Annotated in this window: 41 protein-coding genes (1 of these 41 only partly in view); 9 read left to right on the plus strand and 32 right to left on the minus strand. The window is 42.4% G+C overall.

Annotated elements, in window-relative coordinates; genetic code table 11:
* Nucleotides 1-1,102 carry the 5' portion of an MFS transporter gene (locus ACIQZ2_RS03445; protein WP_395767444.1) on the minus strand. Its footprint begins 107 nt before the window's first position, so only the first 1,102 of its 1,209 coding nucleotides appear in the window; it begins with the start codon at nt 1,100-1,102; its stop codon lies beyond the left edge, outside the window.
* A 270-nt stretch (nt 1,103-1,372) separates the two neighbouring features.
* Between ACIQZ2_RS03445 and ACIQZ2_RS03450 the strand changes: the two genes are divergently transcribed.
* The 3 genes from ACIQZ2_RS03450 to ACIQZ2_RS03460 are packed head-to-tail and all read left to right on the plus strand — an operon-like array spanning nt 1,373 to nt 4,729.
* The gene (locus ACIQZ2_RS03450) at nt 1,373-2,512 is read left to right on the plus strand and encodes a Gfo/Idh/MocA family protein (RefSeq protein WP_395767483.1); all 1,140 of its coding nucleotides are present in this window, start codon (nt 1,373-1,375) and stop codon (nt 2,510-2,512) included.
* A gap of 6 nt (nt 2,513-2,518) precedes the next feature.
* Nucleotides 2,519-3,664 carry a Gfo/Idh/MocA family protein gene (locus ACIQZ2_RS03455; protein ID WP_395767445.1) on the plus strand — a complete coding sequence of 382 codons (1,146 nt, stop codon included), beginning with the start codon at nt 2,519-2,521 and terminating at the stop codon, nt 3,662-3,664.
* A 12-nt stretch (nt 3,665-3,676) separates the two neighbouring features.
* A complete protein-coding gene (locus ACIQZ2_RS03460) occupies nt 3,677-4,729 on the plus strand; it encodes a sugar phosphate isomerase/epimerase family protein (RefSeq protein WP_395767446.1) in 1,053 nt (350 codons plus the stop codon).
* Between the two features lie 200 nt (nt 4,730-4,929).
* On the opposite strand, the gene ACIQZ2_RS03465 is transcribed toward ACIQZ2_RS03460, so the two are convergent.
* The 16 genes from ACIQZ2_RS03465 to ACIQZ2_RS03540 form a co-directional block, all read right to left on the minus strand.
* Nucleotides 4,930-6,444: a phosphatase PAP2 family protein gene (locus ACIQZ2_RS03465; protein ID WP_395767447.1), complete on the minus strand. Its 1,515-nt coding sequence runs from the start codon at nt 6,442-6,444 to the stop codon at nt 4,930-4,932.
* A 4-nt stretch (nt 6,445-6,448) separates the two neighbouring features.
* A complete protein-coding gene (locus ACIQZ2_RS03470; protein ID WP_395767448.1) occupies nt 6,449-7,333 on the minus strand; it encodes a hypothetical protein in 885 nt (294 codons plus the stop codon).
* A 71-nt stretch (nt 7,334-7,404) separates the two neighbouring features.
* A complete protein-coding gene (locus ACIQZ2_RS03475) occupies nt 7,405-7,914 on the minus strand; it encodes a hypothetical protein (RefSeq protein WP_395767449.1) in 510 nt (169 codons plus the stop codon).
* A gap of 20 nt (nt 7,915-7,934) precedes the next feature.
* A complete protein-coding gene (dnaG, locus tag ACIQZ2_RS03480) occupies nt 7,935-9,884 on the minus strand; it encodes a DNA primase (protein ID WP_395767450.1) in 1,950 nt (649 codons plus the stop codon).
* Between the two features lies 1 nt (nt 9,885).
* Entirely contained in the window at nt 9,886-11,124 is a 1,239-nt protein-coding gene (locus ACIQZ2_RS03485; RefSeq protein ID WP_395767451.1) for a NupC/NupG family nucleoside CNT transporter, read from the minus strand.
* A gap of 20 nt (nt 11,125-11,144) precedes the next feature.
* Entirely contained in the window at nt 11,145-13,433 is a 2,289-nt protein-coding gene (ppk1, locus tag ACIQZ2_RS03490; RefSeq protein ID WP_395767452.1) for a polyphosphate kinase 1, read from the minus strand.
* A gap of 1 nt (nt 13,434) precedes the next feature.
* The gene (locus tag ACIQZ2_RS03495) at nt 13,435-13,653 is read right to left on the minus strand and encodes a hypothetical protein (protein ID WP_395767453.1); all 219 of its coding nucleotides are present in this window, start codon (nt 13,651-13,653) and stop codon (nt 13,435-13,437) included.
* Between the two features lie 4 nt (nt 13,654-13,657).
* Nucleotides 13,658-15,625, minus strand: coding sequence for a DNA topoisomerase (ATP-hydrolyzing) subunit B (gyrB, locus tag ACIQZ2_RS03500; RefSeq protein ID WP_395767454.1), 1,968 nt, complete (start codon nt 15,623-15,625; stop codon nt 13,658-13,660).
* Nucleotides 15,626-15,719: 94 nt separating this feature from the next.
* Nucleotides 15,720-17,243 carry a bifunctional phosphoribosylaminoimidazolecarboxamide formyltransferase/IMP cyclohydrolase gene (gene purH / locus ACIQZ2_RS03505; RefSeq protein WP_395767455.1) on the minus strand — a complete coding sequence of 508 codons (1,524 nt, stop codon included), beginning with the start codon at nt 17,241-17,243 and terminating at the stop codon, nt 15,720-15,722.
* A 132-nt stretch (nt 17,244-17,375) separates the two neighbouring features.
* Nucleotides 17,376-18,539 carry a glycoside hydrolase family 88 protein gene (locus ACIQZ2_RS03510; protein ID WP_395767456.1) on the minus strand — a complete coding sequence of 388 codons (1,164 nt, stop codon included), beginning with the start codon at nt 18,537-18,539 and terminating at the stop codon, nt 17,376-17,378.
* Nucleotides 18,540-18,631: 92 nt separating this feature from the next.
* Nucleotides 18,632-19,396 carry a 2-dehydro-3-deoxy-D-gluconate 5-dehydrogenase KduD gene (gene kduD / locus ACIQZ2_RS03515; protein ID WP_395767457.1) on the minus strand — a complete coding sequence of 255 codons (765 nt, stop codon included), beginning with the start codon at nt 19,394-19,396 and terminating at the stop codon, nt 18,632-18,634.
* A gap of 49 nt (nt 19,397-19,445) precedes the next feature.
* Complete coding sequence (locus ACIQZ2_RS03520) at nt 19,446-20,576, minus strand: hypothetical protein (RefSeq protein ID WP_395767458.1); 1,131 nt, start codon at nt 20,574-20,576, stop codon at nt 19,446-19,448.
* Nucleotides 20,573-22,897, minus strand: coding sequence for a TonB-dependent receptor domain-containing protein (locus ACIQZ2_RS03525; RefSeq protein ID WP_395767459.1), 2,325 nt, complete (start codon nt 22,895-22,897; stop codon nt 20,573-20,575). The genes ACIQZ2_RS03520 and ACIQZ2_RS03525 overlap by 4 nt, the downstream gene beginning before the upstream one ends.
* 62 nt (nt 22,898-22,959) lie before the next feature.
* Nucleotides 22,960-23,337, minus strand: coding sequence for a hypothetical protein (locus ACIQZ2_RS03530; protein ID WP_395767460.1), 378 nt, complete (start codon nt 23,335-23,337; stop codon nt 22,960-22,962).
* A gap of 22 nt (nt 23,338-23,359) precedes the next feature.
* Complete coding sequence (locus tag ACIQZ2_RS03535) at nt 23,360-24,658, minus strand: glycoside hydrolase family 105 protein (protein ID WP_395767461.1); 1,299 nt, start codon at nt 24,656-24,658, stop codon at nt 23,360-23,362.
* 57 nt (nt 24,659-24,715) lie between these two features.
* Nucleotides 24,716-27,544 (minus strand): PQQ-dependent sugar dehydrogenase, encoded by a 2,829-nt coding sequence (locus tag ACIQZ2_RS03540; protein WP_395767462.1) that lies wholly within the window; start codon nt 27,542-27,544, stop codon nt 24,716-24,718.
* Nucleotides 27,545-27,675: 131 nt separating this feature from the next.
* Between ACIQZ2_RS03540 and ACIQZ2_RS03545 the strand changes: the two genes are divergently transcribed.
* Nucleotides 27,676-28,095 carry a YybH family protein gene (locus ACIQZ2_RS03545; RefSeq protein WP_395767463.1) on the plus strand — a complete coding sequence of 140 codons (420 nt, stop codon included), beginning with the start codon at nt 27,676-27,678 and terminating at the stop codon, nt 28,093-28,095.
* Here the strand turns inward: ACIQZ2_RS03545 and ACIQZ2_RS03550 are convergent.
* The 5 genes from ACIQZ2_RS03550 to ACIQZ2_RS03570 all read right to left on the minus strand — a co-directional run bounded on the left by ACIQZ2_RS03550 (nt 28,092) and on the right by ACIQZ2_RS03570 (nt 32,135).
* Nucleotides 28,092-28,691 carry a protein-tyrosine-phosphatase gene (locus tag ACIQZ2_RS03550; RefSeq protein WP_395767464.1) on the minus strand — a complete coding sequence of 200 codons (600 nt, stop codon included), beginning with the start codon at nt 28,689-28,691 and terminating at the stop codon, nt 28,092-28,094. The genes ACIQZ2_RS03545 and ACIQZ2_RS03550 overlap by 4 nt on opposite strands.
* A gap of 195 nt (nt 28,692-28,886) precedes the next feature.
* Nucleotides 28,887-29,393, minus strand: coding sequence for an ArsI/CadI family heavy metal resistance metalloenzyme (locus ACIQZ2_RS03555; RefSeq protein WP_395767465.1), 507 nt, complete (start codon nt 29,391-29,393; stop codon nt 28,887-28,889).
* Nucleotides 29,394-29,395: 2 nt separating this feature from the next.
* Nucleotides 29,396-29,731: an ArsR/SmtB family transcription factor gene (locus ACIQZ2_RS03560; protein ID WP_395767466.1), complete on the minus strand. Its 336-nt coding sequence runs from the start codon at nt 29,729-29,731 to the stop codon at nt 29,396-29,398.
* 153 nt (nt 29,732-29,884) lie between these two features.
* Nucleotides 29,885-31,315: an amidohydrolase gene (locus ACIQZ2_RS03565; protein ID WP_395767484.1), complete on the minus strand. Its 1,431-nt coding sequence runs from the start codon at nt 31,313-31,315 to the stop codon at nt 29,885-29,887.
* Between the two features lie 4 nt (nt 31,316-31,319).
* The gene (locus tag ACIQZ2_RS03570; RefSeq protein WP_395767467.1) at nt 31,320-32,135 is read right to left on the minus strand and encodes a diacylglycerol/lipid kinase family protein; all 816 of its coding nucleotides are present in this window, start codon (nt 32,133-32,135) and stop codon (nt 31,320-31,322) included.
* Nucleotides 32,136-32,221: 86 nt separating this feature from the next.
* On the opposite strand from ACIQZ2_RS03570, the gene ACIQZ2_RS03575 reads away from it, so the two are divergent.
* The 4 genes from ACIQZ2_RS03575 to ACIQZ2_RS03590 all read left to right on the plus strand — a co-directional run bounded on the left by ACIQZ2_RS03575 (nt 32,222) and on the right by ACIQZ2_RS03590 (nt 37,198).
* Nucleotides 32,222-32,938 (plus strand): SDR family oxidoreductase, encoded by a 717-nt coding sequence (locus ACIQZ2_RS03575; protein ID WP_395767468.1) that lies wholly within the window; start codon nt 32,222-32,224, stop codon nt 32,936-32,938.
* 71 nt (nt 32,939-33,009) lie between these two features.
* Nucleotides 33,010-34,317 (plus strand): MFS transporter, encoded by a 1,308-nt coding sequence (locus ACIQZ2_RS03580; RefSeq protein ID WP_395767469.1) that lies wholly within the window; start codon nt 33,010-33,012, stop codon nt 34,315-34,317.
* Nucleotides 34,317-35,264: a carbohydrate kinase gene (locus ACIQZ2_RS03585; RefSeq protein ID WP_395767470.1), complete on the plus strand. Its 948-nt coding sequence runs from the start codon at nt 34,317-34,319 to the stop codon at nt 35,262-35,264. The genes ACIQZ2_RS03580 and ACIQZ2_RS03585 overlap by 1 nt, the downstream gene beginning before the upstream one ends.
* Before the next feature lie 5 nt (nt 35,265-35,269).
* On the plus strand, nt 35,270-37,198 hold the full coding sequence (locus tag ACIQZ2_RS03590; protein ID WP_395767471.1) for an amylosucrase: 1,929 nt from the start codon (nt 35,270-35,272) through the stop codon (nt 37,196-37,198).
* Between the two features lie 460 nt (nt 37,199-37,658).
* Here ACIQZ2_RS03590 and galK read toward each other — a convergent pair whose 3' ends face one another.
* The 10 genes from galK to ACIQZ2_RS03640 all read right to left on the minus strand — a co-directional run bounded on the left by galK (nt 37,659) and on the right by ACIQZ2_RS03640 (nt 53,671).
* Entirely contained in the window at nt 37,659-38,804 is a 1,146-nt protein-coding gene (gene galK / locus ACIQZ2_RS03595; RefSeq protein WP_395767472.1) for a galactokinase, read from the minus strand.
* Nucleotides 38,805-38,821: 17 nt separating this feature from the next.
* Nucleotides 38,822-39,586 carry a sialate O-acetylesterase gene (locus ACIQZ2_RS03600; RefSeq protein WP_395767473.1) on the minus strand — a complete coding sequence of 255 codons (765 nt, stop codon included), beginning with the start codon at nt 39,584-39,586 and terminating at the stop codon, nt 38,822-38,824.
* Nucleotides 39,587-39,627: 41 nt separating this feature from the next.
* On the minus strand, nt 39,628-40,662 hold the full coding sequence (locus ACIQZ2_RS03605) for a glycoside hydrolase family protein (RefSeq protein ID WP_395767474.1): 1,035 nt from the start codon (nt 40,660-40,662) through the stop codon (nt 39,628-39,630).
* 12 nt (nt 40,663-40,674) lie between these two features.
* Nucleotides 40,675-42,606, minus strand: a complete 1,932-nt coding sequence (locus tag ACIQZ2_RS03610; protein WP_395767475.1) for an FAD-dependent oxidoreductase — start codon at nt 42,604-42,606, stop codon at nt 40,675-40,677.
* 192 nt (nt 42,607-42,798) lie between these two features.
* Nucleotides 42,799-45,270 (minus strand): hypothetical protein, encoded by a 2,472-nt coding sequence (locus ACIQZ2_RS03615; RefSeq protein WP_395767476.1) that lies wholly within the window; start codon nt 45,268-45,270, stop codon nt 42,799-42,801.
* A gap of 115 nt (nt 45,271-45,385) precedes the next feature.
* Nucleotides 45,386-47,095 (minus strand): RagB/SusD family nutrient uptake outer membrane protein, encoded by a 1,710-nt coding sequence (locus tag ACIQZ2_RS03620; RefSeq protein ID WP_395767477.1) that lies wholly within the window; start codon nt 47,093-47,095, stop codon nt 45,386-45,388.
* A 19-nt stretch (nt 47,096-47,114) separates the two neighbouring features.
* The gene (locus ACIQZ2_RS03625) at nt 47,115-50,513 is read right to left on the minus strand and encodes a SusC/RagA family TonB-linked outer membrane protein (protein WP_395767478.1); all 3,399 of its coding nucleotides are present in this window, start codon (nt 50,511-50,513) and stop codon (nt 47,115-47,117) included.
* 154 nt (nt 50,514-50,667) lie between these two features.
* The gene (locus ACIQZ2_RS03630; RefSeq protein WP_395767479.1) at nt 50,668-51,771 is read right to left on the minus strand and encodes a FecR family protein; all 1,104 of its coding nucleotides are present in this window, start codon (nt 51,769-51,771) and stop codon (nt 50,668-50,670) included.
* A gap of 82 nt (nt 51,772-51,853) precedes the next feature.
* A complete protein-coding gene (locus tag ACIQZ2_RS03635; RefSeq protein WP_395767480.1) occupies nt 51,854-52,462 on the minus strand; it encodes an RNA polymerase sigma factor in 609 nt (202 codons plus the stop codon).
* 279 nt (nt 52,463-52,741) lie between these two features.
* Nucleotides 52,742-53,671: an alpha/beta hydrolase gene (locus ACIQZ2_RS03640; RefSeq protein WP_395767481.1), complete on the minus strand. Its 930-nt coding sequence runs from the start codon at nt 53,669-53,671 to the stop codon at nt 52,742-52,744.
* Nucleotides 53,672-53,739: 68 nt separating this feature from the next.
* On the opposite strand from ACIQZ2_RS03640, the gene ACIQZ2_RS03645 reads away from it, so the two are divergent.
* Complete coding sequence (locus ACIQZ2_RS03645) at nt 53,740-54,810, plus strand: Gfo/Idh/MocA family protein (RefSeq protein WP_395767482.1); 1,071 nt, start codon at nt 53,740-53,742, stop codon at nt 54,808-54,810.
* The last annotated feature ends 257 nt before the right edge of the window (nt 54,811-55,067 follow it).

Raw genomic sequence — 55,067 nt, forward strand, 5'->3', positions numbered from 1 at the left:
AATCTGCAACATCCCCACTTAATCCACTGCCAACGGCGACTGCCTTGTTCTTATCGATCCAACCACCAATAATTGGTTGAAACATAGAAGAAGAGAACATCCCAATTCCTCCCATAATGGATAAACCCAAAGCACCTGTTTTAGGCATTGCTTCAGCAACATAGCCCAACATGTTTGGCCAGAAATAACAAATACCTAACGCGTAGATAAAGGCTGCAAAGTACAAAGTAGTACCAGACATCGTACTCATCATATATAAACCTGCCAATGCAAATAAAGCAGAGGCTAACAACACACCTACTGTATTAATTTTGGCAATAATGGAACCAGCAAAATAACGACCCACAGCCATCAATCCAGTCACCAAGGCTAAAATTAACATCGGACTAGCACCTGCTTTTGCCAAAATAGGACCTACCCATTGCTGAGGACCAAATTCTGAGATAGCTGTTAATGCCATACAAGCCGCCATAAATAAATACAATGGATTTAACATAGCTTTAAAACTATCCATAGTCGAACTAGCATCAGCCTTTGGCTTAGGGAAAGCTTGACCAAAGAATAAAACAGCATAAATGACAGTTGGTATAATAATTACCCAAACTTGTGACTGCCAAGACATGGCTGCATCGGTCATAAACTTTGATATCAAAGAACCTACCACAATTCCACCGGGGAACCACATATGAAAACGATTTAACTTACTACTCATCTCGTTACCTGTGTAGGCATCGGCAATCATGGGATTACACGCCGCTTCCGTACAACCATTTCCAATTCCGATTAACAAAGTAGATATTAACAAAGTATTGTAGTCAACAGCAAAAATAGTCAACAAAATACCCACAGCATGTGCAACTAAAGCAATTTGCATAATCAACTTCGGGCCAATTGATGTGTAGAAAACACCACCCAAAATCATGGAAATCGGGAAACCCAAAAACCACATGCTACTAATTTGACCTAATTGCTCATTGGTCAAACTTAATTCAGTACCTAATTGTGATAAAATACCAGCCCGTATACTAAATGAGAAAGCAGTCGTAATTAACGCAAAACAGGACGCCAAGAATAAACGATTGGCATTAACAGTTTGATTCATAATAGATTAGTTTTAGTTAAATGTTTAGAGAATTTGCAATCTTCAAAAAATTAAATTCTTCATAAGAAAAATCGTACCAAAAAAACAAAAAGATTTTCGAATTCCGGCGATAAATGCGATTTATTTTGAATAATTTTCAAAAAACTACAGACAATAAAGGGTAAATTAATCAAATTAAGCCCTATTTTTGTAAGTATCTAAATCTATCAACATATGATCCAAGGTGGAACATCCACGACCGCAGCCAGTCGGCGAGGAAGAAAATTAAAAATGGGCATGATCGGTGGAAGTACCGAAGCCTTTATTGGCGCCGTGCACCGCAGAGGTGCGCAATTAGACGGCGAAATCGAATTAGTTTGTGGCGCATTCAGCTCCAATCCAGACAAATCCAAAGCAACAGGTGAAGCCTTATATCTTCCTGAAAACCGTGTGTACGGTTCGTATGAAGAGATGATTCTAAAGGAAAAAGAACTTCCTGAAGGCGAGCGCATGGACTTTGTTTCTATTGTAACGCCCAATCACGTACATTTTCCTGCGGCTAAATTTGCCTTAGAAAATGGATTCCATGTCGTTTGCGATAAGCCGGCAACGTTGAATTTGGCTGAGGCGAAAGAACTGAAAAAAATCATTGAAAAAACGGGGTTAATCTTCGCTTTGACACATAATTACACCGCATATCCGATGGTCAAAGAGGCAAAACACCTCGTTGATTCGGGCCAATTAGGCGAAATTCGCAAGATTATTGTGGAATATCCACAAGGCTGGTTGATCGATTTAGTGGAAGCTACCGGTCAAAAACAAGCCGCGTGGCGCACAGACCCAGAACGTTGCGGTGCTGCGGGAGCGATCGGGGATATCGGAACGCACTGCGAAAACTTAATCGAATACATTACCGGATTGCATATTACAGAGCTATGCGCCGACTTGACAATTTTCGTTGAAGGGCGATTATTAGATGATGATGGCAATATTTTGCTTCATTATAATAACGGTGCCAAAGGTGTTCTACATTGCTCACAAATCTGCAATGGAGAAGAAAACGATCTAAACATCCGCATATATGGAAGTAAAGCAGGAATTACGTGGCATCAAATGGAGCCAAATACCTTGACCTTCCGTACGCGTGATGAGGGTGCAAGAACAATTCGTACGGCGGTGGGTAATTTATCGGCGGCGGCGAATGCGCATTCACGCCAACCGGCCGGACATCCAGAAGGGTACGTAGAAACGTTTGCGAATATCTACCGTAATTTTGCCTTCGCAGTAAGAGCTCGCTGGGCAGGAAAGCCACAAGATCCGATGTACGATTTCCCAGGCATTGACGAGGGAATCATGGGTATGGCCTTCATTGAGAACGTGGTTCGTTCTGCCAAAGACAACCAAAATAAATGGACAAAATTTGAAATATAATAGATCATGACGAAAATTAAAGTAGGTATCGTAGGTACCGGTTTTATCGGACCCGCACACATTGAGGCTCTACGCCGTTTACCTAACATTGAGGTTGCTGCACTTTGTGAAGTAACCATCGAGTTGGCTGAAGCGAAAGCAAAACAATTGGGCATAGGCCGTTGGTATACATTCGAAGACTTATTGAAGCAAGAAGATATCCAATGTGTACACATTTGTACACCCAACTTTCTTCACTATTCACAATCCAAAGCCGCTTTATTAGCTGGCAAGCACGTGGTATGTGAGAAGCCTTTGGCGAAAGATCTGCACGAAGCTGAGGAATTAGTGGAATTGGCAGCGAAAACAGGTTTGGTGAATGCGGTTCACTTCAACTTGCGTTATTATCCGTTGGTACGTCAAATGAAAACCATGCGCGAAAAAGGCGATTTGGGCGAAGTTTATTCGATCATCGGTAGCTACTTACAAGATTGGTTATTCTACAATACAGATTACAACTGGCGTTTAGAACCAGATAAATCGGGCGATTCTCGTGCGATTGCGGATATCGGATCTCACTTATTGGATGTCATTGAATACATTACAGGATTGAAAACAGTCGAAGTTATGGCCGATTTCAACACGGTTCACAAGGTGCGTAAGAAGCCTTTGAAGCCAGTAGAAACGTATTCAGGCAAAATGTTACAACCGGAAGATTATGCCGATGTGCCCATTAATACGGAGGATCATGCCAACGTACTATTGCGTTTCGACAATGGAAACCGAGGTTGTGTGACGGTATCTCAAGTTTCAGCGGGGCGTAAAAACCAATTGAAATTAGAAATCTCCGGATCAAACAAAACATTTGCGTTTAACTCGGAAGCACCAAACGAAATGTGGATTGGTAACCGTGATCAAGCGAATCAAGTATTGATGCGCGATCCATCTTTGGCATATCCAGAAGCAACAGCTTTAATGACATTCCCAGGAGGTCACAACGAAGGATTCTCGGATACATCCAAGCAACTATTCAAGGAAGTTTACGCGGCTGTAGAGGCGGGTAAGCAACCAGAAAATCCAAAATACCCGACATTTGCCGACGGATACCGTGAGCTATTAATTTGCGAGCGTATCTTGGATTCAACACGCTCACAAAAGTGGGTTAAAATCTAAACCTTTAACAATATGAAGACGATCAAAGGGCCAGCGATATTTTTGGCACAATTTATGGGAGATGAAGCTCCCTTCAATTCATTGGATAGCATCACAACGTGGGTGGCATCTTTGGGCTACAAAGGTGTGCAGATTCCTTCTTGGGATTCACGTTGCATCGATTTGCAAAAAGCGGCGGAGTCAAAAACCTATTGCGATGAAATCGTAGGGATGTTGGCCGCCAAAGGCTTGCAAATCACGGAATTATCGACCCACTTACAAGGACAATTAGTTGCCGTTAACCCGGCATACGATTTAGGATTTGACGGATTCGCTCCGGATTCAGTTAAAGGAAATCCAAAGGCACGTACGGAATGGGCGGTGCAGCAATTAAAATATGCGGCTAAGGCTTCTCAAAACTTGGGATTGAATGCACATGCGACATTCTCAGGAGCTTTGATGTGGCATACGGTTTATCCATGGCCACAGCGTCCTGCGGGATTAGTTGAGCAAGGATTTAAGGAATTAGGACGCCGTTGGTTACCGATTTTGAACACCTTCGACGAATGTGGCGTAGACTTATGTTATGAGATTCACCCAGGTGAAGATTTACATGATGGCGTGACTTTCGAGATGTTTTTGGATGAGGTCAAAGGCCACAAGCGCGCGAACTTATTGTATGATCCATCGCACTTCGTTTTGCAGGCATTGGACTACAAACAATACATCGATTTCTATCATGAGCGGATCAAAATGTTCCACGTAAAGGATGCTGAGTTTAACCCAACGGGTAAGCAAGGTGTATACGGTGGCTACCAATCTTGGATCAACCGTGCCGGACGTTTCCGTTCATTAGGTGATGGCCAAGTGGATTTCAAGAGTATCTTCTCGAAGTTAACGCAATACGGATATGACGGTTGGGCTGTTCTAGAATGGGAATGCTGTATCAAAGATCCGGTTCAAGGAGCAACGGAAGGAGCACCCTTTATTTCAAGCCATATCATCAAGGCGACAGAAAAAGTGTTTGATGATTTCGCGGGAACGGGAGCAGACGAAGAGCTGAATAAGAAGATTTTAGGCCTATAGTCTAAAATCGAATAATTCGAAATACAAATAAAAACCCCTTATTCGGATGGATAAGGGGTTTTTTATGGGCTAAAAATAGAAAAAAGCGTAACGCTGCCGGGGTTGTTAACCCCGGCAGCGTTTACCACCCACCCCTAATTTTTCTAAAAAATATTGATAAACCAAACCGCTGAACCGAATATCAGCTTATAGATAAAGACCTATTGACCACCATCAGCCTGCGCCCGTTTCACAGCATAATCACCGATCAACTTTCCATGCTTCCCTCCCATGGTACAATCTACTCGAAAGTGAATCAAACCAAACACCCGTGAATCAGATGCCTCCTGCGCGTAGCCATTGAATAAACTTGTTTTATCTGGAAAAAATGAACTCAGTACCGTTGACGCAGCGAAAGAGAACGTCGAATGTCCCGAGGTATAACTTGGGAAATTGGGTAAACCCACCGACGTTTTTAACCCAAATTGTTGGGGACGGGGGCTGTAATAATAATACTTGGTTTCCCAACAAGCTATCCCGGCATCCATTAAGGCAGTACCCACATAAGCAAGCATACGCGCCATACGAACCTCAGAAAATTTAGCTTCCACACCAGCTTTGCTGGCATAGCGATGCCAGTGTCCAGGAGGCGTATACGATCCAGGTCCATCCGCCCAGTAGTTGGCAATTGCCGCTTGTGCCCTTGTCTGATTTTTATTAATGGCTTCCAACTCAGCCATATCCTTCTTGAATTCTGCCGAACCCTCCAAATATGGCATGGCTGGACGAATAGAAATCATCGTAGCACGGTCAAAATTCCATGTTTTTACTGTACCGTAATTCGGCAACATAGGTGGGCGCTTCGGTATTTCTTGACTAACCCAGGGATTCACAAAACCCAAAGATTTAGAATATGCAATGAATGCTGGCACAACCGTTTGATCATTAGAAGCACTCATCCCATCTGTTTTCGCACGCGACATCACCTGAGCCGCGACCGCCGCGCCTAAAGATGTTCCAGCCGAAACATCAGACCCCACATTCATACCCGCCCACAGACGAACATTTTTTGCCTCAGCTAATTTCCCAGCCAAAAAAGGCCCTTCCCCGGGGAACATGGCCAACAAAATCACATAACTTGCCTGGGCTACGACTGCGTCTTCCGAAGGATAGGCAGGCAACGTACTAACAGGCAATAGAGGTTTTATCGAAGCATCTACCTCATACGGAGCCTTGCGATTGTACTGATATTTAAATTTCCACGCCGCCACCAAGGCATCGTATTGTGCCACACTTAAATAAGCTAAAGCACGTGCCGTATAGGGTGGATTCGCAAAAGGGAAACGTGGATCTGCTAATGGATCCGCTGGATTGGGAACCGGGTAAATCCCAGCCGCATTGGCAGCAGGAGCTTGATTGTACCGTGCGGCCAATTCTCTACCAATTTCATTCCAACGTAATACAGCACCTGCACCCCAATATTGAATAGCGGTTTTTTGAGCTGCAGTCAAGGAAGGAATAACTACCTTTTTCAACGAATCAATCTCCTTCAAATACGCCGCATCCGTAACCAAACGAGGAGCAGCCACGTTAACATCCGAAGAAACAAACGTTTTCCATGCCCCCGCACTTGCATCCAGATTGGACGGCACATAGGGTCTATCCACCTCCAAATCGAGCTCCTTCGAACAAGAAGCGAGCAAAATAAAAACTAAAAAAGTATATAAAAATCTCATTGAATTATAGTTTAAATAAGTACAATAGGCCCACCGACAAACTCAAGGATTGACCTACATTTCTCCCATCTACAACGTACGCAACGCGCGCATTCACCCCTATATTCTTCGGTTGGTACTTACCATACACACCCACCGAAGTCATCGTCATGTCATTCGTCATGAAAGGCATGTCATTCCGACGAATGTTATCGCCACCCACACATGAAAAGTGTTCCGCAAAAAGCTCCAACTGATTATCTTTTTTCAAATAACCTACCCGAACAGCGGCATCAAACGCATCTGGCACAGCTACTTCGGATGTATTGTAAAAACGATCTCCCGCTAAATATCCATCACGATCTGCTTGCACCTTACTACGCATTTGATAGGCAATTGAAGAATTTAGGTAGATATGCTTCGGTAAATCATACGAGATGATACCCCGCGTAACGAAAGCCTTCGAACCGATCCCAATGGACATGGGCATGAAATCTGGTACGTAATTTGAAACAGGAGCACTAAGCCCTAGCACCCCATGCAGGGTTAGTCCATTAGCTGAATAACCTTTGGCCTTAAGCCAAAGCGACGCATCTTGAAGTCCCTGTTGACCCATCAAATTACCTTGCGAAGCATTTGTTCGAACGTAAGGTACGGCAGCAATAACATTGAGTTTTTTGGTGATTCCGTAGGCCAACATAGCCATAGCAGATTCGGTGGTAAGCCGACCGATATTCGGGTTATCCCGAAACAATTGATTTTCCCAGTAATTTGTCCAAGAGGAATTACTATAAATCAAAGCCCCACAACCTAACTTTTTGTTCATATAGATCGCATCATGCGGCATTTGTGCCATCGATGCCTGCCCCATCATTCCGACAAGGCAAAATAAAATCAAGATATTTTTCATGCTTAAATTTTAAAATACACGTAGATTTTCCCGGGATTGATATCCAAGGAAAAAGAATAGTATCGAAAAAATTAAGCTTGCCTTGGCGGCGAGAAGAAATCAGCTGAGATCGCTGTAGTAGCTAAAACGGAATGAGATGGCGCTAATGAACTAGTCGGCCATTCCATAATATAAAGAACCCATGCAGACGCATGCGCACAATATTCTTTCACTAAGGTGTTAATTAATTTAGATTTAGCAGGCGCCTTCTCCGGTTGGTCCGACATATGCTCATTCATCTGAGCAGCTAAATCCAAGAAACGATCCCGGGCACTTTGATCCGAAACCAAGGTCGTAACCAATTTGCCATCAATAACCTGTTGGTCCTTCATCTGGTAGAAGTTATCGCCCTGTTGAATTTCACCAGAAACTTCTTGTGGAACATCCCAATCCGTGGCATAAGGCAATGAAATAGGCATTTCAACGACAATGGTCTCTCCGGCAACAAATTTATCTGAATCCTGCGCAATAAAACGCAATGCAAATCCACCTGCCTGATACAGGAGGACAAAGAATAGCATTATGGAGAGGATTCTTTTCATTATTACTTGGCGAAAATACGCTATTTTTCAATAACTGTTCCCAATTCTTGAGAAATATTTTTCTGAATTTCCTTCAATTGAATGAATTCGAGCAATAAATCGTTCATTTCATTTGGATCACCTACGTATTGATCCATGCGATCCATCACATCTTTAATGTGCTGATCGTTATACACCTTGCGTAAACGTAAAATATTTTTGTAGGCAAAATCCTCTAAAAGCTCTTCATCCTTTTTCACTTTAATCTCATGTCTGTCATGCCAAACGGCAGATAAGGTATGCTTATCGGAGGATGCATCAATCGCAAATCGCTGTACTTCTTCCTGAGGATGGTGCAAATAATACGATGGCTCTGGAATGACTCCGCGTGCAAATTCTGCCCGACAGGTTTCCATAATATCCTTAAATAAGGGGGTCTGAAAATGGACCTCTTCCAACTCATGTAATAGGTATTGCAACAAACTAACACCTGGCGCCTTCTCGGGGCTAATTTCCAAATGGCCGAAATTGACCAACAAGCGCATACATTCCAATTCTTGGTAATAGGCCAAATTTTGAACCTCAACAACAGCATCAACCTCAGGACCAGGCTCGAACAAGGCTTGTAACTCCGCTTCGTTTTGGGGAGATATTGTTGGCATTGATTTTTGCTGCGCTTTTTTCAAATGCAGTTTATTCATCTCAGCCAATAACACATCCTCTTCCAGTCGCATCAATTGAGATGTCTTTTGAATAAACAAACTGCGTTGGATAGCATCCGGAATTTTGGAAATACTTTGAACCATTTCCTTAATCAATTCCGATTTTTTAAATGGATCGTCCCCTGCCTCTTTCATGAAAAGATTCGCCTGGAACGAGATCACATCACGCGCTTCTTTCTGAATGTATTCAATAAACGCCTCGCTACCGATTGATCGTACATAGGAATCAGGATCTTGACCTTCTGGAAAGACCACCAAATTAACCTGTAAACCTTCCTCTAGAATTAAATCCATTCCACGCAAAGCTGCTTTAATTCCGGCAGAATCGCCATCGTAAAGGACTGTAACGTGGTTGGTAAACCGCGCAATCAACTTGATTTGCTCAATTGTCAAGGATGTACCAGAAGAGGCCACCACATTTTTGATGCCTGCCTGATGCAAGGAAATCACATCCGTATAACCTTCTACGAGGTAACAAACATCTTTCTGGCGGATTTCATTCTTCGCTTGGGCGATGCCATAGAGCGTCGCAGACTTATGATATACAACCGTCTCAGGAGAATTGAGGTATTTAGCTTGGTTCTTCGCGTCCGATTTTAAAATACGCGCTCCGAAAGCAATTACTTTTCCTGCAACACTGTGGATGGGAAAAATAACCCGATTACGGAAGCGATCATAAACCTTTCCATCATCATTTTTATTGGTAACCAATCCCGCCTTCTCAATAATTTCTTGACTGAAACCGTGTTTAAGAGCCGTTTTAAGAAAGGTGTCCCACCCTTCGGGACTGTAGCCTAAATCGAATGCTTGGATTGTAGCGTCAGAAAAACCACGTTCTTTGAAATAAGGTAAGGCGATTGAACGACCTTCGTCGGAATCTGTCAACTGTTTTTTGAAAAATTCTTTGGCATATTCTAAAATGATCAACAAACTCTCCCGCTCATTCTGGCGTAAGAGTTGGTCATCAGTCATCTCCTCCTCCTGAATATCAATCCCGTATTTTTTGGCTAAATGACGCAGCGCCTCACCATAGCCAAGTCCTTCGATGTCCATGATAAAGCGCACAGAATCTCCAGCCTTTCCACAACCGAAACATTTGTAGATTCCCTTACTAGGTGATATAGAAAATGAAGGGGTTTTCTCCCCATGAAAAGGGCAACAAGCCCAGTAATTCGCTCCTTTTTTCTTGATCGTTACATAATCCCCGATCACGTCTGCTACCGCAGCCGTTTGCTTTATTCGCTCGACGGTTTCTGGATCAATGCGCATATTACAATAATAACCCGGCTAAAGTTGCTGATAAGTACGAAGCTAAAGTTCCCGCAATCAAAGCCTTAAAGCCTAATTTTGCTAAGTCAGAACGGCGAGACGGTGCTAATTCTCCAATACCCCCAATCTGAATAGCTACCGATGAAAAATTAGCAAAACCACAAAGTGCAAAACTTGTAATCGCTATGGTCTTCGGATCTAAGGTCTCCTTCAATTTAACCATATCCAAGTAAGCAACAAACTCGTTCACCACCATTTTCTTACCCATTAAGGCGCCCGCCACTTCCACATCTTGAGAAGGCACTCCCATAGCAAATGCAAAAACAGAAAACACCTTTCCTAAAATCAAATTCATGGATAATTCAGGCAAATTAATCCAATTACCTATATGACCTAAACCTAGATCAACTAAGGCAATTAAGGCAATAAATCCTATCAACATCGCTATTACATTCAAACCCACTTTCAACCCCTCACTAGCTCCAGCGGCAATCGCGTCGACTAAATTCGCATGCGTTTTATTAATTTCCATCTTCACCATTCCTTGTGTTTCCGACTTCTCAGTCTCTGGAAACATAATTTTCGAAATTACCAATGCTCCGGGTGCTGCCATTAAACTTGCCGCTAATAAATAAGCCGCTGGTACGCCCAAAGAAATATATACCGCCATAACCCCACCGGCAATACAAGCGAAAGAACCCGTCATGGAGGCCATCAACTCCGAATTCGTCATGTTTTTCAAATATGGTTTAATCATGATTTGAGCTTCTACTTGACCCACGAAAGTCGATGCAACATTCGATAAAGCCTCCGCTCCGCTAACGCCCATCAACCAGTGTACGCCCTTGCCCATGGTCGAAACTACGCGCTGCAACACACCTAAATGATAAAACATATTCACTAAAACCGCCACAAAAATGATGGTAGGTACAACTTTGAAAAAGAAAATGTATTCATTTCCTGGCCCAAAAGCCTTTGACATTAAATTACGATCCACCAAGGAACCAAATACAAAAGCAGCTCCTTTGTCTGCCTGCCCCAACAAAGTATTAATAGAATCCCCTAACCACTGGAAAGTCACCTGTCCGGTCTCCGTTTTCAATATAAAAACCGCTAGGCCTATTTGAAGTAAAAGGCCAACACCCACTGTACGGTAATTGATAGCCTTTCGGTTATTGGACATTAAATAGGATACTCCTAAAATTAAGACAATCCCCAATAAGCCTGTAAATCTTTCCATTTGTATGTTCTTGGTGTAAATTAGTTTTCTGTTTGCGTCAAATTGACGGTATATTTTTCAAAGGTAAGCTGTTCAATTAAATCTTCTTCAGCAATTTCATAAAAAGCTTCATGTATGTTGAAAGGTTCACTACTCGCTACCTTCCAATAATTCCCATCCTCCTGCATCTCGTACGAATTCACGGTATCTCGCAAATTCCAATCTAAGATGGTAATCGCCATATGCTTTGCTCGGGGATTCACCAATTCAAAAAGTGACTCAATCCGTCGGTCAAAACTTCTTACCATCACATCTGCAGAGCCGCCATACACTTTTGGATCTCCACCGCGATGAAAATAATATAATCGGCTATGCTCCAAGTAATTTCCTACAATGGATTTGATGAAGATATTCTCTGACAAACCGGGTCTTTGGGGCCTAATACAACAAATTCCACGAATAATTAATAAAACCGGCACACCTGATTTCGAAGCTTTGTAGAGGGCTTCCATGGTATCCTTATCTTGGAGTGAATTAATTTTCCAACAAATTCCCGCCGGAATTCCTTGCTTATGATTTTCAACTTCCTCCTCGATCATTTCAATAATTCGGTTACGCATATCACGAGGCGCGGTAATCAAATGTTCATAATGTGTAGGCATCGAATGCCCCGTAATTACATTAAAAAATTCCGAAATATCTTGTGTAATTCGTGAATCAGTTGTTAACAAACCTAAGTCTGTGTAGAGTTTGGCTGTATCTTCATTGTAGTTGCCAGATGATAAATGCGCATAACTCATGACATGAGAACCTTCATTCCGAATGACCTGAAGTAATTTCGTGTGTGTCTTTAACCCGGGAATTCCATAAATCACAAAACATCCGGCTTTCTGCAAACGTGTGGCCTCACGAATGTTGTTTTCCTCATCAAAACGAGCTTTCACCTCAAACAAAACTGAAACGTGCTTTCCGTTTTCAGCCGCACGTAATAAGGCACTTGATATACGGGAATTTTTAGATATCCGATATAAAGTGATTTTAATTGCCAATACCTGAGAATCCTCAGCTGCTTGCTCAAGCAACTGAATAACAGGTTCAAAATTGTTGTATGGATGATGAAGCAATATATCACCTCGTTTCATCGTCTCAAAAATATCCCCAATATTAACCGATTTAAAGCCCAATGGCGGGACTACTGACGGATTTGAGGCTAATTTAGATTTAAATTCGGGATGTTTTAGAATTTGCCAAAAAGCGGTAAAATCTAGAATGGCTTTCTTGATAAAGATGTCAGAGGATTCCAATGTCCAACGTTTTAACATCTCATTTAATAAAAAATCAGAATGATGTTCTTCCACCTCAACGCGTGTTACGCGACCTAAACGGCGATCTTTTATCTTCTTCTTAACTTCATCTACGAAATCTGTTTCAGTATCTTCATGCTCCACCACATCAAAGTCCCCGTTACGCGTTATCCGAAATAAAGTCGTTGATTCAATTTCAACATTGCGGTACAAGACTTGTAAATAATGTCGAATAATCTGCTCAATGGGAAGAAATAAAATCTTATCATCTCGTTCAATGACATATAGCCGTGTTAAATTAAGTGGAATTTGAACGAAGGAGATTTTACGGTCTTTCTCGTATTTCCCTTTGGCGTTTTTCTTATCGACAAAACCAACTGTCACTACACCAAAAATCAAGGTTTTGGCTAATAAACTGGGAAAGGTATGCGTATGATCAAAGACCATCGGTGTTAACATCGGATAAATAGTCCGATGAAAATATGCCTCCGCATCAGCTAACTCATCTGGAGTCAAATCATCTAAATTCGCCAATAACAGACCATTTTCTGGAAAAAGTGGTAATATTTCTTGTAGAAATAGTCGGTGTTTTTCTTGACTAAATTCCTGCGCAGATGCAATTAAATTTTGCTTAAATGGCACTTCACGTAAACCCGAATAATCTGTACGCTCCTTACCAAAATCAATGTAATTGTACAATGAACCAATCCGAATCGTAAAGAACTCATCTAAATTAGACGCAGTAATGGCTAAAAATTTTAGTCGGTCAAACAAACTCTTCTTCGAATCACGTGCCTGATCCAATACGCGCTCATCAAACTTCAACCAAGATAAATCACGTGAGATATAGCGCGCCTTCCCAATTGTCTCATGGGCCTTTTGCATCGATTTCTCAATCTTACGATTTGCCTCGCGTGGAGCCATCAAATTAATCTTCCAGTTTTTAGGCTGTAGGAATGACAAAAGATTCCCCGAGGAGGAATCTTCTGTGTCATTAATAATTTTATCTAATTTTGAGTTGCTCATATTAGGATTGAGGAATTTGGTTTTTAATGGCGTCATAATCAGAACCTAGTCGGCCCATCTCCAACGCCAAAAACTTCTGAAGCTCCAAATTAAATATTCGTTTATCCGCCTCTGTTAAGGAATCGTAAAGATCTTTCAATTCTTGATTGATCTGTTGCTTTTCTTCCGCAGTACTTGCATGAATACCACGCAAATGGTAGGATTTGAAATCAACTTCCATCAAACTAAACGTCTACTTTCGCGTATTTAGCATTCTTCTCAATGAAATCACGACGAGGAGCTACCTCATCACCCATCAACATCGAGAACAATAAATCCGCCTCAATTGCCGAATCAACCGTTACTTGCTTCAAGGTACGCGACTCTGGATTCATGGTAGTTTCCCACAATTGCTCCGCGTTCATCTCTCCAAGACCCTTGTACCGTTGCACACCTACACTTTCTTCTTTTCCTCCTGCAGCCAATTCTTGAATCGCAAGTGTCCGCTGATCTTCCGTCCACACGTAACGAACTTGTTGGCCTTTCTTCACCTGATACAAAGGCGGCTGGGCAATGTAAATACATCCACGATCCACTAACTCCCGCATGTAGCGGAAGAAGAATGTCAAAATTAACGTACGAATGTGACTACCGTCAACGTCCGCATCGGTCATGATGATCACTTTGTGGTAACGCAATTTATCCATGTTCAACGCTCGCTCGTCTCCATCTTTTCCAAAGGAAACACCCAAGGCGGTGATCATATTTTTAATTTCTTCATTCTCGTAGATCCGGTACTCTTGTGCTTTCTCTACGTTCAAAATCTTACCACGCAAAGGCAAGATCGCTTGGAATGCACGGTTACGGCCTTGTTTTGCCGTACCACCCGCAGAGTCTCCCTCGACAAGGTAAATCTCACACGTTTCTGGATCATTATCTGAGCAATCGGCAAGCTTTCCTGGCAATGAGTTCGAACCCAAAACCGTTTTACGCTGCACCATCTCACGCGCCTTACGAGCTGCGTGACGTGCTTGAGCAGCTAAGATTACTTTGGCAACGATTTGACGTGCTTCTTTGGGATGCTCTTCTAACCAAGATTCCAACATGTCTGACATCGCTGCCGAAACTGCACCTGAAACCTCACCGTTACCTAATTTAGTTTTTGTTTGACCTTCGAATTGCGGCTCAGCTACTTTGACCGAGATAACCGCTGTCAAACCTTCGCGGAAGTCATCTCCAGCGATATCAATTTTCAATTTCTCTAATGCGCCCGACTTGTCGGCATAGTTTTTCAAGGTACGCGTTAACGCGCCACGGAAACCAGCTACGTGCGTTCCACCCTCGATGGTATTGATGTTGTTTACATACGAAACCACATTCTCTGTGTATGACGTATTGTACATCATAGCTACCTGAACAGGAACTCCGTTTTTGTCACCTTCCATGTAGATAGGCTCGGTCAACAAAGGCTCACGCGTTGAGTCCAAGAACATCACGAATTCACGTAAACCACCCTCAGAGAAAAACTCTTCGGTACGTGCATTACCTTCCTCGTCTAATTCACGTAAATCGGTCAATTGAACACGAATACCCGCGTTCAAGAAAGATAACTCACGTAAACGACCCGCAACGGTATCGTACTTATATTCTGTTACGGTAAAAATCGTATCATCTGGTTTGAACAAAACCGATGTACCGGTACGATCTGTATCCCCAACTTCCTTCACCGGATATTGCGGAACACCAATCTTATATTCTTGTTGGAAAATCTTTCCCTCGCGGTGAACAGTCACTTTCAAATCCGTGGACAACGCATTCACACAGGAAACACCTACCCCGTGCAGACCTCCAGAAACCTTATACGTGTCTTTGTCAAACTTACCACCGGCGTGAAGAACGGTCATAACAACCTCTAAAGCGGAACGCTTTTCTTTGGTGTGCATGCCCGTGGGAATACCCCGACCGTTATCTTCGACTAAAATGGAATTATCTGTGTTGATGGTTACTTTGATCTTGTCGCAATGACCGGCAAGCGCCTCGTCAATGGAGTTATCGACAACCTCCCAAATCAAATGGTGAAGACCTTTGAAGCCGGTATCACCGATGTACATGGATGGACGCTTACGAACCGCCTCTAAACCCTCTAATACTTGAATATTATCTGCACCATAATTTGCCCGATCTTGAGCTGATGTATCTTGTGCTTCTGACATAATGTAATTTAAATGTGTTGAACGAGCTCATTGCTTCACTCGTGATTTCTTGTTTATTCTTAGCCTTAAAAATAAAATTTTTAACTGAAAAATCCTAATGCTTGAAGTGACGAATTCCTGTCATCACCATGGCCATGTTGTTTGCATCGCAATACGCGATGGAATCTTGATCCTTAATCGAACCTCCTGGCTGTGTTACCGCAACAATTCCAGCGTTTCCGGCAATTTCTACGCAATCAGGGAATGGGAAAAATGCATCGGATGCCATCGCCGCACCGTTCAAATCAAAGCCAAATTCTTTCGCTTTTTCGATCGCTTGTTTCAAGGCATCGACGCGCGATGTTTGACCTACGCCTGATGCTAATAACTGACCATCGTTTGCTAACACAATCGTATTCGATTTCGTGTGCTTGCATATCTTCAATGCAAAAGCCAATGCCCGCTTCTGCTCATCTGTGGGAACACGCTTTGTTACTGTTTTGAAGTCAGACACCCCTTCTGTCACTAAATCTTTATCTTGTTCCAATACCCCATTCAACAAGGTCTTGAACATTTTCTTAGGGAATTCAACCGCATTACGCTTCAATAAAATACGATTCTTTTTGGTTTGCAATATCTCCAAGGCCTCCGCTGTAAATGAAGGAGCAATTAAGATTTCACAGAATAATGGATTGATGGATTCTGCCGCTGCTTTATCCACTTCGTTATTCGTTGCCAATACGCCACCAAAAGCCGAAACGGGATCACAAGACAAAGCCTTATCGTAAGCTTCTTTCACCGTTTGGCCTGTTGCCACACCGCACGCATTCATGTGCTTGATAATCACAAAGGCCGTTTCATCAAATTCATCCAATAACGTAATGCACGCATCTACGTCCACCAAGTTGTTGTAAGACAACTCTTTGCCGTGTAGTTTGTCAAACAAGGCCGACAAATCTCCGTAGAATGTTCCTTGTTGGTGTGGATTCTCCCCATACCTCAACCCATTCGCTGGCAAGCTCGTATAGTTCGCCAAATCCGCCGACTCCCCAGCAAAATAGCGCTGAATCGCCCCATCATAATGCGATGAAACGGCAAAGGCTTTTTGAGCAAAGCTTCTACGTTCCGCCAAGGTGGTCGAAGTCGAACCATGTGCTGCGAAAATCGCAGATACCTCCGCGTATTGATCACGTGAGGAAACGATTAACACATCGTTGAAATTTTTGGCTCCTCCACGAATTAAGGATATACCGCCTATGTCTATTTTCTCAATAATATCCTCATCTGAAGCACCTGATGCCACCGTTTCTTCAAACGGATACAAGTCAACCATCACTAAGTCCAATGCTGGAATGTCATATTGCTTGGCAACGTCCACATCTTCCTGCAAATCTCGACGGTGTAAAATTCCGCCAAATACCTTCGGGTGTAGTGTTTTTACACGTCCACCAAAGATAGAAGGATAGCCCGTCAAGTCTTCCACGGCAATGACAGGAATACCTAAATCTTCAATAAATGATTGGGTTCCACCGGTGGAATATAGGGTTACTCCGTTCTTGTGAAGTTCTTGGATAATCGGCGCGAGGCCGTCTTTGTAATAAACTGAAATGAGGGCAGATTGGATTTTTTTAACTGACATGGGGCTTAATAAAAATGAAGCCACAAATGTACGCATTTTGCAGTGCTTTGGCAAGCCATTTTCCTCGAGTTTCTAAGGCTTTTACTTAGCTTTGGCAAACCTTTAAGGTTTGCCAAAGCTCAACGGGGAAATCTATTTTTTAGTATAATTCTCGTAACGCAACAATCCCTCCAAATAGTAGTAATCCGCATAAATCAATGGCACATCGATCTCGGAATTGAGGGATTTTGCGCCTACACAATGTTTTATCAAGAAGTTGTTATTCTCACCTAATGCTGCGCGATATGCAGGACTTGATAATGACTCTAGCATCTTTACCGCATCTGCATAGTAACGCTTGCCTTTTTGACCTGAATACGTACTCAATTCAAGCAATGCGGAAGCGGCAATTGCTCCTGCCGAAGCATCGCGCTCTTCGTTCGGAATATTAGGTGCATAAAAGTCCCAATAAGGGATTTTATCAGCCGGCAAATTGGGGTGATTAATGTAGTAGTCTGAGATTTTTTGTGCGAAATCCAAGTACTTTTTATCCTTCGTATTGCGGTACATTTCTACATAACCATACATCGCCCACGCATGACCACGTGTCCAGCATGATTCATCTTGATATCCTTGATGTTGCTTTTTGGCCAAAACCTTTCCATCCACGTCATATAAAATCACATGGTAACTTGAATTATCCGGACGGAAATGGTGCTTCATGGTATTATCAGCATGCGTAAGCGCAATCTGACGAAAACGCGGATCGCCGGTCTCGTTCGAAGCCCAAAACAATAGATCCAAATTCATCATATTATCGATGATCACTGGATACTTGTAGCCGCCTTTGAAGCTATTCCACGATTTAATCAATCCGATATTGGGATCAAAACGTGTGGCTAATGATTTTGCCGACTGAATTAATACTTGCTTGTAAGCTGGGTCTTTGGTCAGACGTAAGCCATTTCCAAACGAATCAAACATCATGAAACCTAAATCATGTGTACCTGTATTAAATTGTTCTTTCTTCACAGCTGCCGTCCATAAACGCGCTGCTTTCTCCCATTGCGGATCTTTTGAACGCTCGTACAATTGCCACAAGCCACCGGGGAAAAACCCAGAACACCACCAGCTCGAAGGCATATTACGATAGGTTCCATCTGGCTTGGCAGAATGAACGGTAACTGATGTATCAGGTTGCGCGGCCAACATCCGTTGATATTGTTGTTCGGCTAATTTGAATTGTTTGTTGACATCGATTTTTTGTGCCAAAACCGAAAGGGGCAACAGTAGGGCTAATAGGATTGATTTTTTCATAGAATAAAAATTTAGTCGCTAGTCACTAGTTAAATTAAATATATACTTACTTCTTAACTCTAACTTCTTAACTCTAACTTCTCACCTCTCACCTACCTCCCCATCCATCCCCCATCTACCGTCAAAATAGTCCCGTGCACATAGTTAGAAGCCTCGGAGGCTAAGAAAACGACAGGCCCTTTGAAGTCGGCAGGCTCGCCCCAGCGTCCCGCTGGAATGCGCCCTAAAATCGAAGCACTTCGCTCCTTATCTTCGCGTAAAGCTGTGGTATTGTCGGTGGATATATAACCAGGTGCGATGGCATTTACATTAATGCCTTTGCTCGCCCATTCATTGGCCAAAGCCATCGTTAAACGGGCAACCCCGCCTTTACTAGCCGCATAGCCTGGCACATTGATTCCGCCCTGAAAACTTAATAATGATGCGGTGAAAATAATTTTTCCGGCGCCATGAGCGATCATGGTGCGACCGATTTCCCGACTTAATATAAACTGTGACGAAAGGTTAACTTCCATCACTTCATCCCAATATTCGTCGGAGTGCTCGGCGGCCGGATCGCGTAAAATAGTTCCTGCATTATTGACTAAAATATCAATGCGCGGATAATCACGTAACACAGCTTTGATGAAATCGTATAAAGATTCGCGGTCGGAAAAATCCGCCTGATATGCTTTAAATTTACGTCCTAAGGACGTGACAGCTTTTTCAATCTCAGAGCCATTTAATTCTAAGGAAGCAGAAACACCAATGATATCCGCACCTGCCTCCGCAAGCCCGATCGCCATCGCCATCCCAATCCCTTTTTTACATCCGGTCACGAGCGCGACCTTACCGCTTAAATTAAATGTTTGCTGCATATTATTCATTTGGAGTAATAAGCCAATAACCCTGCTTATTTACTCATGCTTATTTCTCAATCACCTGAATTACTTGTTGGGAATCCTTCAGTGCCTCGTAGGCAATCACCCACGATTTTCCATTCCATTTGATCGCAGGATACGAACAATCATAAGCTGGATCGGATACAAACGATTTCTTCAAATTTCCTTTGGCATCTTTAACAATTAACCCAATCTGCTTATAGTATCGCTCACCCTCCTGCTTAATTTCGGCATACACTAAGGCCGTCTCTCCTTTCGAATTCGATGCTAATTGGGGCATCCGAATTTTATCTCCCTTCAAATGTAAAATCATCTTTTTATTGGACTGATAGGCCCATTTTACACCCGAAGACCCTTCGGCACCCGTATACCAAGCCGCCTCTAAGCCTTTCGCACCACGTACCAATGACGGACCTGCATGCGGACAGGCATTTACTTTCCAATGGTCTTCATATAAAGGCACCGATTCCGTATACGTTTTCCCAAAATCCGACGAGTGTACATAACCCATATCACGCTCCCCCTTGTCATTCAAATCGCGGTAAATCACATCCACATTCCCTTTTGCGTCGGCTAAGGCATCGATCCGACAACATTCACAGGTTTGGCGATCCAAAATTTTCATTTCACCAAATCCCTGACCCGGACTTGTACTTGCTGTTACCAACGTACGACCTTTGGGACCTACTTTGACATCCAACCAATAAGCTCCCACTTCCCCATTGGGCAAAGAAATAATCTTACCAAACGAATGACTCAAACCTGCCGCGGTATCCTTGTGAATGTATTGCGGCTTTTGCCAAACACCATTCACCTCCATCGCATACAACAAATCGCCATTAAAACGAGACGCTGCTGTAGGTCGGTTCATTTCATACAAAAGGATACAGGTGCCGTCTGCTTTGTAAGCCAACTTAGGCATTCCCTCAGCATGCGTAGAGGCTTTTTTGTCAATTGGGACCTGCTCGGCAGGCCCCTGATTGACTTTTCTGAAAAACAAAACTCCATTGGCTGATTTCTCTACCCAAGATAACACGACATCGCCATTTGACTTCAGTGCAAAAGAAGGATCTAAAGCCTGATTAGCTGGGTTAGACACCGTTTGCGCGAAAGAAACTTGCGCAACGAAAACAAGTAAAAGGATTAGTTTTTTCATTTTTTGAATAGTTGGAATACATCGATTTGAAGCCCTAAAACAAACGTACGAGGTGGCGCAGGCGTATACGTCGCTCTGTCGGTTGCATTATTTCCACGGGTAGCCGCGGATGCATATAATGCGTCTCCCAGATTTAGGACATTGGCAAAAATTTGATAGGCTTTATAGGTATACCCTGTCCGTAAATTTAAAACGGATGCCCCCTCATAGCGTCGTGTGTTCACTTGATTCTCAAACCAAGGACCAATCCTTTGCCATTCCAATGCGATGCGAGCACCTTTGTATTTATACGTCACTTCTGAATTTGCAATGAAATTAGGTGCCTGGGGCATCTCTTTTCCGTTCACATTTTTAATTGCATCTGCCGCACGCGTACTTAACACAAAATCGACAAACGTATGTTTGGCATTTGTTCCGCCAAAACGGAAGTTCCAAGCGTCATTTGGTCGGTACGTGATTTGATACTCAATCCCCTCATGAAGTGTTTTTCCCGCCGACTGAAAATCGGTGGTATTATCCGGCTGGCGGATGCCCAATAACTCATTCTTTCCTTCCAAACGGTAAAACGTATAATCGAAATACAGTTTATTCGAAAACAAGGATGCCCAACCGCCCACTTCATAATTAGCGAAAACAGCTGGATCAATACTTAAATAAAATTTCTCTCCTGTCGCCGCAACTTGTGAAGCGGGTCTAGGGCGAAAAACTGCTGATAAAGCAGGAGGCGCAAATCCATTGGAAAAATTACCGTAGAAACCGACGTTCGAACTAGCCTCATACGTGACACCCAATTTCGGTGAAAACTGAGCATAGTTTTTTGTACCTGTTGACTTGTCGATGAAATTGGTGTAATCAAAAGACATTTGATCAAAGCGCCCACCGATGGACAAACGTAGTTTATTCACAGGTTGTAAATCAAATTGCGCGTAGGCAGCTTTGTTCCAAATAAGTGCCGAATAATTGCTCAAAAAGCTCGTGGGCAACACTTCCTTAATTGTAAATTTTTCAACTGAACGTTTATCTGGCCTCAAAGTGGCATTTAAATTTATTCGATATGCCCAATAGTCATTGGGTGAGCGATCGAGTAAAAAACCGGCTACCAACTTTGAATTGAGAAATTCAAATGACTGATTGTGCTGGCCCATGATTCCAAAACTTTGGAAGCTATTTTCATTTATTTGACCAGATGCACTGAGCGAAGGTGGAGCCCATGAAATCAAGTAAGATGGATTTTGACCTAACGCATTATCCCGGTAAAACGCCGTAAGACTTGAATTCGAGTTTTTACTCCAGTTATGCTCCAGTGTCAAACGCGAACGGGATGAAAAAGAAGCGCGGTAGGTGAAGTCGGCAGGACTTTTATAGGTACGCGAATAAAAACCGGTGCTATCGATATTACCGCCTGTTTGCGAAAAATAGTCGTTATAGGCAAATGAACCCCATAACTTCGTTTTTGGTGTGAATTGATAATCCAAACGTACATTGACTGAAGTCTTATCAAAATCAGAATTCGAAGCCCAAGCTCCACGCTGGCGGGCCACATACCCACCTGTCATAACGGACCACTTCTTACCCAATTGCGCGCCAGCCGTAAATTGAACACGGCCATAGCCCCACTGGTCAAGCTGATATCCGACTTGAGCGGTAGGAATTCCTGGAGCTGTTTTAGTAATCAAGTTAATTGCGCCACCTACAGCCTCAGGGCCATATAATGAGGAAGCAGGACCTTTGATAATTTCAATGGAATTTAGGCCTAAAATATTCGACTCAATCAAGGCATTGTGATTAAAAACGCCTAAAGGGCGTAATGGCAAGCCATCTTCCAAGTATAAAAAATAAGCACTTGTGCCAAAAGGAAAGCGTATTCCCATCCCATGTTGTTCGTTGTTGTAGTTCAACATGACTACCCCAGGAACCTTATTGATCAATTCAGTTAATTGGATCGCTCGCGTATCTTGAATCAAGGCTGATCCAATTTTGTGAATGGCCACCGGTGTCTCCGCCCGCGTAGCTGCTTGACGGGAAGCAGTTACCACAACTGCATCCAAGTTTTGTGTAGATTCTTCTAACAAAATTGGAGCCTGAAAATTTGTTACCTTTTTAGCCAAGAAACCAAGGCTTGATACTTCGTAGTCACCTGAAGTAGCTGCAATCTTAAATTCACCTCGCTCATTAGAGATGGCAATAACTTTTGAATTTTGTTTTAACGATGCGCCTACAATCGGCTCGTTAGTAATTGAGTTTAATACCTTCACGGTATTTTGTTGGGCATTTGCCACAAACGAAAGCAGCAAGCCCATGAATAAACATATATTTTTCATGTATTCTTAATTAAAATGAATATTGCCCGCATTGAAAAATGCAGGTAAACAAGTCAAATTAATTAAGCTCGAGGTGGGTGGAAAAGGCCTTTAGAATCGCCTGAAAGAACGAAGGCAGGCGTAGCGAAATGATCTTCAGCTACGGGTACTTGAACGAATGATGCACTAAAAATAGGTTGGATTGCCTGAAAAGCCAACACGACTTCAGGCATTTTCTCCAAACGCTCCGAATTCGATTTTTGCTCCTTTTCTTCTGCGGCCTTTAATTGCTTGGCCAAGTAACATTGACCTTTACAGTTTAACATGGGTTTGTCTCGGTTCTCGCAAAGATTTTTGGCGATGTAATCTTGATTCACGCGGTAGTAGGCCACAGCGCCCCATTGATTCATCAAGGGAAGCTGCATGGCAAGAAACAACAAGAGAGCTACGGCGCTTTTCACGCCACAAAGGTATTTAAATTATCTACTTCAAATGCACCGCCGAATCATTGATTTGATAATTTTTTGTTTTGACCAATTCCAAGATCGCCGAACCTGCCAACAAAACAGGTCCATAGCCGTGGGCGGCAAACGGGGAGATCGGTCGGTGATAGTAGAAAGCCGGATCCCAGGCTAAACCAGTTCCCACACAGGTCCCCTCAACTTGACCTTTTTCATTCACGCGGGTAGCTACCGCATTCCAACCTAATAGTGCTGCAGGACCGTAGGTTTTCGGGTCCAACCAACCCATATTAATGCCTTTCGCCAGCACATAGGTATAAATCGCCGTGGCAGAAGTCTCTAAATACGAATCATTTTTATCAATCAATTGATGCCAAAAACCGGTGCCATCTTGATAGGACATCAGGCCTTTCAAATGATTTTTCAATTGCTTGACAAGTTCAGGTCTTGCCGGGTGATTCGCCGGTAGATACTCGAGCATTTCGCAATTGGTCAATAGTGCCCAGCCATTCGCGCGTGCCCAATGAAACTCCGGATGCTCCTCCGAATCCACCAGATACCCATGCATGTAGATATTCAAATTCGGATTAAACATGCGTTTGCGGTAGGAATTAAACTGAAATACCGCTTCGTCATATTCGCCTAATTGCAAAAGCGCTGGAATGGACATGTACACATCATCTAGCCACATCGTATGGTGAAGCGGACGTATACGAACGAGCGTTCGGTCCGGTAACCGGTGTTCTTCTTTCAAGATAAAATCAGATGCACGTTTGGTGACGAAAGACATGTCGGTTGAAAACCCTGCCTTTTTGGCCTTTATGACGGCCATTCCCATCGCTCCAATGTCATCTAACGCACGCGGATGGATTAAACCGTGTAAAACATGTTTGGCATCATTTTTCTGCGCGGCCGGAATCGCTGAGGCAATTAAGTTTAAGCGATTGAATACGTAATTTTTGTATTGCGGGGAACCGGTGATGCGAGTAAGCTCCAACATCCCCGAGTAAGTGACGCCCCATTCGTAGGAGATCGGTCGGAAATCTCCTTTGGAGAAAACGGTTTGATCTTCGAATGGTTGGCCTGGTGACCATTTCGCACCTGTCGTTTTATGAACAAAATGATTGGGTGTAGCCACCTCCAGGTAGTTAAACACCCGGTTTACGACCGAGAGTACCTCTTCCGGTTTCGCAGCGCCATAAGGAGTAGGATAATCCGCCTGCAAAGCATGCAAAGGCGCGGTGGCATCGGATGCGGCAGTGATATTTTTCTGAGCGAATAGGCTCGAGGAAATCAGCAGGAACACATAAGTATAACGCATAAAAAAAGGGCTTACGCATCGTAAAGACAAGTAAGCCCGCTAACTACTTTAAGCAAACTATTTTTTCATTTCAATCCCTTGGATCTGCACGACAATTTGTTGGTCCGCCGCCTTCGGATTTACCGCGACAAAATACACATCATGCTCACCTGTAGTTGCTTGAATCGCAACTTTTTGAATTGGTGTCGTCATTTGTCTACGCGGTGCTTGCTGCGCCGGAGCCCCTCCCGCAGGAGCAGCTACTGGTGCCGCATTCGCTACCGGTGTTCCTAGTGGAGCACCTTTTCCAGGCGTTGCCGCAGCTGCCGGTGGTCCACCAAATCCTCCTTGTGCAACCTCAATTGAATTTGTTTTACCAATCACCTGTCCAGCAGGTGAATCCAAACGGATTTCAATCACACCACCTGTCGCATTCGCACGCGCTTGCGCAGTGGCAGCAATTTCGATCATCGAGATTCCTGTTAAATCCAAACCTTTATACCCTAAGTGTGGATTTTGACCCACCATGTTGGTTGACCGACCCGGCGTAATCAATTGCAAAATACCTTTCGTTACATCCGCTTTTTCAACGTCCAATTGTGGTGCACGTAAGAATACCCATTTCTCCGCTTGAACTGGAGCAATTTTCTTGTTACCCTTATCTAAGTATGTCGCACGCACCACAAATACACCTTTCGTTGATTTTTGTCCTTCTGGCTTAGCTAAGGCTAACTCCCCTTTCAAGGCAATTTTGTTCGATGCTTTTGGCTCGCTCAAACTCATGATGTAGGACACCATTTGTTTCGCGTCAGCTTTTGAGATGGCAGGGTGTGCCGACATCGCATGCTCTCCCCAAACGCCCATTCCACCGGCAATCACTTTATCAGCTAATTGGTCGATGATGTTTTGACCTTTGTATTTGACCGCAACCTCGTTGTAGCTCGGTCCTACGGAACGCAAGTTCAACTGGTGACACGACTTACAATCGCTCTTATTGATCAAACGCAAACCAGCAGAAGCAAATAAATCTGAATCCGCCTTGCGGTGACTTTGCGACATTTCGATCGGGTCATATCCGAATGGAATGTAGTCCAAGGTTGCCGCTACTGATTCCGCAGCGATACCTTTTTCCAATTCGCCATCTTCCTTATCCGTCACCTTCACCTTGTATTTCGGTGCTGAATCTGCGAAGTAAAACGATTTGTTGGCTCCTTCGAAATCGATATCTACGATAGGCGCTTCATTGCCCACTAAGATTTCCAAAGCGGACGAATTACTTGCCCCTTTTGAATCTGTCGCTTTCAAGGTTACCGCATATTTACCTGGATCTTTCAAGGCCAAAGCGGGTGAAGCACCTGCCATCGTCTTAACAACTTTACCCGCTTTTTTCACGGTCCATGTGTAGGTCAACTTATCGCCATCGGCATCTTTTGTTCCTTCCGAAGAAAGTGTTGTCGCAAATGGAGCGGATCCTGCTTTTTTAGCTGCAGTCGCCAAAACCTCCGGCTTACGATTCCCTCCTTGGTATTCAATCTTCACCAAACGTGCATTTTCATTTCCTCTAAACCATGCAGAACCGTATTCCAACACGTATAAATCACCTTCTGGGCTGAAATCCATATCGATCGCAGAACCGAAGGTTGTGTTTGGCATAACGCGTTCCATCGATTTATAATTTCCATTTTCATCCATCGTAACGGCCATAATCCAGCCACGCATGAATTCAACGATCAACCATTTTCCTTCATAGTACGATGGAAAAGCACGCTTGGCATTTGGAAAATCAGAACGGTGATATACTGGACCTCCCGTTGCCGAACGTCCCGATGAACCCACTAATGGGAATTCTTCCGAAATACCATACGGATACCAAATAAAGGCTTTTGTAGCCGGTGGCAATTCACGTAAACCTGTGTTGTTGGGTGATTCATTTACAGGAGCAGCCGGATTGAATTTCGGTCCGATCGCTAATGTCTCAAAATTCACATCGGAATAGGCTTGGTTATTTCCGATGAAATAAGGCCAACCGAAATATCCGGGACCTTTTGCTTGGTTAAATTCATCATAGCCACGTGGACCTTTTTCCGAGTCTACGGAAGCATCTGGACCCACTTCACCCCAATACAAAAATCCAGTTTTTGAATCTAAACTTGGTCTCCATGGATTACGGTGTCCCATCGTGTAGATTTCAGGACGTGTCTTAGGTGTTCCTGCTGCAAATAAGTTTCCTTTCGGAATCGTGTATGAACCATCTTTTTCTGGATGGATACGTAAGATTTTTCCACGTAAATCATTCGTGTTCGAAGCTCCTCGTTGGTCATCCCAATAAGCCTGACCCGGACGTTCGTCGATGGGTGCATAACCCTCTGAATTGCTGTTACTGGTGTTATTACCAACAGTCAAGAATAAATTTCCTGCCTTGTCGAACACCATACCCCCACCAGTGTGGCAGCATTCCTCGCGCTGCGTCGGAACTTCAAGAACGATTTTTTGTTGGTCTATCAACAATTGCTCTTCCTTTAGTTCGATACGTGCCAACACGTGTTTCGCTTCTTTCGGGTGTGCATAATAGATGTATAACCAATGATTTTCTTTGAATTTTGGATCAACGATCACGCCCATCACACCTTCTTCGGCTTCGCGTACTTGGCCAGCGCGGTTGGTATATTTCGTATTCGTCACGATTTTCCCGATTGACTTCGTGATTCCGGTCGCGGGATCGTATTGTTTGACTTCACCTTTACGTTCTACGAACACGATGCGTCCGTCGGGCAAAAATGTAAATTCCATCGGCTCGTCGAGTTTGTCTACGAGTACCGACTTAACAAAACGATTTTCATCGGGAGCTTGCGCAAGAGCTGCTAGCGAGGTACATGCTAGCGAAATGGCTAGTATAAATTGCTTCATGGTAAGTCTAGATTTATTATTTTACAAAAGTGATACAATAATCGGTAAGTAAAAATTTGCTTGGTACGTTTGATACGAAAAACCGACATGTGTCGACAAAATTTTCTTACTTTGGAAAAAAATATCGACCTATGAAAATTATTGCCTTCGTCCTTTTGGCGTTCCCTATTTTTGCACAAACAAATAAAGATGTTTCGGATATCAAGTCTGTCCTGAGTACGCAGGAGAGATTGTGGAATGAGGGAAAGATTGAGGAGTTTATGGAATATTATGCCAAAAGCGAGGACTTAAAGTTCATCGGCAAGGCTGGTGTGACCAAAGGCTGGGCGGCTACATTGAAGCGCTATCAGACTAGTTATCCGAATCGGGAGACGATGGGCACGCTGTCTTTTGACATTCAGGAAATTGATGTCACGGCTGGCCAAACCGCTTGGGTGCTCGGTCGGTGGAATCTGGCTAGGCCGAGTTTAGGGAATGTAGGCGGCTATTTTACGCTGTTGATCAAGAAAATCGACGGCCGCTGGTTGGTGGTTCGAGACCACACCAGCTAGACCCGCGAAAAGACGTAAAACATTTCACTCGCAATCTGCCGCGAACGTTCATCGTATTGCGCAGCCTCCTCCGGGGTATCATCAAAGGCTTTCGGATCTTCGTATCGCACGGGGATTCGCACTTCTGCACCGGGAATAAACGGGCAATTTTCGTCGGCATGAAAACAAGTCATCACCGTTGCGAAACTTGTGTGCGGATTAATGACATCGTCATACAATTTCGAAAACACATTAATGGGACGCGAATCTTGCGTGTGCAAGATGAAGTATATTGGATTCGAATGTCCGTGTTTCGAGACGATGAATCCCATACGCTCCAGCGAGGCAACGGTTCGTTCGTTGCAGGCGGTCACTTCGACCCCACCTGAATAACATTGAGCGGCTAATTGAAAATAATCCGCCGCTGTTTGTGCCCAAATCTGAGAAAATTGCGACCGACGCGAATTGTGCGTGCAGATGAAATTTAAACGGATAGGCTGCTCTTTTTCACGCTTGGATTTGATGTATTCGATCAAGGGCTGGAGGACGGCTTTACGTTCATCCGTGATTTCCAAGGCTAAAATGGATTCGAGGTTTTCGTTTAGGGTGTTATTCATGCGAAAAGATGGGAATGAGTGGGTTGGGGTTAGTTGGGTTGGTTGGGTGGTTTAGTTTGGTTAGTTAGTTTGGTTTGTTGGGTGGTTAGGGTGGGTTAGTTGGTTTGGGTGGAAGGGACTGCTGGCTTGAGCTTTGGCACACCTGGCAGGTGTGCCAAAGCTAAGGTATTTATGAATAAAAAAACTGATAATTTATTAACAACATCCGGATCCGGGAGCGCAGGTATTGGTTGCTTGTGTTTCAACCATTTTTAGTTCAATTTTTTCAGCGACCGGCGGCATGCAACACGCAGACGCGTCTTGATTTTCGTAATGCGGATCGTTGAATTCCGCATCTTCATGGAAATAGTAAACCTCCCACTGAACTCCATCTGGATCTGTTGCCCAAAACTTATCTTGCACCGCATAGCAGCAAGAAGTGCCGATTTCCTCTTTGGAAACAAGTCCTTGCGCGCGTGCTTGAACTAAGCGGTTGGACATTTCCTCAAATGTTTCCACTTGAAAACCTAGGTGACCAAAATTGGACTGAACACGCTCCGGATTTTCAATAAAGGAGATGATCAACGATGGACTATCGAGGACGTATTTGGCATAACCCGGTTTTACCTTGGTAGCAGGTTGGCCAAAAAACGTCGAATAAAAATTCACTGATGCAGCCAAATTGCTGACATAAAGTGATACGTGCATACGAGGAAAGCTCATGATTAACAGCAGTTAGATTGTTGAGAAACGAAATAATGGTCAAAAAACGATCCGAACAGTTGGCTAAACTCCGCCCACTTCTCCGGATTAATGCAATAACAAACAGACACCCCTTCAATGGTGCCTTGGATAAAACCAATCTCTTTTAACTCACGCAGGTGCTGGGAAATGGTGGCTTGGGCGAGGCCAAGCTCTGAAATTAAATCGCCATTGATGCAGGTTTTCGACTTCACTAAATACTGCAGAATGGCCACACGCGCTGGATGACCTAATACTTTCGCCATTTGGGCGATCGCATTTTGCTCATCGGTAAACAAATCGGTCTTGGTGATTCCCATGGGGTTTGATTATTACATTGCAATGTTACGATGAATATCTTGAAAAAAAAAGTCTTGCCGCACCTTTGGCACACCTATCAGGTGTGCCAAAGGTAACAGGCGGCAAAAAGCTACGGTTTAAAAACCCAAAGCCCCGCAAAAAAACTGATAAAATTAATCGCGGTAATTTAAGGCAGGCTTGCGGTCGCCCAACAATGATTTGTATTGAAATTCGGCGCCTCCACGTTTGGTCAACCATTCCGCGCGTGCCTCCTCGATCAAAGCAGGTTTCTTAAATAAATCCATCGCGGTGGCCGCTAGGGTTTTCGCAGCTACCATCATCCCTTTTCGGCCTATCGACATACCGCCGGCAGCGACAGCTTGCCAGCTATGCGCGGAGGTACCTGGAACCCATGTCGCGGTACCCAAACCGACCGTTGGCACCACCCAGCTCACATCCCCCACGTCCGTGGACCCACCACCACTCGGATCCGGACGATCCATAAATACTTGATTTGTCGTAGCTAAATCGACGGCTTGCATGCCAACCGTCTGTTGCAATTGTTTCGCAAAAGCAAGTTCAGAAGCATTCAAGGTATATCCGCCCACGGCTTTTAGATTCGCACCCATCACATTGGCTAAACGCTGATTTGGCAAAACTTCATACACACCACCGATCAACTCCGCCTCATACCGCGTGCCGGTTCCCAGCGCTGCACCCTCGGCAATTTTCTCCAATCGACTCCACACATCAGCCACCACTTCCCGCTGCGGCGAACGTACATAATAATACACCTCCGCAAAATCAGGCACGATATTTGGCGCTTTGCCACCATTCGTAATCACATAATGAATCCGCGTCGAAGACGGCACATGCTCCCGCATCATATTCGCCATGTGGTCCATCGCCTCCACGCCATCCAAGGCCGAACGACCTCGTTCCGGTGAGGCTGCCGCATGCGATGACAATCCATAAAAACGAAATTTCCCTGCTTTATTGGCCAATGAAGACGAAGCCGAAACGGTGTTCTCATCATTCGGATGCCAGTGCAACATCACATCCGCCTGACTAAATAAACCCGCCCGCACCATATATACTTTTCCAGAACCACCCTCTTCCGCCGGGCAGCCATATAATTTAATCGTTCCTTTTTGACCCGTTTCCTTCATCCAGTCCCGCACCGCAATCGCCGCAGCAACTGACGCAGTACCAAACAAATGGTGCCCACACGCATGTCCCGAATTACCTCCCAAACTACGTTTGGTGGGAATCGAATCCTGCGACAAACCTGGCAAGGCATCGTATTCTGCCATGATACCAATCACTGGTTTTCCCTGACCAAAGGTCGCCACGAAAGCCGTAGGAATATCCGCCACACCCGCCTCCACGGTAAATCCAGCCTGACGCAAGGTCTCTTGCAGCAACAACGAACTTTGCTTTTCCTTATACCCTACCTCCGCATAATTCCATATTTTTTGAGCGATTTGCCCATACTGAGTTTCGCGCTCCACTAAACGTGAAAACACTTTTTTCTTGTCCAGCTCTTGCGCTTGAATCGACATGGCTAAGCAGAAAGCAGTGCATGTCAAGAGTAATTTTTGCATCATATTAGATCGATTTAATAAAATCAAATTTAGCCGGAAGTACCCGAAATTCAAATGTGTTGGATTCCAAAACTTCCCCATCCACCTGCGCACGCAACACGCGATCACACGAAATGGTTTGTTGGCTTATCCGCGAAAATCTCAAAAATGGCAAACCCACGTGCTTCCCCGACTGAATAATGGGCATGTAAAATAGGCGCTTCCAGACGGGCAAAGGTTCGCAAATCATCATGTCTAATTCACCGTCTTCGACTGATGCCATGGGAAAAAAATGAAATCCGCCACCAGCACGCGCGGAGTTAAACACCATGCATAAAAAAACGGGACGCCCCGAAATTCGATAATGCTTAAATCTAAATAAGGCCGGAATGGCGGCCAAATAATAGCCTAAACCACCTTTGATGTACCGTATCGCCTCCATCGAGCGCAAAACCTCCCCCTCAATTCCGATCCCCACACCATTTAAAAATAGCATCTCATTCACCTGCCCCGCATCGAATCGCCCACGGACACCAGCCAGAATGGAAGCCAAATGAGCTTCACGCGAACAATCCCCAAAAAGTTTCCAGTAAAAATCATTGCCCGTCCCCCCTTTGAATAGGCCAATCGGCAAGGAACAGGTCGGATAACGATTCACAAAATAATTAAACGTTCCATCACCCCCCATCACCCAAACTTCCTTAAATCCATCCAGCGTTAATGGCCACTCCGAATCAAAAGCCGTGATTTGATGCGCAGCACACTGCTTCAAAACCCAGCTTACATAACTAGCTAACTCTTCTTTTTTGTGGGGATTAATTAAAAACGCAATTTGTTTCATCCACAAATAAATGAAATAAATACAAATTAATCCAATGCATTCCTCCCAGCCATTCCATCTGTAGGAACATTTTTGTATGTTTGTTTATGAACCAAAACTACCCAACCGCCATCATAACCGGCGCTTCCAAAGGAATTGGACGTGCACTCGCCCTCCTACTTGCCGGACATAATTTCCAACTCAGCCTCATCGCACGCAATCAAGGCGAACTCAAAGACCTCGCTGCGGAGATTACAGAAATTGGGCACCGACCGCTTTACTTTGCAGGTGATATTGCCGATGAAGCCTTTGTCACTTTGGCGATCGAAAAGACAGCCCACACCTTTCAGAAAATTGATTTCTTGATTAACAATGCGGGCGTTGGCGCTTTTGGGCCAACCGAAAGTTATACAAGCGAAAAATGGGATCAGGTTTTTGACACCAATGTGAAAGGGACTTTTTTGTGCACCCAACACGTCTTACCCCACATGAAAGAAGCGAAAAAAGGTCACCTCATCACCATCGCGTCCGATGTAGCGAAACGGGTTTTCGACGGTGGTTCCTTGTATTGCGCCTCAAAATATGCCCAACATGCCTTCACCGAAGCCGTGCGCAAAGAAGTCAGAAAAGATGGCATCAAAGTTTCTACCGTATATTCCGGTTTAGTTGACTCCCATTTTCATGCAGACCCGCAAGGCGATCCATCTCATCAAGGATGGTTGAGCCCTGAAAATATGGCCGACAGCATCTATTACATCATGAATCAGCCCGCGCATGTCGTGATCGACGAACTAATGATTCACCCTTTATCGCAGGAATATTAGCCAACAGTCTAGTACTGTTTGCGCACAAACATCCGATTATTTAAATTTAATCTGAAAATAAACCTGTTGGAATGTCTATAAAAAAACCTACGCTAAGCTTTAGTCAAATCATCAACATGAACGTTGGTTTTTTCGGCATTCAATATAGCTTCGGGCTCCAGCAAAGTGCGGTTAATCCCATATATGATTTCTTAGGGGCGAGTCCAGATGAAATACCCTTATTGAATTTAGCAGGACCGGTGACAGGTTTATTGATTCAGCCCTTCATTGGTGCCCTTTCCGATAGCACCTGGCATCCACGCTGGGGACGCAGAAAGCCCTATTTCTTTATCGGGGCACTTTTATGTAGTATCTGTTTAATCTTGTACCCATTCAGTTCCTCTTTGTGGATGGCCGCCAGTTTATTGTGGATTTTAGATGCAGGAAATAATACCGCGATGGAACCCTATCGTGCGTTTGTGGCCGATAAACTGAATGAAGATCAGCAGCCCACAGGCTTTCAAATGCAAAGTTTTTTCACGGGTTTTGGCCAAACTTTAGCCAATTTATCACTCTTTATTTTCCCATTAATATTTATCGGCAAAACCGGCTCCTTACCTACTTGGGTATATGCCTCCTTCTTTTTAGGAGCGATTTGTTCCATCGGGTCGATTTGGTGGAGCATGCGGACAACATCGGAAATTGAACCTACAGCCGAGGAACTCGCACAGATACGCGCGCGCAAAATCAGTGTAACGGAATCGGTTGTTGAAATTTTTCAAGCAATCAAGGTCATGCCAAAGGTGATGTGGCAATTAGCTTTGGTGTATTTATTTCAATGGTATGCCCTCTTTTGTTATTGGCAAAATTCCTCCAAAAGTATTGCCTTATCTGTTTGGAATGCAACACCGAAAGATAACCCGGAGCTATATGAAAAAGCGGTATCCTGGACCGGTTTAGTCAACGGATGGTACAATATTGTGACGTTTTTATCCGCTTTGGCCTTAGCGAATTTCGCCAAAAAATACGGAGCCAAATCAGTCCACATGATCTGTTTATTACTAGCAGCCATCGGATTTCTAGCGTTTCCACACATCGAAAACAAGAACCTGTTATTCTTTGCCATCTCAGGATTTGGTGTTGGCTGGGCCAGCATGATGGGAATCCCCTACTTATTAGTTGTCAGTGACATCCCCAAAGAACGTTATGGCGTCTACATGGGCATCATCAATATGATGATTGTGATTCCGATGATCTTACAAAATATCTCGTTTGGGTATATTTTAAAGCACTTTTTAGATAACGACCCGAGAAATGCGATTACCTTTGCAGGTGCTTTATTAGCCATAGCGGCTGTAGCAACCGCTTTTATTAAACAATCCCCAACTAAAGTAGCCTAATGAGTGTATTGTGTATTGGAGAAGCCTTGATTGATATGATCTGTACCGACAAAGGCTCGAGCTTATCAGACGGACAAAATTTTCTTAAAAAACCAGGTGGTGCGCCGACCAATGTAGCCGCGGCAATCGGTGCCTTAGGTGGCTCCGTGGCCTTGTCTGCCAAAGTGGGCAATGACCCATTTGGCAAACAATTAAAACAGGTGATGGCTGAATTCCATGTGGACACAACGCATGTTCATTTGGATTCCAAGCACTTTACTACCTTCGCTTTTGTCTCCTTAATGCTGGACGGCGAACGCGATTTCGTATTTAACCGCGGCGCAGATGCGGAATTAACCGTGGACGAAGTCAATCAAATTGATCTAAGCCAAACCAACATTATCCATTTCGGATCTGCCACCGCATTTCTAGATGGGCCGTTAAACGCAGCTTATTATCACCTATTGGAAGCTGCGAAAAACGAAGGCAAAACAATCAGTTTCGACCCCAATTACCGCCATTTATTGTTTGGCGACAAACAAGAAAGCTTTATCAAACAATCCTGGATATTCCTGAAGCAAGCGCATTTCACCAAATTAAGTGATGAGGAAGCCATGCTCATTACAGGAAAAAATACACTGGAAGAAGCAGCCCAAAACTTGCTCGATCACATCCCTGGCGTATTTACGATAACCTTGGGAAAAGAAGGAACGCTGTTGGGATTAGGTGGAAAAACCTACATCATTCCGAGCATTGAGATCCAGCCGACGGATACCACAGGCGCAGGTGATGCATTCGTGGGTGCGGTTTTATACCAGTTGGATCGCGATAACCTGAAACCAGAATCGCTTTCATGGGATGATTGGAATGGTTTAATCCAGAATGCCAACAAAGCCGGTGCGCGTACCTGCGAATATATGGGCGCCATGGAGGCATTTAAACATTTGAATAACAGTATTTTAAATTAATATCCGTGTACAACCCAGCGCTTCAAAAAAAGCTTCATGAGCTAATAAAAACGTATAAAATTAAAGATGCCACTTTTCAGGAGCGTTTTACGGCGAACTTGGATGATATATTTACCCATTTTCACGCCATTTACGGGTCACACCCCTTAGCGGCAGGATTATTCGAAACCTTATTAAATTCCATTTGTCAAGCGCACCTAGATCGATCGGATGCGTTAAAAAAGCGGGACACCGACAAGGAAAAAAAAGGCAGTTGGTTTTTGAGTCAGGACCTGGTGGGCATGAGTTTATATGTGGACCGTTTTGCTGGCCAAATCAATAATCTCCCTTCCAAACTTCCTTACCTCGAAAAACTAGGTGTTAATTTCCTGCATTTGATGCCATTGTTTAAAAGCCCGGAAGGGGAAAGTGATGGAGGCTATGCGGTGGAAGATTTCCGGGTGGTGGAAGATCGCTTAGGAACGATTGACGATTTACGTGCATTTCAGGCTGAATTACAAGCAAAAGACATGTATTTGATGATTGACATCGTACTCAATCATACCTCCCATCACCACGAATGGGCGAAGTTGGCAAAGAAAGGAATCAAAGAATATCAGGATTATTTTTACATGTACGATGATCGCCGCATCCCGGATTTGATGGATGAGACGATGCCTGAAATTTTCCCGGAGAGTTCCCCGGGGAGTTTTACGTATGATGAAAAAGCCGACAAATGGGTGATGACCGTGTTTCATCACTATCAATGGGATTTGAATTACACGAACCCAAGGGTGTTTGTAGAGATGCTGGGCAACGTATTTTTCTATGCCAATTTGGGTGTTGATGTAGTCCGTATCGACGCACCGGCATTCATTTGGAAACAGATGGGAACGACGTGCCAGAACCTTCCGGAGGCGCACCAACTACTACAATTGATAAAAATGTGTGTGGAAGTGGCCACCCCGGGCATGGCGATTTTGGGCGAGGCGATTGTGGCTCCGGCACAGATTATGGCGTATTTCGGTACCGGCAGATATGCAACGCATGAATGTGATTTCGCCTATAATGCCACGCAAATGGCTTTGCAGTGGGATGCTTTGGCGACGGGAGATATTCGCATTATGCAGCATGCGCAGCATGAATTGCAGCGTAAACCATTGGGAACCACATGGTTAACTTATACCCGCTGCCACGATGATATTGGCCTGGGATATGATGACTACATGATTGAGCATGCGGGTTTTACCCCGTATGATCACCGGATGTACATCAAAAATTATTACAGCGGGACCTTCCCGGGCACACCGGCGCGAGGTGGTTTGTTTGCTATCAATCCGAAAACGCAGGATGCACGATTGTCTGGATCTTTGGCATCCTTGTGTGGGTTGGAATCAGCGATTGAGGCCAAAGACTCCGCACTCATTCAAACGTCGATTGATAAGATTTTATTAATGCAGGCGCAATCCATGTTTGTGGGTGGCTTGCCGATGTTGTTTTATGGGGATGAGATGGCGTATACCAATGACTATTCCTATTTACAAGATCCGGGAAAAAGCTATGATAATCGCTGGATGCATCGGCCGAATATCGACTGGAAACGGGCTGAACTGATAGATAAAAAAGGAACGATTGAACAGCAGGTTTTTGAATCGATGCAGCGTTTGATCGGGTTGCGGAAATCGTTGGCAGTTGTCGCTGATTTCAAAAATACCCGTTGGCTTGAAGTCCACAACAACTCTGTCATCGGATTCGAACGTTTTCTAGCGGGCGAAAAAGTGTTCTTTATATTCAATTTTAGTACTTCACCGCAGGCGCTAACCTGGTATGTATTGAATAGCTATGATTCACGGCCAGCTCAGGTGACTGATTTATGGTCGCAGGAAACCTTGCAGGTGGGCATGGATCATGAGTACATGCATTTTGCCCCGTATCAATTTAGGGTTTTGAAGTAAGTAGCGACGCGATACGTCGCGTCTGGCAATCCTGTTGTAGAGACGCGATACCTCGCGTCTGAAAAGCCCCAAATTATAACGCGATACCAACCGATTCACGAACTAGACGCGAGGTATCGCGTCTCTACAAATGCGACCCGGCGTCTCTACAAATGCGACCTGGCGTCTCTACAAATCAATAAATGTGCGTTGAAAACAAAAAACCTCCCGTGAATCTCTCGGGAGGTTTTAATTGAACAGAATCAAAATTGTTTTTATCCAACCTTAATTTAAAAACTAACTAAACGTATAAAGCGATCTAATCTATTATTTTCACCTAATTAGTAAGCTAATAACTAGTAAAGTTTTTTCTCACTAAAATTTACCATCTAAACATTGAATTATTTTTAAAATTTCAATTGAGAACAATAATCGTTTGACTTGTCTTTCATGTCATCTTAAAGAATAAATCCTGATATTTTTAGGTTACTAATTCAGTTCCATTCGAAGTATTGACTTTTATTGTATCCAATATCAGCCTTGTCTCCTTTTCATAAGCCAAACTCAAGTCATTTGAAAGGGAATCTATTTCTTCATTTTTAATAATATTTAGTGTACACCCTCCAAAACCACCTCCCATCATTCGGGCACCTAACACATTGGGATTTGATTTAACTGCATTAATTAGATAATCTAATTCGAAGCAACTAACGTCATATTCTTTACTTAACCCTTCATGCGTCGCGTACAAATGCTTGCCCAATGCTTGCAGGTCACCTTTTTGCAAGAATTGACATGCCTCATTCAATCGCTGAATTTCTTTAACTACGTAAAAACATCGATTGAATATTTCTTTATCATAAGGCAATACATAGGTGGTGAGTTGGTTTTCCGTAACATCTTTAAATGTTTTTACATCAGGAAAAATCTGTTTGATCAAATTTAAACCAGTCTCACATTGTTCCCTCCGGACATTATAGGCAGATGATGCTAAGGAGTGTTTCACATTTGTATTAAATAACACGAGACTGTAACCATCTAATTTCAATGGCATGTATTCAAACAGTAAAGAATCGCAATCAAGTTTAATCACTGAGTCTTTAACTCCATAAATACTGGCAAACATGTCCATCACACCACAATGAACACCAGCAAAGGTACTTTCTGCTTTTTGAGCGATTAAGACAAGATCAAGCCTAGATATCCCCAATTGAAATAACTCATTCAGTGCAAATGCAACAGCGGATTCTAATGCAGCGGAAGAAGATAATCCTGCACCTACGGGAATATCACCATCAATAACCATGTTGAATCCAGAAATTGAAAATCCTCGTTGTAACAATTGATCTACGACACCCAATATATAGGTTGAATAATCATTAGACGGTTTTATATCATTTAGGGCTATTTCAACACTAGATTCAAAATTGACCGAATATAGGCCAATTCTATCATCGTTTCTTTTAGATATGGCAACATAAATATATTTATCAATCGCAGCAGGAAGAACATAGCCCCCATTATAATCTACATGTTCTCCGATTATATTAATACGCCCTGGAGAGCGTACAATTAATGGATTCCCTTCAAAATGCTGATTAAAGATTGACGCTATTTTTGCCTTCATTTTAGCTATTATCTCATTTAATGCAACACGGTTGAAACAAAATTACTGACTTCGATACCGATTTCATTTAGCCCAGTTTGGTTATAGTGCACATGGTCCTTCATCCAATTTTGCTCCATAAATTGAGATGTTTTATCGTAAGCAATGAATACCTGAGGCATTTCCTTAGAAACTAAAGTCTGCATAGCTCTTACTTGATCATTACCAAACTTAGGCCTGCCTGACTGATAACCTGTTTGAATAATAAAAAAGGGTATGTTTTCTCCAAATTCTTTGCTAAATCGACTTATCAATGAAACTAATGCTTGCTTATAGTTTTCTGCATTCATTATACCGTCATTAATTGCATTTGCATCACGCTCACCTTGCATCCATATAATTCCACTTAGATTAGATTTGGTGATTTTTAATGCCGCATTAACTTTTTCTTGTGCTTGTTGGAACAAATTTCCAGACTGATCCCACGTTCCATAATTGCTCAATTCAGCCTTTTGATGACAGGAACTTCCTCCTCGAGCAGCGGTAATAACGACTACGGGTTTCTTGGTTTTTTGAGTCAATGAAAAAGCAAAAGCTGGCAAAATGGACCCTGAATTTGCAGGTTCTAAATCTTTCCATTTTTGACCTGAAGGATCTTGTAATCCTTTAATGGAATCTAGTATGACATCATATTCAAAAGCATTACGACTATGATAAAGTGAATTGCTAGCTAATTTATCTCCTTGACCAGTTGCATTACTTTGGCCTGCCAATAAAAAAGTTTGTTGGCTGATCCCCTGCATTGGTAAAATCAAATGAAGTAAGCAAATAGCAAATACACGTATCATTTTACTTTTAAAGGAATTGAAATATTATAATTATCACCTTTGTCATAAACGGCACAAAAAAGTGAAATAGGCTTCCCGTTAACTATTAATAACTGGGGCCTTTCTAATTTTTCTACGGACACGCTTCCACTTTTCCAAGGTATCATGGTCTTACTAACTAATGCATTTTTTCCTGGAAGCCAATCTAATCCATTTGAAGATTCAAAAAGAGCTAAACTTAATCCAGAGTTTGTAAATGACCCTTTAAAATCTTTTACTATAGCCCAATATTTTCCTTTTTGATACCAGATATATGGGTCTTCAGCGGCGAACCTTACGGTATCTTTCACAAAAATCCTTTGTGATTGTTTAACAAAAGGCCCAATTGGGTTATTTGAAATAGCTGCACCATGTAAAACCACACCTCCAAAAGGTAATTTTCCTTCGCTTACGCCTTTGTAAATCATCAAATATTTCCCATTCGATTGTTTTGCCACTGACGGATTTGAGGCAATCATATGATCAAAACTTTTATATGATGTATCGACAATAGGTTTATCAAATCGTTTCCACGGACCTAAGGGATGCTTAGCTACAGCTACTCCAATCCGCTGATGATTGCGGTGATTCCACCATTCACCATTTCCGTAATTACCCATGTAATAAAGGTAATATGTATTTCCAAAGCGGTGAATGTTTGGATTATGTGTCACGTCAGCGTCCCAATATTTCTTATCTCTTTTGGGTAATACAACCTTGACATGCTTATAAGGCCCATTTGCTTTATTGGAAACAGCCACAGCAATTTCACTATGTGTGGCCCATGCCATATGCGTTAATTTTCTTGGCCATCTACTATAAAACAAATAAAACTTGCCATCCTTGCCTTGGATTGGACTTCCGCACCAAACCATGTAATCATCTAATCTAAACATGGATTGCTTAGTTATTGGTTGAAGCAACTCATTTAAGTTTAAATCTTGGCCTTTACTTAGATGGCCAAAAAACAAGAACAGCAAGAGGCAATAACGTAGTTTGATAGTATCCTTCATTTTAAGTAACGATTAGGCCTTATTCTTTCCTGGAGCGCTCAACAACTTGATTAATTCAGGCAAGTATTGCTCATATACCTGACGAGGACTTGCGGAATTTTTCACGCAGATCGAGGCTGCTTTACCCACAACTTCACCCATCATACCACATGTCCTCATGACACGTACTGGACCTAAACCAGTCTTGGTAACGCTGATATTTCGTCCTGCCATAAATAAGTTTGAAATATTCCGACTATATAAAGTGCGGTAAGGAGCCCAATACAAATTGCCATATTGATATTCTTTTCCACGCGTATAATCAGCTACAAATTCATTACCCTCAAATCCAGATTTAAACTCTGTTTTAGGCGTATGTAGGTCCACATGCCAAGAACACGGGAATGATCCATCTGAGAATTTCTTCTGAGATTTGAAATCTTCTGCATCTAAAACAACGTCTCCCATCAACCTTCTTGATTCTCTTTTTCCAGCGATATAGGCAGACCATCCCAATCGGTGATTCGGATACATTTTATCTACATTTTTGATAGCATCCCACGCACCATACATGGCTCTGAAATTATGATCGCGAATTAATTCGATATCATTTACTTGGTCTTTGTTGAAACCACTCTCCCAATACCACATATTTGCAAATGATTGTAAGCCTTCTTTACCGAAAGTCTTAACACCTTTTCTCCCCGGGAATGGCATATCTGTAAGATCTAATGCCCATGGACATCTTGGAAAAGGTTGTGCATAATTGCCCACTTCACATTTTAACGCTAATGCACTTTTATCTTTACATTCGCATTTAAGAACTTCCTCTTTATTGGTCGCATCAAGCACATTAAACAAATTAGTACTTCCCATTAAGTTCTCAACTTTATACTCATAATCCGCTCCAGCTTTAAAACCTAAAGTCGCATCACCCGTGCAATCCGCGAAATAAGCTGCTTTTAATTCCAAGTGTTTGGATGTACGTAAATGCTGAATAACAATTGACGTTATTTTATCCCCTGTTTTCTTAACTTCTATCGCTCGATTCTCAATGAATAAAGTAATATTAGGCTCCTGAATTACCTTTTGATATTTCAAATCATCATCGTAGTATTCAGCACTTACCCCATTAAATACTTGACCTGATCCTTTTGTGATGTCTGGTAAAATCTCTGATACGATATCTCCAATGTGTGGATAAGGCTCTTTATTCGTATGACCTTCTGGCCAAACACGAACTTCAGAACTACCATTACCCCCAAGTACCGGACGGTCTTGAACAAGCGCCACTTTAGCACCATTTCTTGCGGCCGAGATCGCAGCACAGGTACCAGCTAAACCACCACCAACAACAATAAAATCAAATGAGCCACCAAATTCCGGATTTTCAGGTAAGCCATTCAACTTGCGTCTAAATTTAGTCAACGCCTGTATGTCATTCGTAGGCTCAAAATTCAAATCTTTACAGAATAAAATAGCCTCACATCGACCTTCAAAACCAGTTAGGTCATGTAGTGCAAGTTTTGCGCTTTTGCCAACTTTTATCGTTTTTCCATCATGCCAATGCCAGTCGGCACTTTTTGTACCAAACACTTCCTTGATAGGCTTGCCATTTACTTTTAACTGGAACTTACCTGGAGCACCTGGCGCATTCCATGGAGCGACCCAGTCTTTGGTACGTACCCAAACATGATATGTCCCTTCTGAAGGAAAAATTATTGTGGTAGTCGCATCTTCAACAGGAATACCTAATCCATGGGCCAATAAATAAGGACTGCCCATTCGCTCCATAGATTGCTGGTCTATATTCCAGCCTCCAAAATTTTCAAATTGCTCTGCTTCAACAAAAACAAATTCATTTGAATTTGAATCATATTTTGATCCAAAAGCGCTAGCCATATTACCAGCTAACAACATTAGGCTAGTATTTCCTAATAAGCCTACAAAATTTCTTCTTTTCATAATGGATGAATTTTAAACGAACAAATCACATCTATAATTAATACTAAATAAAATTTAAGTCTCTACCATGAGTTTCGTCTATTGCATAAAAGGCCACTATGATGACAGGAATACTGAAAAGTTTAGATAAGTGATCATAATTTGTCATAAATGTAATTGACGGTAACTCTTAAAAAAAAATGATTAAATCAATTACCTATATGTCAACCAAGTTGTCGCCTCACAATTTTTATCGGCTGAAAAACGAATCCATCGAGCCTGAAAATCAGAAGCAAACGTATATTCAAAAGTTTCATTTGGCTTTACTTCTACCTCTTTAAATTGCATCCAAGGGCCATGGCCAATCGGCTCAACTTCGATTTTAAACTTAACTGTCTGGCTTGATTTATGTGAAATTTTCAAGCTTTTTTTATCATAAAATCCAATTAAATAAGGATCAGATTTCGTGTTTGCTACAACTTGTGAATTTTTCCATGGACCACCTTGACCAAGCGGTTTTCCTAATTTCCAAAGATCATCAATGGTCCCCGCCCAAACTTTTGCTTTCCCATCAGTAGACGTGATTATGTGCTCATTACTTAAATTTCCATGATTAATACCAGTCATAACTAATAAACCACGATAGGATGCATAATCATGTACGGATAAAGCGTGTGACGCCACAGGTCTAATTTTAGCATATCCATCTGCATTCTCTGCAGGAAGCTCATAAAATGTACCATGCGCATTCAATAAATCACGTTCAGTAGCCACTTCCCGGTCAATACGCATCGATCCCGATTGAATCTTATTCGTGAAGTTCTCGTTCCCTTTTGGCAGACGCCATCTTCTTCCCGCATCGTCCACAACTAAAACAGACGCTTCCTCCACGATAATTGCATCTTTAGAAATTTCAAATTTTGATCGAATAAAATCAGCCGTTTTCGGATCCTCTTTGCGAGTCAAATGCATGGCACTATCCAATTCATAGTAACCTACTTCATTGAATTTACCCTTGGCAAAATCACCAGCCAAAATTCCAAGTTTCCGACGTTTATCACCAAGAGCATATAAAAGTCCTGCTGAGTAGTCATTCCCAGCAATGGGACTAATTCCCGCAAATATTTTGTCAGCGCCTGCTACAAATCGCGTATCATCTGTGTAATTAAAATGAACAGTAGCCGTCGTAGATTTATTTGACTTTACTTTAATCCACTCACCTACTTCTGTGGACGGAAAAGAAACGCTTGATGAGCTACCTGCTTTCACCACAACGCTTCGAATTTTTTTCCAAATACCTGTCCCCTTTGCATCCACCTCAAAACTAAACGTAGCATCTTCAACTCCGGCATTAGATATCCAAGCAATTCGCTTTTTCCAACCAGCAAATAGGAAAGGTTCTGAACTAACATTTGCTACTATTTTTTCCGAAAGCCATACTGCACCTTGCGCCGTATTGGGACCCAATTCATCTGGCTTTTCAACAGAGGTAAACCATAAATTTGAATTCGATTGACCAGGGCCCTCTATATTTCCTTTCGCTTTACGCTTATTCAAAAATTCTTTCTGTGCCGAATCATCACAGCCAAAAACCAAACCGCCTTGCCAACGAGTGAAATCTCCAATCACCTTCAAATAGGCAGACCGAGGACGAATTCCAGCCGAATTTAGAATAGAAAAAGATTGAGGAAAATGCCAAAACATGCCGTGCATTGTCATTAAATACTCAGGCATTTCTGGCGTGCCTACATCCCGAATACGCGGCCATTCTGTATTCCATCCGTGCGCACCATCATAACTATGGCTAGCTTTGGGAAGTCTAAAAAAGGACCATTTACCTGACCCTCTTACCCCTACTAATACAGATTTGTGATCCCATCCTGTAGCCCAAATAGCATCCGTTTCTGGGTTCTTATTTCCATAAATTCCACCAGGACCAGATACTTCAACAAACTGATTGCGTCGAACTACCTTCCAATCTTTCCCATCCCACTCAGATAATGAACCCGATTCTATGTCAAATTGCTTAAGTGCCTTATCTCCAGATTCACCATTGTTGGAATACACCATCACTCCCTGGCCCGAATAGAGTCCTTTGCCATGTGCACCAGGTAAGAGTGAGCTACTAAAATTATTAGCAATATCATTCGTCTTCTTTACTTTTAAATTACCATCCTGATAAAGTAATCTGGTACTAAGATTATGTACATCCACTTCATAAAAACCTTCCTCCATTGTACCTAAAAGCAAGTTACTTTGTGGATTTTTAAGACCTCTTGCTAGTCCCGTGTGGCGACCAGGAGCCTGCGTGTAAGGTATTGTCCGCACGTCGCCTGTAGAATTGATGGCATAAGGCCCAATAAACAATTGGTTACTCTCGCTGTGAATCATTCGATTCGCTGGAGTTCCCCCAATACTTTCCGGCCTCGTTTTCCGGTCTAATTGCGGACTAATTTCATATAGCTTATCAGATGAGCCAAAAGGCAAATGTGGCCCATAAGTAATTACCCAGAGTCGGTTTGCCCAGGGAACCACCGCTCCTGTCCCGCATTCTCCTTCATTGTTATAGTAAGCCAAATGTGGATATATTCCACTGAATTGAAGGTACTTAGAATTACTTTGAGCTTGGACTGCAAAGCATACTAGAAATAAATAAGCTGTTAAGACTACGTGTTTAAACTTCATGACATTAGGTTTAATAGGTTTATAGAAATGGCTTTTCTAGTTAATCAGAAAAGCCATTCCATATTAGAATAAGAAGCTCGTATACTACATGTATACTTTCGAAAAATGCAAGTCTTTAATAACCTTCATTTTGCTTCATATTCTTATTGATTTGTATTTCTTGTGTTGGAATCGGCCATAGATATTGACGATTATTCCAGGTTGTAGGCACCAAGTTCCTTATGAGTCCTGTTTTTGCCATCTCACTGAAATCAGGTGTCCCATCTTCGTCAATTTTAGGTGTACCCGCAAAAAACCAAAGATTTTTATCCACAACTTTTTCTTTCAAATCTTTAGGATCTAATAACCCGTATATTGGTCGGGTTAACACTTTTTCAGCCAAACGCCAGCGAACTAAATCCATATACCTCATTCCCTCCGCAGCAAGTTCCATTCTGCGTTCCATACGGAGCTGCTTTCTAAGCTGAACTTGGTTGCCATTTTTAATTGCTGGATAGTTTGCATCTGCTAAGGCAACTTTATAAGCCCTTGCTCGAACTAAATTCATCGCATCTAAAACAGACTTATCTATTTCATTTAATTCAATTTTAGCTTCCGCGTACATTAACAGAATATCAGCATAGCGTATAATAATCTGTTCTGGCTCTATTTGTCTTCCATTTTGCAACCAGGAATCGTCTATTCCTTTTTTCCAAACTAACCCATTAAATGAAGCAAATTGGGCATTTGCGCGGTTATCATTATTAGTTACTCTGGAATTGCTGCTTAACCTAGTTACCTGCAATGCAGTTGGATTAGGATCGTAGATAAATCCTAAATGAGCTGTTCCAAACTCAACAATGGATGCCGTACACCGAGGATCTCTGTTCTTAAATGGATTTCGAGGGTCATAAAGAGGCGAACTATCAATCGTATTACCATCAGTACACAGGTAAGAGCAAAATAAATCCCATGTTGGATTCGCTGCAGCGAAACCACCTGAGTTTCGAGTTATCTTATCCGAAGTCGGTCCTATTGTTATTTTCAACTCCAAAGAACGCGGAATTGAAAATATAACTTCCTTCGAGTTCTTTGTACTTTGAAGAAATAAATTTGCATAATCACCATGTAGTACATATTGACCCAGATCCATACAAGCTTTTGCTGCTTCAGCAGCAACTCGATAATCTTTTTCATACAAAGCATGGCGCGCTTTTAATGCCATTGCACTTCCTCTACTTACTCTTTTAACTGCTGAAGTAGGATACGAAAGGGGTAAATTTTTGATTGCAAAATCAAAATCCTCATAAATTTTAGCAGTTACTGCTTTTTTATCTGTTCTTCCTTTCGCATAAGCCTCTTCAATACTAATTACATTATCACTGTAGACAACATCCCCAAATTTAGTAACCAACTTGGAATATTGGGCAGCACGATGAAAGCGAGCTTCTGCTAAATACACATCCAACTTTGCTTGAGATACTTTACTTTTAGTCTCAGCGCTATTTAAAGCTGAAATAGCACGGTTAGCTCGCGCAATTGCTTTGTATGAGTTTCGCCATAAATTAGTCGAAAAGCCCGATTGACTTGTAACCGTTCCAGCTTTTATTTCTGAAAGTGATTGACGGTAAAACCCATCATCAGATATAAAACTATTATTTGTACCATCCTCATCCCACTGCCACCAATCAATTCGATAGAGGTCATTCAGTGCTAACTGAATTTCAACTTCGTTTGAGTACCACTTATCAGCAGATGGCTCAGCTAAAGGGTATAAATCAAGGGAATTTTGGCAGGAAGCTAATAAAATTAAGCCTAACACTGCACTATATATTTTTGCTCTCATGATATTAAAAATTAAAGATTTAGAAAGTAATGTTGAAACCACCCATGACAGTCGACACTGTACCAATTCCTTCAGGATCCCATCCTTTTAGGTATTTATTTGCCGTAAAAATATCGGTGGCATTCACAAATAATCGTATGTTTTTAGACATGATTTTTTGCGAAATTCTAGTAGGAACAGTATAGCCGATTGTAATATTTTTTAATCGGAAATACCCCCCATTAAATAGCCAAAAATCTGACATTGCTCTGTTTAGTCCTTTATTTGTCTCCGTAAATCTTGGATATTTAGCTGCTAAATTTTGCTCAGGCGTATTATTCAAACTCCAAGTACTTCCCCCATCTAAATAAACAGGAAATACTCCCCAGTTTTCTGCATTATAGTCTGTAAATGAAAGATTAGACACAGCCTGATAGCCAATACCTTGGAAGGTGATACCTAGATCAAATCCTTGGTAATCCAGCTTTATATTTCCTCCATACATCCACTGAGGCTGAGAACCTCCCAATAATACGCGGTCATATTCCGGCGATATTTTACCGTCTGGTACTCCATTAGGGCCACTAATATCCGTGTATTTGATATCGCCAACTTTTACATTGTTACTTAACTTGGCCGAATTAGTTACCTCCTCTTGCGTTTGATAAATTCCAGCTGCACGATACCCATACCATTCATCAAATTCACTACCTAATTTTTTAATTCTATCTCCTAAAAATTCTGTTCCCCCTAGGTCTCCCATAATTGATTTGAATTGAGAAAGGTTTGCAGAAACTGAATACCTTAGTTTTCCGATGTTATCCGTCCATCCCAAATCTAAATCGATACCTTTCGTTGTCATTATCCCCGTATTTTGATTTGGGTTTTCAAAACCTACGAAAATGGGGATTTGTAAGGCGAGAAGCATATCCTTGGTTTCTTTAAAATAGCCATCCACGGTCAACTTCAAACGATTCTTCATGAAATATGCATCAAAGCCGACATCCGTTGAACTAGTTTTTTCCCATGATATATCTTTGATTGCATATTGAATTTGAGCCGCTGTTTGTTGCGCATTAACGATGTTGTTTTGGAAAAACAGGGCATTTCCAAAACTCATGATACCGATTGACGGATAATTACCAATTCGCTCATTTCCAAGTGAACCCCATGAAGCACGCAGCTTTAGAAATGAAACAACATCTTGTGATTTCATGAAAGACTCCTCACTAACTACCCAGCCCGCTGATATCGATGGAAAAACTCCCCAGCGATAATCTTCATTAAATCTTGAAGAGCCATCTCGACGAATATTAGCTTGCACTAAATATTTGTCTTTGTAACTGTAGGTTGCACGCCCAAAATAAGAACGATATGCCGTTTCGAACGCAGTACCAAAATTATCGCGCAATGCAGCCGGACCTTGATTCAAGAAAGGATATGTATCGAAAAGGTACTGGTCACGCGAAGCACCCATGGATTCTGACTTTGAATAAAAATTTTCGTAACCCGCTAAAAATGTAAAATCATGGTTACCGATAGTTTTTAGATAATTCGCTAAAAGCTGGGTAGTCAAATTAATATTTGTTGATCTATTTTCATCCAAGCGTGTAGTCAAACCTCCGCTTATTAGCGTGGCAACAAACTGATTTGGATTATCCGAGGCAAAAGCATCAACTCTTTTATTGAATCTTTTTTGATAGTCAAAATCAAAAATAGGCGCAAGAATAGCTGATAATTTCAGCCCATCAATGGGTTTAATATCCAATCCAATTCTTCCGCCCACTTGGTTGAAATTATTATCATTTGTACCACCATATTTAATCTTCGCATAGACGTTTTCCCCTGCTTTACCATCTGCAATTCGACCATCCGCCCAGAGTGCTGGGTAAATAGGTGATGAAATTCGTACCCTTCCCAACGGATCATTCGCAGTTGGATCAGTTGTATTCGTTCGTTTAAAATTAATATCGAGCGTACCACCAATGTACTTATTGATCGTAAAGTCATTATTTGATCGAACAAAAATTCGTCCATAGTCTTTATTTTCATAGAAACCTCCTAGCTTCTCATAACGTAACGAAACGCTTGACTTAACAAATTGAGAACCAGCGATAACGCTTATACTATGCGCTTCTCTCGGAGCTCTTTTATTTAGCGTCAAAGCCATCCAGTCCGTATCAGGATATCTATCAGGATCCGAAATATATTTTTGATTGTAATCCTTAACTAAATCTTGACTGAATGTTGGGAATTTATTCGCACCATTGCCCGCATCGTTCCAACGTAGTTCATTGACAAGTTCCATATACCTCAATGAACGCATATATTCAGGCAACTGCGTAGGCATATCCACTCCATTTTCATAACTATATTGAATCGATGCCTGGTCATTTTTAGCTCGTTTGGTTGAAATCAAAATTACACCTGAGGCAGCTCTAGAACCATAAATTGATGCCGAAGCAGCATCTTTTAAAACAGAGAGAGACTCAATATCATTCGGGTTGACTTGATTTACATCAGCAACTGGAACGCCATCCACGATTACTAATGGGTTCGAATTCCCAATCGTCGTTACACCACGAATCCGAATATTCGCTCCACCCATGGAACCATTGGCTCCATTTCGAGTAACTAATACACCCGACATTGATCCCTGTAAGGCTTGTGAAACTTGAGTTTCTTTCCTCTCCTTAAACATTTCACCATTTATGGATGATATAGCACCTGTTAAATCCTTCTTTTTTTGAACACCATATCCTACAACTATAACTTCTTCTAAGGCCTTGTTATCTTCAATCAGTACTAAATTCAAAATAGAATTATTGCCAACTATCACTTCCTGAGACTTATAACCAACAAAACTGATCACTAAAACTGATTTATTGTCCGGTACAGCAATTGTAAATTCTCCATTTGAATTCGTTGATGTTCCACGCGTTGAACCCTTAACAGCAACATTTACACCCGGAAGTTTTTCGCCTTTGGCATCTGCTACCGTACCTCTAATATTCAGTTCATCAATTAGTTGATTATCGAGTATTATAGATCCCTCCGATTGAGAGATTGCTTTTTTATCGTCTCTTCGTAAGACTATTCGATTACTCACCTGAACATATGAAATATCAAGTGGAGTTAGCAGTCTACTCAAAACGCTCGAAAGCGACTCATTATGAGCACTTATATTTACTTTTTGAGTAAGCTTTAAGGCCCGAGAATTATACGAAAACTTAACCTGAGAGGTTTTTTCTATTTCCCTAATTGAATTTTCCAAGCTGACATTGCTAAGAGACAGATTTACTTTTGTGTCTAGTAATTCTTGCGCCTTTGCTGGCATTGCCATGGTTATACTCGAAAAAATGAGGTAAATGGCTATTTGTGTTATTGAAACTTTCACGATGTAACGGAATAACCGCCGATTAATAAGATTTATTTTCATAATTTTGAAAAATAAGGTTAATACTCTTTGACTGGTGTTGACTTAGCTCGTAATCCTTTAAAAGGGTTTTTGAGATGTAAGAGCGTCTGAAATGTTACAGCATTTCGGCGCTTTTTTTAATTGGTCATTTTTTAATCATAGGCCACATGCTTGTTTATTTACATCCATTTGAAATAATTTTTATTTGATTTCCATTCATCTCATACCGCGTATTATTACCCAAACTCGCACAAATGATCTTGAGCTTTTCAGGTAATGGTTCATCAATTAACGAGGTGGTTAAATAACACTCCTTCAATTTCTCCATTGGAAAATCGATGGAAACCAAATAGGCTTGTTCAATTGTTGCAAAAATTTGAGAAACAGGAATATCACGGAATTCAAAATTCAATCGTTCAATCGATTTTGCACTTTGCAACAAGGACTCATCACGCGTCAGATCTAGGATCTTTTCGAAAACTTGATTTTTTCTTTCAAACCTAGCCGCTTGATTCGGGTAAAGGGTTACTTCGTTAGATGCATTTGCTAGTGATTTTTGGATTCCACTCACTTTAACCTTACCCGTTCGTACCAAAACCTCTACGCGCGGTTGATTGGAATAGGCAACAATTCGAAAACTTGTACCAAATACTTTAGTCACCGTTTCATTGGCATAGACCATGAATGGCTTGTTTGGATCTTTGCTAATTTCAAAAAATGCCTCCCCTGAAAGATACACTTTACGGTCACTTCCCTTAAAGTTCTTTGGGTAGCTTAACTTGCTTTTAGGCTGAAGTAGAATTGAACTCGCGTCCGAAAGGGTAATCAACTGTGGTTTATCCGTATTATTTATCTGCTCAATTAATCCATTCGAATCCCCCTGAACTACGTATTGATTTAGTGGGGTTACATTCGTTTCACTGAATGAAAACTTCGTGTAAATACCCGCAGTGACTAATCCAATCACTAAAACAGCCGCAGCCGCCCGGAAGATGTTGGCCTGAAAAAGGCGGGTAATCCTAGATGATGAATTTGACTTCCTAATTTTGCTCCACGTAAGAAACAAGGCTTCTTGGGTTTCTTGATTCGAAACCGATTCTTCATCAACCCGCATGGCAAGAATCCACTGCCGCGCTTCCGCGACAAGTTTAGCCCTTTCTGTATTTTCAAGCGTCCACTCTTCCCAATTTGACAAATCCTCCTTTTCCCTAACCCATCGCTGAAATGATTCATCCGTAATGAAGTCGAGAACCGACTTGTAAAAATTCCTGTCTTGCATCTAATAGTATAGCTTTTCAGATACAGAGAGGACACGAAGTAGTTTTGGTACTCAGTTAATTGTGTGTTTTTTATAAAAAAACTTAAAAATTTGCAGGATTGGTAAGCAAAAGAGCTACTAATGATATAGGGAAATCACTTCTAAGACGCGAAATAGCTCTGTGCAGCAAGTTTTTAGTCGACTGATAGTTCATATCAAGAACTTCTGCCACCTGTTCAACTGTAAGCCCTTGGTGGTACCGAAGATATAAGGCTTCTTTTTGCCTATCTGGCAAATTATTTATACACTGGTTTAAATATTCGACCTTACTGGCCATCGATTCATCAGCAATTAGACGCTCCTCGACTGAAAAATCAAACATAAAATCAAACGAGTCTACATCTTTTACATGTGAGAAAATATGATCCCGTTCCCTAAATCTAGCAATTCGGTTACGAACACATGAAAACAAATAAGCTTTGACAACAATAGCCGCATTAAGTTTTTCAGAATATTTCCATATATCCACAAAAACATCCTGGACACAGTCTTTTACAATATCTTCCGAGGGCATTAAGGTTTTACCATAATTAACTAATGAACCATAATACCGTTCAAATAGCATGGAAAACGACTCTTCATCACCTGCTTTTAACTGACTCCAAAGAACGGAATCACTGATTTTATTCCCGAAAGATTTGATTTTTTCCAAAAAATTGAACTTTACAAACCAAAACTAGAATATTTTTTAGATTCATCATATCAAATTGTTATCAATTTTTGATGAAATATGCGCGCATCTTCCTGTAGCGGCGCGACGATACCAACCGTCTCACGAACTAGACGCGAAGTATCGCGTCTCTACAAAACCGACCTATCGTCTCTACAAATGCAACATAGACGCGAGGTATCGCGTCTCTACAAATACGACCTGGCGTCTCTACAAATGCAACATAGACGCGAAGTATCGCGTCTCTACAAATGCGCTAATTTATTGCATGAATTGATCAATCAGTTGGACCGTTTTATCGAACCAACGGGTAAACAACAGAAACGTATGCGGCGAATTCTCATGGGTATACACATCCGTAAACAGGCCAAATTGGCCCATCTGAGCACGAAAATCTTCCCTTCCCGCATGCATACGCGCAATACCTGAATTGATAAATAATACCGGCGGATCTTGTTTAGATACATGATGCAAAGCTGATCCCTGATTCCAAATGGCTGGATTCTCCGTTTTCGAATAGCCAAAATAAGACGTAGCTGCTGACATCCGCACGCGATCATCGCCTTCCCCCGACTCCGGATGAATGAAGGCCAATATACCATCGAGGTCAATCACCCCTTTGATTTTTTGACCCGGACCAAATAAATTTTCATCCTGAACGGAACCCAGCAACGCCGCCATTTGGCCGCCTGCGGAATAACCGGCCACAAAAATTTGATTCGGATTAATATGTAATGCTTTTGAATGCGCATGCAAATAAATCAACGCCGCCTGCGCATCTTCCATCGCAGCTGGATACAGGGCCTCTGTCGACAAGCGGTATTCTGCCAGAAAAACACGATATCCTTTTTTTGCCAAAGCCTGCGCCAGCGCGACATGTTGGGACCGATGGCCCGATCGCCAGCCACCCCCGTGGAAAAACAACATGGTCTTGCGGGAGTGCTTATCTTTTGGCTCATACACGTCCAGAACTAATTTCCGTTGGCCGATTTCCTTGTAGACTAACGTGCGTGTGGCCTTAATTTCTTTGGCCGTATATTCCGCAAGTTTTAACGTAGGATCTGTTTTGAGCGCGGATTGCCAAGCCGAATAATTGGCAAAACTGGTATCTGGAATTCCGGTGAGGCCTTGGGTATTTTGGGCCAATAAACCCTGACAAACAAACACGAATAGGATTCCGATCTTGCGCATATTTTATAAAGACTGGGAATCGAATTTTATAATCATTCTTAGTAACTTGGGCTTTCAAATCTGAACCTATGCAAAAATTACGCGTATTAGTGGTGGGATGTGGCAACATGGGTGCCTCCCACGCCACGGCTTATCACAACTCTCCCGCTTTCGAAATTTGCGGACTCGTTTCTCCCGGCAAAAGCAAGGAGACATTGAATCAAAAATTAGGCGGCTCCTACCCATTATTCGACGAATATATATCCGCATTAGCTGAAACCAAACCCGATGCCGTTTGCATCTCCACCTACCCAGACACGCACGAAGCGTATGCGATTGCGGCCATGGAAGCAGGTTGCCATGTGTTTATCGAAAAACCCATTGCCGATAGTTTAGCGGGCGCGATTCGCGTGGCAGCTGTGGCTCAAAAAACAGGCAAAAAACTCGTTGTAGGCTATATTTTACGCCACCATCCTTCGTGGATTAAGTTTATCGAAATTGCCAAAGAAATGGGAAAACCACTCGTCATGCGGATGAATTTGAACCAACAATCCCACGGATACATGTGGGATGTGCACCGTAATTTGATGGCAAGTTTAAGCCCAATCGTGGATTGCGGCGTGCATTACATTGATGTCATGTGCCAAATGACGCGTTCGAAACCCATACGTGTTTCGGCGATTGGGGCGCGCATGACGGAAGATATTCCGGCTGGAAATTACAATTATGGCCAACTCCAAATTCATTTTGAAGATGGTTCTGTGGGTTGGTATGAGGCTGGTTGGGGCCCAATGATTTCGCAAACGGCTTACTTTGTCAAAGATGTTTTTGGACCCAAAGGCTCCGTATCTATTGTGGCGCAAAATGCGAGTGGCGAGGGTAAATCGGATTCCGTAGAATCACATACGAAAACCGAATCGCTTCGTGTGCACCATGCCGATATCAATGCAGAAAATGAGTTCACCCGCGCAGATGAGTGGATTAATTTGACAGATGAACCAGATCACCAAGGTTTATGTGATCGCGAGCAAGCTTATTTCCTACACGCTATTCAGGACAATGTGGACTTAACTGATCACGTAGAAGACGCGGTAAACAGTTTGCGAATCGCATTCGCTTGTGATGAGTCGGTAAGGACGGGGAAGATGGTGGTGCTGTAAGTAGTCACTAGTCGCTAGTCGTCAGAAATAAGTCACTAGTCGCTAGTCACTAGTCTAAAAAAAAGTCCGAAGTACATAGGAAAAGGGTTGAAAGCTAATGGCTTTAAACATTATTCTATAGACTTCGGACTTTTTACTTTTCCCCTCCGGACTGACGACTAGCGACTGACGACTAGCGACTGACTACTTATTTCAAATACTCCCCCAACCAATTCCTAACCTCCTGATAATGAAATTTCGAATTATCCGGACTTAAG

The organism is Aquirufa sp. (genome assembly GCF_044342065.1).
In the GTDB taxonomy this organism is placed as follows: Bacteria; Bacteroidota; Bacteroidia; order Cytophagales; family Spirosomataceae; genus Aquirufa.

Coding starts and splice junctions, on each gene's coding strand:
- ACIQZ2_RS03450 (WP_395767483.1), top strand. CDS start 1,373: ATGGGCATGATCGGTGGAAGTACCGAAGCCTTTATTGGCGCCGTGCAC.
- ACIQZ2_RS03455 (WP_395767445.1), top strand. CDS start 2,519: ATGACGAAAATTAAAGTAGGTATCGTAGGTACCGGTTTTATCGGACCC.
- ACIQZ2_RS03460 (WP_395767446.1), top strand. CDS start 3,677: ATGAAGACGATCAAAGGGCCAGCGATATTTTTGGCACAATTTATGGGA.
- ACIQZ2_RS03465 (WP_395767447.1), bottom strand. CDS start 6,444: ATGAGATTTTTATATACTTTTTTAGTTTTTATTTTGCTCGCTTCTTGT.
- ACIQZ2_RS03470 (WP_395767448.1), bottom strand. CDS start 7,333: ATGAAAAATATCTTGATTTTATTTTGCCTTGTCGGAATGATGGGGCAG.
- ACIQZ2_RS03475 (WP_395767449.1), bottom strand. CDS start 7,914: ATGAAAAGAATCCTCTCCATAATGCTATTCTTTGTCCTCCTGTATCAG.
- dnaG (WP_395767450.1), bottom strand. CDS start 9,884: ATGCGCATTGATCCAGAAACCGTCGAGCGAATAAAGCAAACGGCTGCG.
- ACIQZ2_RS03485 (WP_395767451.1), bottom strand. CDS start 11,124: ATGGAAAGATTTACAGGCTTATTGGGGATTGTCTTAATTTTAGGAGTA.
- ppk1 (WP_395767452.1), bottom strand. CDS start 13,433: ATGAGCAACTCAAAATTAGATAAAATTATTAATGACACAGAAGATTCC.
- ACIQZ2_RS03495 (WP_395767453.1), bottom strand. CDS start 13,653: ATGGAAGTTGATTTCAAATCCTACCATTTGCGTGGTATTCATGCAAGT.
- gyrB (WP_395767454.1), bottom strand. CDS start 15,625: ATGTCAGAAGCACAAGATACATCAGCTCAAGATCGGGCAAATTATGGT.
- purH (WP_395767455.1), bottom strand. CDS start 17,243: ATGTCAGTTAAAAAAATCCAATCTGCCCTCATTTCAGTTTATTACAAA.
- ACIQZ2_RS03510 (WP_395767456.1), bottom strand. CDS start 18,539: ATGAAAAAATCAATCCTATTAGCCCTACTGTTGCCCCTTTCGGTTTTG.
- kduD (WP_395767457.1), bottom strand. CDS start 19,396: ATGCAGCAAACATTTAATTTAAGCGGTAAGGTCGCGCTCGTGACCGGA.
- ACIQZ2_RS03520 (WP_395767458.1), bottom strand. CDS start 20,576: ATGAAAAAACTAATCCTTTTACTTGTTTTCGTTGCGCAAGTTTCTTTC.
- ACIQZ2_RS03525 (WP_395767459.1), bottom strand. CDS start 22,897: ATGAAAAATATATGTTTATTCATGGGCTTGCTGCTTTCGTTTGTGGCA.
- ACIQZ2_RS03535 (WP_395767461.1), bottom strand. CDS start 24,658: ATGCGTTATACTTATGTGTTCCTGCTGATTTCCTCGAGCCTATTCGCT.
- ACIQZ2_RS03540 (WP_395767462.1), bottom strand. CDS start 27,544: ATGAAGCAATTTATACTAGCCATTTCGCTAGCATGTACCTCGCTAGCA.
- ACIQZ2_RS03545 (WP_395767463.1), top strand. CDS start 27,676: ATGAAAATTATTGCCTTCGTCCTTTTGGCGTTCCCTATTTTTGCACAA.
- ACIQZ2_RS03550 (WP_395767464.1), bottom strand. CDS start 28,691: ATGAATAACACCCTAAACGAAAACCTCGAATCCATTTTAGCCTTGGAA.
- ACIQZ2_RS03555 (WP_395767465.1), bottom strand. CDS start 29,393: ATGAGCTTTCCTCGTATGCACGTATCACTTTATGTCAGCAATTTGGCT.
- ACIQZ2_RS03560 (WP_395767466.1), bottom strand. CDS start 29,731: ATGGGAATCACCAAGACCGATTTGTTTACCGATGAGCAAAATGCGATC.
- ACIQZ2_RS03565 (WP_395767484.1), bottom strand. CDS start 31,315: ATGCAAAAATTACTCTTGACATGCACTGCTTTCTGCTTAGCCATGTCG.
- ACIQZ2_RS03570 (WP_395767467.1), bottom strand. CDS start 32,135: ATGAAACAAATTGCGTTTTTAATTAATCCCCACAAAAAAGAAGAGTTA.
- ACIQZ2_RS03575 (WP_395767468.1), top strand. CDS start 32,222: ATGAACCAAAACTACCCAACCGCCATCATAACCGGCGCTTCCAAAGGA.
- ACIQZ2_RS03580 (WP_395767469.1), top strand. CDS start 33,010: ATGTCTATAAAAAAACCTACGCTAAGCTTTAGTCAAATCATCAACATG.
- ACIQZ2_RS03585 (WP_395767470.1), top strand. CDS start 34,317: ATGAGTGTATTGTGTATTGGAGAAGCCTTGATTGATATGATCTGTACC.
- galK (WP_395767472.1), bottom strand. CDS start 38,804: ATGAAGGCAAAAATAGCGTCAATCTTTAATCAGCATTTTGAAGGGAAT.
- ACIQZ2_RS03600 (WP_395767473.1), bottom strand. CDS start 39,586: ATGCAGGGGATCAGCCAACAAACTTTTTTATTGGCAGGCCAAAGTAAT.
- ACIQZ2_RS03605 (WP_395767474.1), bottom strand. CDS start 40,662: ATGAAGGATACTATCAAACTACGTTATTGCCTCTTGCTGTTCTTGTTT.
- ACIQZ2_RS03610 (WP_395767475.1), bottom strand. CDS start 42,606: ATGAAAAGAAGAAATTTTGTAGGCTTATTAGGAAATACTAGCCTAATG.
- ACIQZ2_RS03615 (WP_395767476.1), bottom strand. CDS start 45,270: ATGAAGTTTAAACACGTAGTCTTAACAGCTTATTTATTTCTAGTATGC.
- ACIQZ2_RS03620 (WP_395767477.1), bottom strand. CDS start 47,095: ATGAGAGCAAAAATATATAGTGCAGTGTTAGGCTTAATTTTATTAGCT.
- ACIQZ2_RS03625 (WP_395767478.1), bottom strand. CDS start 50,513: ATGAAAATAAATCTTATTAATCGGCGGTTATTCCGTTACATCGTGAAA.
- ACIQZ2_RS03630 (WP_395767479.1), bottom strand. CDS start 51,771: ATGCAAGACAGGAATTTTTACAAGTCGGTTCTCGACTTCATTACGGAT.
- ACIQZ2_RS03640 (WP_395767481.1), bottom strand. CDS start 53,671: ATGCGCAAGATCGGAATCCTATTCGTGTTTGTTTGTCAGGGTTTATTG.
- ACIQZ2_RS03645 (WP_395767482.1), top strand. CDS start 53,740: ATGCAAAAATTACGCGTATTAGTGGTGGGATGTGGCAACATGGGTGCC.